Source organism: Hyphomicrobiales bacterium (assembly GCA_002869065.1).
Lineage (GTDB): Bacteria > Pseudomonadota > Alphaproteobacteria > Rhizobiales > Rhodobiaceae > Rhodobium.
Window position 1 is genome coordinate 173,015 of record PKTR01000007.1, and the last position, 57,671, is coordinate 230,685.

General features: G+C 63.1%; 46 protein-coding genes, 2 tRNA genes and 1 pseudogene (1 of these 49 cut by a window edge). 16 read left to right on the top strand and 33 right to left on the bottom strand.

Features of this window, described 5'->3' with window-relative positions:
- From C0606_17680 to C0606_17705, 6 genes are all read right to left on the bottom strand, one after another.
- Positions 1-381, bottom strand: partial view of a peptide ABC transporter permease gene (locus C0606_17680; protein PLX35918.1) — the 5' end (the start) only. It extends 471 nt beyond the left edge of the window; the window shows 381 of its 852 coding nt (coding positions 1-381); its start codon is at positions 379-381; its stop codon lies off the left edge, out of view.
- The gene (locus C0606_17685) at positions 371-1,327 is read right to left on the bottom strand and encodes a peptide ABC transporter (GenBank protein PLX35919.1); all 957 of its coding nucleotides are present in this window, start codon (positions 1,325-1,327) and stop codon (positions 371-373) included. Before C0606_17685 ends, C0606_17680 begins: the two co-directional genes overlap by 11 nt.
- A gap of 38 nt (positions 1,328-1,365) precedes the next feature.
- On the bottom strand, positions 1,366-2,847 hold the full coding sequence (locus C0606_17690) for an ABC transporter substrate-binding protein (protein ID PLX35920.1): 1,482 nt from the start codon (positions 2,845-2,847) through the stop codon (positions 1,366-1,368).
- Between the two features lie 66 nt (positions 2,848-2,913).
- Positions 2,914-4,218: a succinyl-diaminopimelate desuccinylase gene (locus C0606_17695; GenBank protein ID PLX35921.1), complete on the bottom strand. Its 1,305-nt coding sequence runs from the start codon at positions 4,216-4,218 to the stop codon at positions 2,914-2,916.
- Positions 4,219-4,347: 129 nt separating this feature from the next.
- Positions 4,348-4,911 (bottom strand): hypothetical protein, encoded by a 564-nt coding sequence (locus C0606_17700; protein PLX35922.1) that lies wholly within the window; start codon positions 4,909-4,911, stop codon positions 4,348-4,350.
- A 180-nt stretch (positions 4,912-5,091) separates the two neighbouring features.
- Positions 5,092-6,123 carry a Rieske (2Fe-2S) protein gene (locus C0606_17705; GenBank protein PLX35923.1) on the bottom strand — a complete coding sequence of 344 codons (1,032 nt, stop codon included), beginning with the start codon at positions 6,121-6,123 and terminating at the stop codon, positions 5,092-5,094.
- Positions 6,124-6,485: 362 nt separating this feature from the next.
- Between C0606_17705 and C0606_17710 the strand changes: the two are divergent.
- Both C0606_17710 and C0606_17715 read left to right on the top strand, forming a co-directional pair.
- Positions 6,486-7,202 (top strand): annotated as a pseudogene (locus tag C0606_17710) (GntR family transcriptional regulator).
- A gap of 179 nt (positions 7,203-7,381) precedes the next feature.
- Positions 7,382-8,323, top strand: coding sequence for a hypothetical protein (locus C0606_17715; protein PLX35924.1), 942 nt, complete (start codon positions 7,382-7,384; stop codon positions 8,321-8,323).
- Positions 8,324-8,412: 89 nt separating this feature from the next.
- Here C0606_17715 and C0606_17720 read toward each other — a convergent pair whose 3' ends face one another.
- Positions 8,413-10,572, bottom strand: a complete 2,160-nt coding sequence (locus C0606_17720; protein ID PLX35925.1) for a hypothetical protein — start codon at positions 10,570-10,572, stop codon at positions 8,413-8,415.
- A 296-nt stretch (positions 10,573-10,868) separates the two neighbouring features.
- Positions 10,869-11,756 carry an RpiR family transcriptional regulator gene (locus C0606_17725; GenBank protein ID PLX35926.1) on the bottom strand — a complete coding sequence of 296 codons (888 nt, stop codon included), beginning with the start codon at positions 11,754-11,756 and terminating at the stop codon, positions 10,869-10,871.
- 380 nt (positions 11,757-12,136) lie between these two features.
- On the opposite strand from C0606_17725, the gene C0606_17730 reads away from it, so the two are divergent.
- The 4 genes from C0606_17730 (at position 12,137) to C0606_17745 (ending at position 17,664) form a co-directional block, all read left to right on the top strand.
- The gene (locus tag C0606_17730; protein PLX35927.1) at positions 12,137-13,504 is read left to right on the top strand and encodes a glutamine synthetase; all 1,368 of its coding nucleotides are present in this window, start codon (positions 12,137-12,139) and stop codon (positions 13,502-13,504) included.
- Between the two features lie 116 nt (positions 13,505-13,620).
- Positions 13,621-15,012: an aldehyde dehydrogenase gene (locus C0606_17735; GenBank protein ID PLX35928.1), complete on the top strand. Its 1,392-nt coding sequence runs from the start codon at positions 13,621-13,623 to the stop codon at positions 15,010-15,012.
- 12 nt (positions 15,013-15,024) lie between these two features.
- Positions 15,025-16,194, top strand: coding sequence for an alcohol dehydrogenase (locus C0606_17740; protein PLX35929.1), 1,170 nt, complete (start codon positions 15,025-15,027; stop codon positions 16,192-16,194).
- Between the two features lie 150 nt (positions 16,195-16,344).
- Positions 16,345-17,664 carry an aspartate aminotransferase family protein gene (locus C0606_17745; GenBank protein PLX35930.1) on the top strand — a complete coding sequence of 440 codons (1,320 nt, stop codon included), beginning with the start codon at positions 16,345-16,347 and terminating at the stop codon, positions 17,662-17,664.
- A gap of 75 nt (positions 17,665-17,739) precedes the next feature.
- Here the strand turns inward: C0606_17745 and C0606_17750 are convergent, their stop codons facing one another.
- The 9 genes from C0606_17750 to C0606_17790 form a co-directional block, all read right to left on the bottom strand.
- On the bottom strand, positions 17,740-18,852 hold the full coding sequence (locus C0606_17750) for a calcium-binding protein (protein ID PLX35931.1): 1,113 nt from the start codon (positions 18,850-18,852) through the stop codon (positions 17,740-17,742).
- Positions 18,853-19,025: 173 nt separating this feature from the next.
- Positions 19,026-19,631: a hypothetical protein gene (locus tag C0606_17755; GenBank protein ID PLX35932.1), complete on the bottom strand. Its 606-nt coding sequence runs from the start codon at positions 19,629-19,631 to the stop codon at positions 19,026-19,028.
- A 117-nt stretch (positions 19,632-19,748) separates the two neighbouring features.
- Positions 19,749-20,318 (bottom strand): nitrate reductase, encoded by a 570-nt coding sequence (locus tag C0606_17760; GenBank protein PLX35933.1) that lies wholly within the window; start codon positions 20,316-20,318, stop codon positions 19,749-19,751.
- On the bottom strand, positions 20,206-21,150 hold the full coding sequence (locus C0606_17765) for a quinol dehydrogenase ferredoxin subunit NapH (protein ID PLX35934.1): 945 nt from the start codon (positions 21,148-21,150) through the stop codon (positions 20,206-20,208). The genes C0606_17760 and C0606_17765 overlap by 113 nt, the downstream gene beginning before the upstream one ends.
- Entirely contained in the window at positions 21,150-22,064 is a 915-nt protein-coding gene (locus C0606_17770; GenBank protein PLX35935.1) for a ferredoxin-type protein NapG, read from the bottom strand. The genes C0606_17765 and C0606_17770 overlap by 1 nt, the downstream gene beginning before the upstream one ends.
- A gap of 114 nt (positions 22,065-22,178) precedes the next feature.
- The gene (locus tag C0606_17775) at positions 22,179-24,707 is read right to left on the bottom strand and encodes a periplasmic nitrate reductase subunit alpha (GenBank protein PLX35936.1); all 2,529 of its coding nucleotides are present in this window, start codon (positions 24,705-24,707) and stop codon (positions 22,179-22,181) included.
- 26 nt (positions 24,708-24,733) lie between these two features.
- The gene (locus tag C0606_17780) at positions 24,734-24,961 is read right to left on the bottom strand and encodes a glutamate synthase (protein ID PLX35937.1); all 228 of its coding nucleotides are present in this window, start codon (positions 24,959-24,961) and stop codon (positions 24,734-24,736) included.
- Complete coding sequence (gene napF, locus C0606_17785) at positions 24,958-25,467, bottom strand: ferredoxin-type protein NapF (GenBank protein ID PLX35938.1); 510 nt, start codon at positions 25,465-25,467, stop codon at positions 24,958-24,960. The genes C0606_17780 and napF overlap by 4 nt, the downstream gene beginning before the upstream one ends.
- Positions 25,468-25,780: 313 nt before the next feature.
- A tRNA-Arg gene (locus C0606_17790) sits at positions 25,781-25,857 on the bottom strand.
- Between the two features lie 236 nt (positions 25,858-26,093).
- Here C0606_17790 and C0606_17795 point away from each other — a divergent pair.
- Both C0606_17795 and C0606_17800 read left to right on the top strand, forming a co-directional pair.
- The gene (locus C0606_17795; GenBank protein PLX35939.1) at positions 26,094-26,447 is read left to right on the top strand and encodes a hypothetical protein; all 354 of its coding nucleotides are present in this window, start codon (positions 26,094-26,096) and stop codon (positions 26,445-26,447) included.
- 266 nt (positions 26,448-26,713) lie between these two features.
- Positions 26,714-28,126: a chemotaxis protein gene (locus C0606_17800; protein ID PLX35940.1), complete on the top strand. Its 1,413-nt coding sequence runs from the start codon at positions 26,714-26,716 to the stop codon at positions 28,124-28,126.
- Between the two features lie 237 nt (positions 28,127-28,363).
- On the opposite strand, the gene C0606_17805 is transcribed toward C0606_17800, so the two are convergent.
- The 3 genes from C0606_17805 to C0606_17815 form a co-directional block, all read right to left on the bottom strand.
- Positions 28,364-29,935, bottom strand: a complete 1,572-nt coding sequence (locus tag C0606_17805) for a hypothetical protein (GenBank protein ID PLX35941.1) — start codon at positions 29,933-29,935, stop codon at positions 28,364-28,366.
- A 593-nt stretch (positions 29,936-30,528) separates the two neighbouring features.
- A tRNA-Val gene (locus tag C0606_17810) sits at positions 30,529-30,603 on the bottom strand.
- Positions 30,604-30,750: 147 nt separating this feature from the next.
- Positions 30,751-31,110 carry a response regulator gene (locus tag C0606_17815; protein ID PLX35942.1) on the bottom strand — a complete coding sequence of 120 codons (360 nt, stop codon included), beginning with the start codon at positions 31,108-31,110 and terminating at the stop codon, positions 30,751-30,753.
- 228 nt (positions 31,111-31,338) lie between these two features.
- Between C0606_17815 and C0606_17820 the strand changes: the two genes are divergently transcribed.
- Positions 31,339-32,220, top strand: coding sequence for an N-formylglutamate amidohydrolase (locus C0606_17820; protein ID PLX36022.1), 882 nt, complete (start codon positions 31,339-31,341; stop codon positions 32,218-32,220).
- 363 nt (positions 32,221-32,583) lie between these two features.
- Positions 32,584-33,375: a histidinol-phosphatase gene (hisN, locus tag C0606_17825; GenBank protein PLX35943.1), complete on the top strand. Its 792-nt coding sequence runs from the start codon at positions 32,584-32,586 to the stop codon at positions 33,373-33,375.
- On the opposite strand, the gene C0606_17830 is transcribed toward hisN, so the two are convergent.
- The gene (locus C0606_17830; GenBank protein PLX35944.1) at positions 33,336-34,340 is read right to left on the bottom strand and encodes an alpha/beta hydrolase; all 1,005 of its coding nucleotides are present in this window, start codon (positions 34,338-34,340) and stop codon (positions 33,336-33,338) included. The genes hisN and C0606_17830 overlap by 40 nt on opposite strands.
- Before the next feature lie 559 nt (positions 34,341-34,899).
- Here C0606_17830 and C0606_17835 point away from each other — a divergent pair.
- The gene (locus C0606_17835; GenBank protein PLX35945.1) at positions 34,900-35,355 is read left to right on the top strand and encodes a hypothetical protein; all 456 of its coding nucleotides are present in this window, start codon (positions 34,900-34,902) and stop codon (positions 35,353-35,355) included.
- 154 nt (positions 35,356-35,509) lie between these two features.
- On the opposite strand, the gene C0606_17840 is transcribed toward C0606_17835, so the two are convergent.
- Genes C0606_17840 through C0606_17860 form a run of 5 tightly spaced genes read right to left on the bottom strand, consistent with a single transcriptional unit; the run spans position 35,510 to position 39,208 of the window.
- Positions 35,510-36,562, bottom strand: a complete 1,053-nt coding sequence (locus C0606_17840) for a low specificity L-threonine aldolase (GenBank protein ID PLX35946.1) — start codon at positions 36,560-36,562, stop codon at positions 35,510-35,512.
- Between the two features lie 41 nt (positions 36,563-36,603).
- On the bottom strand, positions 36,604-37,182 hold the full coding sequence (locus C0606_17845; protein PLX35947.1) for a hypothetical protein: 579 nt from the start codon (positions 37,180-37,182) through the stop codon (positions 36,604-36,606).
- A 37-nt stretch (positions 37,183-37,219) separates the two neighbouring features.
- Positions 37,220-37,990, bottom strand: a complete 771-nt coding sequence (locus tag C0606_17850) for a DUF2063 domain-containing protein (protein ID PLX35948.1) — start codon at positions 37,988-37,990, stop codon at positions 37,220-37,222.
- Positions 37,974-38,867 (bottom strand): hypothetical protein, encoded by an 894-nt coding sequence (locus C0606_17855; protein ID PLX35949.1) that lies wholly within the window; start codon positions 38,865-38,867, stop codon positions 37,974-37,976. The genes C0606_17850 and C0606_17855 overlap by 17 nt, the downstream gene beginning before the upstream one ends.
- Before the next feature lie 53 nt (positions 38,868-38,920).
- Complete coding sequence (locus C0606_17860) at positions 38,921-39,208, bottom strand: hypothetical protein (GenBank protein PLX35950.1); 288 nt, start codon at positions 39,206-39,208, stop codon at positions 38,921-38,923.
- A 791-nt stretch (positions 39,209-39,999) separates the two neighbouring features.
- Between C0606_17860 and C0606_17865 the strand changes: the two genes are divergently transcribed.
- Together C0606_17865 and gltD are read left to right on the top strand one after the other, a co-directional pair.
- Positions 40,000-44,745: a glutamate synthase large subunit gene (locus tag C0606_17865; GenBank protein ID PLX35951.1), complete on the top strand. Its 4,746-nt coding sequence runs from the start codon at positions 40,000-40,002 to the stop codon at positions 44,743-44,745.
- A gap of 4 nt (positions 44,746-44,749) precedes the next feature.
- Positions 44,750-46,189 (top strand): glutamate synthase, encoded by a 1,440-nt coding sequence (gene gltD / locus C0606_17870; protein ID PLX35952.1) that lies wholly within the window; start codon positions 44,750-44,752, stop codon positions 46,187-46,189.
- A 75-nt stretch (positions 46,190-46,264) separates the two neighbouring features.
- Here the strand turns inward: gltD and C0606_17875 are convergent, their stop codons facing one another.
- From C0606_17875 to C0606_17885, 3 genes are all read right to left on the bottom strand, one after another.
- Positions 46,265-47,398, bottom strand: a complete 1,134-nt coding sequence (locus C0606_17875; GenBank protein PLX35953.1) for a DUF459 domain-containing protein — start codon at positions 47,396-47,398, stop codon at positions 46,265-46,267.
- A 133-nt stretch (positions 47,399-47,531) separates the two neighbouring features.
- Positions 47,532-48,752: a lytic murein transglycosylase gene (locus tag C0606_17880; protein ID PLX35954.1), complete on the bottom strand. Its 1,221-nt coding sequence runs from the start codon at positions 48,750-48,752 to the stop codon at positions 47,532-47,534.
- A gap of 134 nt (positions 48,753-48,886) precedes the next feature.
- Positions 48,887-50,392, bottom strand: a complete 1,506-nt coding sequence (locus C0606_17885) for a hypothetical protein (GenBank protein ID PLX35955.1) — start codon at positions 50,390-50,392, stop codon at positions 48,887-48,889.
- 236 nt (positions 50,393-50,628) lie between these two features.
- Between C0606_17885 and C0606_17890 the strand changes: the two genes are divergently transcribed.
- From C0606_17890 to C0606_17900, 3 genes are all read left to right on the top strand, one after another.
- On the top strand, positions 50,629-51,624 hold the full coding sequence (locus C0606_17890; protein ID PLX36023.1) for a KpsF/GutQ family sugar-phosphate isomerase: 996 nt from the start codon (positions 50,629-50,631) through the stop codon (positions 51,622-51,624).
- A gap of 197 nt (positions 51,625-51,821) precedes the next feature.
- Positions 51,822-52,589, top strand: a complete 768-nt coding sequence (locus tag C0606_17895) for a flagellar motor protein PomA (protein PLX35956.1) — start codon at positions 51,822-51,824, stop codon at positions 52,587-52,589.
- 33 nt (positions 52,590-52,622) lie between these two features.
- Complete coding sequence (locus C0606_17900; GenBank protein ID PLX35957.1) at positions 52,623-53,480, top strand: hypothetical protein; 858 nt, start codon at positions 52,623-52,625, stop codon at positions 53,478-53,480.
- Between the two features lie 57 nt (positions 53,481-53,537).
- Here C0606_17900 and C0606_17905 read toward each other — a convergent pair whose 3' ends face one another.
- The 4 genes from C0606_17905 to C0606_17920 form a co-directional block, all read right to left on the bottom strand.
- Positions 53,538-53,996, bottom strand: coding sequence for a hypothetical protein (locus tag C0606_17905; protein ID PLX35958.1), 459 nt, complete (start codon positions 53,994-53,996; stop codon positions 53,538-53,540).
- Positions 53,997-54,008: 12 nt separating this feature from the next.
- Positions 54,009-55,004 (bottom strand): hypothetical protein, encoded by a 996-nt coding sequence (locus tag C0606_17910; protein PLX35959.1) that lies wholly within the window; start codon positions 55,002-55,004, stop codon positions 54,009-54,011.
- 164 nt (positions 55,005-55,168) lie between these two features.
- Entirely contained in the window at positions 55,169-56,236 is a 1,068-nt protein-coding gene (locus C0606_17915; protein PLX35960.1) for a ferrochelatase, read from the bottom strand.
- 141 nt (positions 56,237-56,377) lie between these two features.
- Positions 56,378-57,580, bottom strand: a complete 1,203-nt coding sequence (locus tag C0606_17920; protein PLX35961.1) for a hypothetical protein — start codon at positions 57,578-57,580, stop codon at positions 56,378-56,380.
- Positions 57,581-57,671 lie beyond the last annotated feature (91 nt).

Sequence of the window (57,671 nt, forward strand, 5' to 3'; positions counted from 1 at the left end):
CGACGGGAAAGCGAAGGCGAAGTCGTTCATCCGCATGATGACTTCGTCAAGTAACCCGCCGCGCGCCGCCGCCATCGCGCCAAGCGGCACGCCGATGCCGAGCCCGATGCCGACCGCGACGATGGCAACGAGGATCGAGTTCTGCGCCCCGACCATCAGGATCGACAGGATGTCCCGCCCGTACATGTCGGTGCCGAGCAGATGCGCGGCCGAGGACGGCGCGAAGCGGTTGGCGATGTTCTGCGCGTCAAACGCGTGCGGCGTCCACACGAAGGAGACGAGCGCGATTGCGACGAGCACCACGGTGATCGCCCCGCCGATGACGAAGGCGCGGTTGCCGCGCCCCTTGCGCAGGATTTCGCGGATGCCCTCAGCGGCCATGATGCCCCCGCCGCAGCCGCGGATCGATCAGCCCATAAGCGATATCGACCAGAAAGTTGATCAGGATGACGGCGACCGCCAGGAGCACCACGACGCTTTCGACGACGATCAGATCGCGCTGGCTGATCGCCTGGAAAATCAGCCGCCCGAGCCCGGGCAGCGTGAACACGTTCTCGATGATGATCGTGCCGGCAAGCAGGAAGGAGAACTGCAGCCCCATGATGGTGACGACGGGGATGAGGGCGTTGCGCGCGGCGTGATGCCAGAGCGTGCGCGCCCGGCTCAAACCCTTCGCCCGCGCCGTGCGGACATAGTCCTCGTGCAGGGTCTCGAGCACCGAGGATCGCGTCACGCGTGCCAGGATCGCCGCCTGCGGCAGGGCGAGCGCGATTGCCGGCAGGATCAGCGATTTGACGCCGGCCCAAAGCCCCTGATCCCAACCGGCGAAACCGCCCGCCGGCATCCATTTCAGGTTGACCGAAAATAGCAGAATCAGCAGCAGACCGAGCCAGAAATTCGGCACAGCGACGCCGATCTGCGCGAAGCCCATGATCGCCGCATCCGTTCCCTTGCCGTGACGAGCCGCCGCCAGCACGCCGAGCGGCAGCGCGATCAGCGTCGACAGCACGATTGCCATCACGGCGAGCGGCACACTGACCATGATGCGGTCGAGGATCAGTTCCGATACCGGAACGCCATAGGTGTAGCTGGTGCCGAAATCGCCGACGATGAGCCCGCCGGCAAAGGCGAGATAGCGTTCCATCAGCGGCCGGTCGAAGCCCATCTCGTGGCGCAGCGCGGCGAGCGTATCGGCTTCGGCATTGACCCCGAGCATGACGGCTGCCGGATCGCCCGGCAGCACCTCCATGACGAGAAAGACGACGAGCGAGGTCACGAGCGCAGTCGCGAAGAGCCCGGCAAGGCGTCTGGCGAGGAATACGCTCATCTGTCGGCTCGCCTTTCAGGCTGCGACCGGAAACCGCCCTACTCGGTCCAACTCACGCCGGTCAAATCGTTCGCCTGCACCGGGCTGTTCTCCCACAGGCCCTGCGCCTTGGCATTCCAGATGCCGAGCTTCGGCAACTGGAACAGGAACACGTTGACCGCATCCTCAGACAGCATGCGTTGCAGATCGCCGAGCAGGCCCTTCGCCTTTTCCGGATCGACGGTCGCGGCGTAGACCGCATAGGCGGTCTTGAACGCGTCGTTGGCGTAGTTGAAATAGTACTTGTCGCGAGCGTAGATCTCGATGTCGGCGGGCTCCGTATGCGACACGATCGTCATGTCGAAATCGGTGCGCTTGAACACCTGATCGAGCCACTGCGCCCATTCGATCGCCTCGATCTCGACCTTGATGCCGACCTGACCGAGCTGCGCCGCGATCACCTCGCCGCTGCGCCGTGCATAGGACGGCGGCGGCAGCATCAGCTTCGCCGTGAAGCCATCGGCAAGCCCGGCTTCGGCAAGAAGCGCCTTGGCCTTGTCGACGTCATACGGATAGGCGTCGGACAAATCCACATAGGCCGGATTATGCGGTGCGACATGCGAACCGATCCGCGTGCCCTGCCCGAACATCGCGCCTTCGATGATCGCATCGCGGTCGAGCGCATGGGTGATCGCGCGGCGCACCCGGATATCGTCGAACGACGCCTTGGCGTTGTTCATCGCCAGGATGGTCTCGCCCTCGGTCGTGCCAACCTTGACCGTAAAACGCGGATCCGCCTCGAAGACGGTCGCGCTTTCCGGCGCCGGGAAATTGGCGAAACCGTCGACATCCCCGGCCATCAGCGCAGCCGTTGCGGCCGATGGATCGGAGATGAATTTGAATGTCGCGCTTTCGAGCGCCGGCTTGTCGCCCCAATAGGCGTCGTTGCGGGCAAGCTCGACCCGGTCGCCCTTGACCCAGCGCTTGAAGACGAACGGCCCGGTGCCAACCGGGTTGGTCTTGTTGTCGGCCGCAGTCTCCGCCGCGACGATGATCGCATCACCCCAGCCCATGTTGAACAGGAACGCACCGGTGACTTCCGAAAGCGTCACCACGGCCTGATCCGGCGCCGGGCAGGCGACTTCGCTGATCGGCGCGAACAGGCGCTTCTGCGCGTTGACGCTGTCTTCCGCCTTGGCGCGCTCGATGGTGAACTTCACGTCCTCGCAGTCGAACGCCGAACCGTCGTGGAAGGTCGCGCCAGAGCGCAGTTTGAACGTGTAGGTCTTGCCGTCCTCGCCGATGGTCCAGCTCTCGGCAAGCGCCGGCTTCACCTCGCCATTGCGGTCGATGCGGGTCAGCCCCTCGAACACATTGGCATAGACCACCTCGTCGATGGCCGCCGCCGCCCCTGCCGTCGGATCGAGATGCGGCGGTTCGAGCACCATGCCCATGGTGAAGCTCGTCTTGGCGGCAAGCGCCGGCCCGGCCAGCATCGCGGCCATGGCCGCTCCAAGGATCACCGCATTGCTGCGCTTCATTGTGTTCGCTCCCTTTGACCTCGGCCCCGCATATTGCCGGTAGCCGAATACTCCCTCATGCCGACCTCAGTCGGTCGCCTCTTGTTGCGTTCCGGTAAGCAGGTCGAGCATGGCAAGCGCCATCACCTGCGCTGACTGCACCATGGCATCGATCTCGACATATTCGTCGGGCTGATGGGCGAGATCGAGGATACCCGGCCCGTAGGCGATGCAATCCTTCAAATGACCGACCCGCACGATGTGTTTCTGGTCGTAGGTGCCGGGCGATACGACCTGCGACGCCGGACGCCCGAGCACTTCGCCGATCGCCCCTTCCACCGCCTTCACGACCGGCGCATCCGCGTCCGTCATGGTCGGCGGGAAGGACAGCACTTCCTTGATGTCATAGCTGAAGCCGTCGCGATGGGTCGCCAGATGGTCGAGCATGCCGACGATCTCGCCGCGCACCTCCGCCGGGTCTTCCTCGATGAGATAGCGCCGGTCGATCACCATGCGGCAGCTGTCCGGCACCAGCGGGCTCGGCAGTCCGTCATAGTCCTCGCCGAGTCCGCCGTGAATGGAATTTATGTTGAGCGTCGATTGCCGCGCGCCCTCCGGCACCACCGGCATTTCGGTCTGGCGGGCCGAGAGCCGCGGCAGCAGCGTCTCCTCGATACGACCGAGAACGGCGCCCATGTGCCGCACGGCGCAATTGCCGAGGAAAGGCATCGAGCCATGCGCGATCCGCCCATGCGTCTCGATCTCCGCCCACCACACGCCGCGATGACCGACACAGACGCGGTCGACATTGAGCGGTTCGGGGATGATCACGTGATCCACGCGCGGCTTGGAGAAGTATCCCCGCTCGGCGAGATAGCCGACGCCACCATAGCCGCCTGTCTCCTCATCAACCGTACCGGAGATCTCGATGGCGCCGGGGAAGTCGTCGCCGACCTCTTCGAGGAACGCTTCGACCGCGACGATGGCCGCCGCGAGACCGCCCTTCATGTCGCACGAGCCGCGCCCGTAGACCTTGCCGTCAATGACCTCGCCGCCGAACGGATCGACCGTCCAGCCCTTGCCGACCTCGACCACGTCGATATGGCCGTTGAAATGCACGCCCGGCCCGGGTCGGTTGCCCTCGATGCGGGCGACCACATTGATGCGCGGATAGGCGTCGCTATCGCCCGGCGTGCCGTGCGCGCGGACATATTCAATTGCAAACCCGCGCGCCTTCAGCCGCTCGCCGATCAGCTCGGCGCAAGGCGCATAGGCATCGCCCGGCGGGTTGATCGTCGGGATGCGGATCAGCGCCTGCGTCAGCGCCACGACCTCGTCGGTCTTGCCCGCGATCCGGTCTTTCAGTTTTTGCCGAAAATCCTGTTCCAGCATTCCATCACCCGCTTGTCTGTCCGGGGATTAAAGACAAGTCCGCCCGCTTTGACAAACGCCTATGCGTCGCGGGCGCGGCTTTTCCAGAGCGGAGAAACATACCGCCGCGAAAGCGGTTCGTTTCAACGTCTAGGTGTCGAGGATCACCGGGTCGCAAACCGGCGTCACGCCATCCTCCCTGAAGAATGGCGAGACCCTGTGCTTCTTGAACAGAAAGCCTCTCAGCAGGAACGGCGCGATGACCAGAATGTCTCTCAGTCGGATTTTTTCCGAAATCTCGAAGGGCGGTGTGCCGCGTTTGAACTTGCCCATGATGCGGCTGCGGATGGGACCCGCTTTTTCCAGAGTGTCCGGCGCCTTGACCGTGTAGGCATTATGCAGAATGCCGACCCAGGGAAATTTCGGCCGCACATTCGCAATCGGGGAATTGCAGCAGGTCGCCGACCAGCGTGAAAGCCCCCTCTTGCTGAGACGGTTGCACCTGAGCACCTCGGCGCCGGCGACGATCTTGAACTCGTCGGGATACACGGGAACGATCTCCGTTCCGCCGTAGGGATCGAGCAGATCTTCGCGCCCGAGAGCCTTCAGATAGGTCTGGCAGTCATCGCAGTAGCAAACCAGCCGACCCGGCGAATGCTTCGGAAAGTGCGTAAGCTCTGCCTGAAACCGTCCGCAATCGCATTGAACCTTCATCGCCCGCCTCCCCGGCGGCAACGCCCCGCCCAGCCGATACGGACAAGCGTTGCAGACAACTCGGGAAAGCGCAAAAGAAAACCGCCCCGCGAGGCTTGCATACGCGGGACGGCTTCAAGGGCGCCGTTAGGCTGGAGCGCGGTTCTGTCTTGGCCGCGCTCACTTTTGTGGATTGCGCATTTACTCGGCCGCGTCGGACCCTGCCTGCGCGTCGAGCACTCGCTCGATGATGCGCCGGGCGCGCACGCCGCCCGCATCGATGTTGAAGGTCAGCAGCTTGCGGTCCGGCCGCGCGATGATGTTGCGCTGCTGCTCTTCGAGCACGTCGAGGTCTTCGGCGAATATCTTGCCCTGGCCTTCCTTGATACGCAGCGTCAGGCCCTGATCCTTGACCTCGAAGTCGCGCGCGAAGCCCCAGTGGTACCAGGTTGTCGTTTCTGTTTCCGGCGTCATCAGATCGACGACGGTTGCCGACACGCCCTGCGAGCGGTCGCCTTCCGGCGCGCCGGTGCCGGCCAGCGCCACGCCGACGTCGATGAAGACGTTTGCCGGCAGTTCGAAGCGACAGATCTGCCAGCGGTCGCAATTGGCGGTCGAGCGCAGATTGTGCGCCCAGAACGGCGGCGGCGCGATGTCGTGCATCCAGCGCGAGACGGTCACCGACTCACCGTCGGACTTTGTCTCGATGGGTGTTTCCGTGATCTCTTCCTGACCGATGCTGGAGGGGTGCACGTAGGTCTCGTGCGTCAGGTCCATCAAATTGTCGATCAAGAGCTTGTAGTCACAGCCGATATGGTAAGTGCCGCCGTCGAACGCCCAGCCGTCGTCCTCGCACCACGGCATGTTCGGCAGCTTCGCCTCGTCGGCCAGCGCCGGATCGCCGATCCACACCCAGACGAAGCGGTAGCGCTCGGTCACCGGGTAGGCGCGAATGTCGGTGTTCGGATTGATCGATTCCTGGTTCGGCATGTGCACGCATTTGCCGCCCTCGGCAAAGGCAATGCCGTGATAGCCGCACACCAGCCGTTCACCCTCGACCTTGCCCTTCGATAGCGGCAACAGGCGATGGGGACAGCAATCCTCGAGCGCGACGACGCTGCGGTCGGGCTTGCGATAGAACACGATCTTCTCGCCGCAGATCATCCGCCCGAACGGCGCGTGCTTGATCTCGTGGTCCCAGGCGACCGCGTACCACCGGTTTTGAATGAACATTGCGTGTCCTCCCGACACCGTTTCCCCAAGTCCGTCGGCGGGCTCTTTTCGTGAACCCATCTGCGTGGACGTCGCCGTAGCCGCCCTTGTACGCTCGATTTCCGAGCCTGTACAGAATTCTGGATCCAAAATTTACGCAAACGGTATTCAGAAAAGTTATTAGTCGGCCTGAGAGAAAGCCCATGAATTTCGCTTAATACATTGATTTTATTAAATTTGATACGTAGATTCCAACAGCCGGATTGGTCGCGCCAGATTTCTGGCCAGAGGCCTAATATCGCGCTATTGTATCCAATAAATGCGTTTTTGCGCAACCGGCAACAGACGACTGAGAGGATCCAGTGACAGATCGCGGCATTTCGGTTCTCGCGGCCCTGCGCAAACAGATCGTCGGCGGCAAGCTCGCACCGGGCGAAAGACTGACTGAACTCGGCATGGCCGAACGGCTGAAAGTCTCCCGCACGCCGATCCGCATGGCGTTCAGCGCGCTCGAACAGGAAGGTTTCCTCGAAAGGCGCGGCGCGCGCGGCTACGTCGTGCGCGAAATCGGCGCCGCCGATATCGCCGACGCGATTGCGGTTCGCGGCGTCCTCGAAGGCCTCGCGGCCGGACTTGCCGCGCAGAACGGCCTCTCGGACGCGCAACGCCGCACTCTCGTCGCCTGCCTGGACGAGGGCGACGCGCTGTTCGACGCCCGTGAGATAACCGAGGACGGCATCGCCGCCTTTCAGACGCTCAACATGACCTTCCACCAGACCATTCTGGAGGCGAGCGGCAACGGCGCCATCGCCGCCGCAATTGCGCGCAACAACGCCCTGCCGCTGGCGTCCGTCACCTCGATCGCCTTCGACCGCAACAACATGGCCGCCGAACACAGGCGCTTTGCCTTCGCCCACACCCAGCATCACATCATCTTCCAGGCGATCGACAACGGGCAGGCGATGCGCGCCGAAGCCTTGATGCGCGAACACGCCAACGCCGCGATGCACTACGCAACGATCTTCGACCGGCTCCGCGACCCGCAGGAAAACTACCGCATGATCAACGTGGTCGACGACAAGTCTCTGCAGCCCGCGTGAGAGATGTTGGGACGCTCTTTTTACGTGTATTAAAGTGTATCACAACCAAGTAAACGAACGTGAACTGGCGCAGAAGTGATTGGCGCGGGAAATTCCGTTCACGCTCGGCGGTTGATCGGTTGCAGGGCCTGTGTTCCTATGCGCGGGGCGAATTTTTCGCATTAGCTAGGGGCTCTACTATGAGAATTTCCGGGATCCTATCGACGGCTCTGTTGAGCACGGCCATTCTTGCGCAGCCCGCCTTGGCGCAAACGACTCCGGCAGCAGGGACCGCAGCCACCCAGCAGAATGCCGGTCAGGCTTCCACCTGGGAAGTCGAATACGCGCTCTGGAAGGCCGCGTCCGAAGGCGGCACTATCGCTGACTACGAGGCCTATATCGACGCCTATCCGAGCGGCCATTTCGCCGGCATCGCCAAGAACCGCATCGTCAAGCTGACCATGGAAGCCGAGGCTGCCGCTCCGGCGACTGCGTCGGTCCCGGTCGACACCGGCAACAATGCGCCGGTCGCCGACACCGCATCCGCCGACGACGCGGAACCGGTGATCGAACAGGGCTCGACCGATTCCGACGACGGCGTCATCACCTACAAATCCGGCGAAGACCTCAGCGAGGAAGACAGCGGCAACACGGTCATGAAGGCCGGCATCAAGCCGATGGAGTCTGCTGACGACGGTGATGTCGCCGAACTCACCCTTGGCACGCCGGAAGAAGAGAACGCGCTGCTCGACCGCACCGGCCGCCGCGAAATGCAGGGCCGGCTGACCTCGCTCGGCTTCAGCACGCGCGGTGTCGACGGTTCGTTCGGCCGCCGCAGCCGCGCTGCCATCACCGACTGGCAGCTCACCAATGGCGCACCCGCATCCGGCTACTTCAGCGGCGACCAGATCGCGCTGCTCCGCAAGCAGTCGATGGAAACCTATCCGCAGTGGCTGGCCGCCAACGCCCAGGCACCTGCCCGCTCCAAGCGCCGCGTCAAGCGGGTCTACAAGCGCGGCAACAACGATGCAGCCGCAGCAGCCGTCTTCGGTCTTGCCGCCGGCGCGATCATCGGTTCGGCCGCCGCCCGCCGCGGACGCGGCTACTACCGCCCGCGCTACCGCCGCTATCGCCGCTGGTAGGCCTCCGGCAATACGACCAAACGAAAACGGGCGCTGCCTTTGCCGAGGCAGCGCCCGTTGTCTTTTCCGGGAAAGCCCCGGCGCAGTCGCTACACCGCCTTGATGCCGGCCAGGAATGCGCTGACATGCTGGCTCAGCATGGTCGACTGATCGGTCAGATGTTCCGAGGCTTTCGAAACGCCGACCGCCGCTTCGCGGGTCTCGGTCGTCGCCGTCGTCACCTCGTTGATCGTCTCGCTCACCGAGCGCGTCGTGCACGAGGTTTCCTCGACATTGCGGGCAATTTCCGCCGTCGCCGATCCCTGCTCGTTCACTGCAACGGAAATATCGGCCGACGACTGGCTCATCCGCGCCACCGTTTCGGCGATGTGCTGGATCGCCGACGCCGCATGCTGGGTCGCCTGCTGGATATCGGTCACCTGCACGGTGATGTCTTCGGTAGCTTTCGCCGTCTGGGTCGCCAGCGTCTTCACCTCGGAAGCCACCACCGCAAAGCCCTTGCCCATCTCGCCGGCACGAGCCGCCTCGATCGTGGCGTTGAGGGCAAGCAGGTTGGTCTGTTCGGCGATGCCCTGAATGAGCGTGACGACCTCACCGATCCGATCCGCCGAGTCGGCAAGGCCGGACACCATCTTGTTGGTCTTTTCGGCATCGACCGCGACGACGCGCGCCTCCTCACTCGATCGGTTGACCTGCTCGCTGATGTTCTGGATCGACGACGACAGCTGCTCGGTCGCGGTAGAGACGGTTTCGACGCTCGACGAGGCCTCGTCAGCCGCCTGCGCCACGACGAGCGCGCGCTCGTTGGTGCGGTTGGCCGTCTCGATCATCGAGGTCGAATAGCGCTGCATGTCGTCGGTCGCGAGATGAACCGCGTCGATGATATGCGCAACGCCATCCTCGAAGCGCCCCATCAGGTCGTTCATCCGGTTCTGCCGCCGCTCCTTCTCGAGATGCGACTGACGCTTCTCGGCGTCCAGCTGCTCGGATTTCTCCATGTTCTCCTTGAACACCTGCACCGCGCACGCCATCTTGCCGATCTCGTCACGGCGCTTGCGCAGCGGCACTTCGGTGGTCAGGTTGCCCCGGGCGAGTTGCAGCATGATGCGCTCGATGGCCGCCAGCGGCGCCGACAGGCCATGGCGCAGCCACAGCGTCATACCGGCAACGGCCAGCACCAGAACCAGAGCCGACACGCCGATCAGGAACCAGCGATTGGAAACAAGCGTGTCGTCGAGCTGCTGGCGCTGCATCGCCATGCTGACCTGAAGTTCGGTCGTCGCCTGCTCGACGGCCTCACGTTCGGCGCGCGCCCGTGCCCGCACCTTGTCGACTTCCTCGGCCTGAGCCGCGTTGAGCGTGACCGATGCCGCGTCCGCCTGCTTCTGGATCGCGAGCAACGCCTGCCGCGAAATCGCCACTTCAAGCACGCCACGCGGCGCCGATGTTTCACCATGACACCCCTGACAGGCGTCTTCGTTTTTCAGCACATGATAGGAGTAGACGATCGGCTGGTCTTCGCCGTCTACGTCAAGCGTGCCGTCGAGAGTGGCCCCCGCTTCCGGTTCGGCGACGGCCTTGGCAAGCGCTTCCGCCCGCGCGCCGTCGAGAACTCGCGGTGTGCCCACCGCACTGCGCCGCTCGAAAGCGTCGGTATCGAGGAACTTGTTGATGGCATCGATGGTCGCGTTGTCCTTCAGCGCTTCGACGCCGTCCGGCCGCCACAACGAGATCGAGGCGATGCGCGGGTTTTCGACCAGCACATCGATGACATCGGTGACCTCCGCGGCTTCGCCGCTCAGCATCGATGCGCTGATGAGTGTGACGATGCTCTCGGCAATGCCGGTCTGCTCACCGCGCAGGAAATTAGCTTCCTTTTCGATCGCCAGCCGGTTTTCCAGCTCTTGCGCCGAATGACGGGCGAGCAAGGCGTCGTCTTCGAGCTTCAGCATGCGGACGATCAGTTCGTCGAGCTTGCCGCCCCGGTCCTGCAAGGCCCCTTCCATCGACCCGACCAGCTGCTGCGACTCTCGCATGACCTTGTTCACGGCGGTATTGCCAATGAGGAAATTCACGGCTGACATCACCACCAACAGCGCAACGACGCTGGCGATGATGCGCGCACTCAACGACTTGAGCATACTCCCTGGACCTCGTTCACCCCGGAGACCGCGCCGGCCCTGGTTCCGGCTCTCCCGCGACTCCGACAACTTGCCCCTACCGAACGGCGGCCATTCGTGGCGGCACATCCCCAGTGCAACCGCACATCCGGCAATGAACGATCGAGCCGGAGAGGGATTCCCCGCACTGACCGCATTCCCGAGCCCTCAATCCGCTGTGTGCCAAGCAGTGACGCGATCATCGAGCGGCTCGTATCGGCACCACTGTGGAGAAACAAAGTTAATACTTCGATACGCTAAAGAGCCCCCGATTTTTCATGGGCAAATCGGCAGCTCCATCCAAGATGACGCATAGTAATGTCTGCATGTAAGATTACTTCAACTGGAAAGATACGGGTAAGTACGCATAAGCCAGCTAAATAAGTCTATTGCCCGCGAAGTTGCTCGACCGCCGCAATGCGATGGCGCGCACTGTCGCCGAGGCGCTCCGTCGTCGCCGCGACAACCGCCTCGACGAGCGCCAGCACAGCCGCCCCCGAATCCCAGTTCGACGGCACCGAAATCCGCGCCGCCAGCACATGCTGCGCGTGCCGCGCAACCGGCGACAGCCACTGATCGGTGACCAGCACGATGACGGTGCCGCGCTGGGCGGCATTCATGGCGAGATTGGCGAGATCTTCCTGATAGCGGCGAACATCGAACAGGACCAGGACATCCTTCTTGCCGAGATCGAGCAACTGGTCGCGCCAGTTCTCCTTCTGGCCGAACAGATGCACCACGTCCGGGCGGATAATCTGCAGATGCGCGGTCGCGTAACGGGCAAGCGAATCCGAAAACCGCCCGCCGAGCACATGAACCCGTCGCTTCAGATTGGCCAGCAGCCCGACCACCCCCTCGAACTCGGCCGGTGGCACATGCGAGAAGGTCTCGGTGATGTTATCGACCACCGCCGAGCGGAACCGGTCGAGAAAGTCGTCGGCATCGAATTCGGACGCCGCCGGTGCGCTCTTCGACAGCGGCGGCAACAGCCGCGCATCGAGTTCGGCGCGCAGTTCCTTCTGGAATTCCGGATAGCCGGCAAAACCGAGCCGGGCGACGAAACGCAGGATCGTCGGCGCGCTGACATTCGCCCGGCCGGCAAATTCCGCCACCGTCTCGAGCCCGACGACGGGATAGTTGGCAAGCAGGATGTGCGCCGCCTTGCGTTCGGCCGCCGTCAGCCGGTCCATGTTCTCGCGCACCCGCTCGGCGATCGAGGGCCGATACCACGAGGCTGGGATCGTCCTGTCGGCGGTAACCGGCCTGTCTGCCATCGCGTTGTCCTTCGTCCGCCCGCCGTATCCGCCGCCCGCATCTGCCCCTTCGCGCGTCGCTGCATTCGGCAATTGACTCATTCAAGGGCTATGTTAACGATATAACAAGAAGAAAAAAATCGAGCGTTGTGGAACAGACGTTACAGGATCCGGGATCAGTCGCATGGCCTTTGCTAAGCCCCTGACGCTTCGAATGAAGGCGCCCCGGCCGAGCCGGTCGTCCGCTTTTGCACCCCTTCGCATGACACCTGTCCAACACGGCGCGAACCTTTCCGGTTTCGCGCCGGTTTCGTTTCGACCCGGCCTGCAAGCGCATGCCGTGACATTCGTCGCCGGCTTCGCTCCGGCCTTCCCCCCGAAAAATCCCTGAGGAGCCCCCAATGGCCGGCAATCTCACTCTCGATGCCCTGCGCGCCGCCGTCGCCGACGGCACCATCGACACGGTTCTCGTCTGCTTCACCGACATGCAGGGTCGGCTGATGGGCAAGCGCTTCCAGGCCGAATTCTTCCTCGATTCCGGTGTCGACGAGACCCATGCCTGCGACTACCTGCTGGCCAATGACATCGACATGGAACCGGTGCCGGGCTACACCGCCGCCAACTGGGCCAAGGGCTATGGCGACTTCGTCATGAAGCCGGACCTGTCGACCATGCGCACCATTCCCTGGCTGGAAGGCACCGCGCTGGTGCTGTGCGACATCCTCGACCATCACCACGAAGATCTGCCCCACTCGCCGCGCGCCATGCTGAAGAAGCAGCTCGCCCGCCTCGAAGCGCTTGGCATGAGCGCGTTCTTCGCCTCCGAGCTGGAATTCTACCTGTTCGACGAGACCTACGAGTCGATCGCCGCGCAGAAATTCGCCGAACCGAAGACCGCCGGCACCTATATCGAGGACTACCACATCTTCCAGACCACCAAGGAAGAGGCGTTCATGCGCACCATCCGCAAGGGTCTGCAGGGCGCCGCCATTCCGGTCGAGAACTCGAAGGGCGAATGGGGTCCGGGCCAGGAAGAGATCAATGTGCGCTACGACGACGCGCTGACCATGGCCGACAACCACGTGATCCTGAAGAACGGCATCAAGGAGATGGCCCACTTTGCCGAGAAGGCCGTCACCTTCATGGCCAAGTGGCGCACCGAGCTTGCCGGCTCGAGCTGCCACATCCACGCATCGCTTTGGGACAAGGCCGGCAAGAAGCCGCTTTTCCTCGACAAGGACGCACCGCACGGCATGTCCGAGCTGATGCGCCAGTTCATGGCCGGCCAGCTCGCCCACGCCAAGGAGATCACCTGGTTCCTCGCCCCCTACATCAACTCCTACAAGCGCTTCCAGGTCGGCACCTTCGCCCCGACCCGCGCCATCTGGAGCCGTGACAACCGCACCGCCGGCTTCCGCCTGTGCGCCGAGGATTCCAAGGCCATCCGGGTCGAATGCCGCATCGGCGGCGCCGACCTCAACCCGTATATTGCCTTTGCCGCCCTCCTCGCTGCCGGCCTCGACGGCATCGAGAACAAGATGGATCTGGAGAAGGAATTCGTCGGCGACGCCTATGGCGGCAAGCGCCTGCGCGAGGTGCCCAAGACCCTGCGCGAAGCCATCGACGCCATGAAGAAATCGAAGATGCTGCGCGAGGCGATGGGCGATGGCGTGGTCGATCACTACGTCCACACCGCCGAGTGGGAGCAGGCCGAATACGACCGCCGCGTCACCGACTGGGAAGTCGCCCGCGGCTTCGAGCGCTACTGATCGTCGAAGGACGGTTCACGAAAACCCCGCCGGCCGGCTCTCCCGAGAGTGCCGGCGGGATCGAGACAGCAAACACCCATTCAGATTTCTGATATCGACCTCTGGAGTGAACGAGAATGTCGGAGACGGTCAAAATCGTCTCGCCCGTGGACGGTTCGGTCTATGCCGAACGCCCGCTGGCGACGGATGCCGCCATTGCGGCCGCGCTTGATGCGGCCAAGGCGGCCCAGAAGGAGTGGCGCCGCGTGCCGCTCGCCGAACGCGCCCGCCTGTGCACCGGCATCGTCGATGCCATGCTCGCGATGCGCGATGATATCGTGCCCGAACTCGCCTGGCAGATGGGCCGCCCGGTCAAGTTCGGTGCCGGCGAACTGGGCGGTTTCGAAGAGCGCGCCCGCTACATGATCGCAATCGCCGAGGAAGCGCTTTCCCCCGTCATGCCGCCGGAGAAGGACGGTTTCGAACGCTGGATCGCACGCGACCCGCTCGGCCTCGTCTTCGTCATCGCGCCGTGGAACTATCCGTTCCTGACCGCCGTCAACTCCATCGTGCCGGCGCTGATGGCCGGCAACGCGGTACTGTTGAAGCACGCCTCGCAGACGCTGCTGGTCGGCGACCGCTTCCAGGCGGCCATCGACAAGGCCGGCCTGCCGAAGGGCCTGTTCCAGCACCTCGTCATGAGCCACGGCCAGACCGAAACGCTGATTTCCGGCGGCAACGCCGATCAGGTCAACTTCACCGGCTCGGTCGCCGGCGGCAAGGTCATGGAAGACGCCGCAAAGGGCACATTCACCGGCCTTGGCCTCGAACTCGGCGGCAAGGACCCGGCCTATGTCCGTGCCGACGCAAACGTCGCCCACGCGGTCGAGAACCTCGTCGACGGCGCCTTCTTCAACTCCGGTCAGTCGTGCTGCGGCATCGAACGCATCTACGTCCACGAGAGCGTCTACACCGACTTCGTCGACGGCTTTGTCGACCTGACCCGCGGCTACGTGCTCGGTGACCCGCTCGACGCGGCGACCACGCTCGGCCCCATGGTCAAGGGCTCGGCCGCCGACTTCGTGCGCGGCCAGATCGCCGAAGCCAAGCGCGCCGGCGCCACGGCCCATATCGACACCGCCGCCTTCGAGCGCGATGCGCCGGGTTCCGCCTATATGGCCCCGCAGGTGCTGACCGACGTCAATCACCAGATGTCGGTTATGCGCGAGGAGAGTTTCGGCCCGGTCATCGGCATCATGAAGGTGCGCGACGACGCCGAGGCCATCGAACTGATGAACGACAGCACCTACGGCCTGACCGCTTCGGTGTGGACCGCCGATCGCGATGCTGCGTTTGCCATCGGCAACGAGGTCGAGACCGGCACCGTGTTCATGAACCGCTGCGACTATCTCGATCCCGCGCTCGCCTGGACCGGCGTCAAGGACACCGGCCGCGGCGCGACCTTGTCCAAGGTCGGCTACGAGCATCTCACCCGACCGAAAAGCTTTCACCTGCGCACCAAGATCTAGAGGACCTGCACGATGTCCGTACCTACTGCAAACTGGAGCTACCCGACCGCAGTCCGTTTCGGCCCCGGTCGCATTTCCGAACTCGCCGATGCCTGCAAGAGCGCCGGTATGGAGCGTCCGCTGATCGTCACCGATCCGGGCCTTGCCGCCCTGCCGATGGTCGCCGACGCGCTTGCCGCCTGCAAGGACGCCGGCCTCGGCGCCGCGCTGTTCTCCGAGGTCAAACCGAACCCGGTGGAAGCCAACCTCACCGACGGCGTTGCCGCCTACAAGGCCGGCAACCATGACGGCGTCGTCGCCTTCGGCGGCGGCTCGGCGCTCGACATGGGCAAGCTGATCGCCTTCATGCCCGGCCAGACCCGCCCGGTGTGGGATTTCGAGGACATCGGCGACTGGTGGACGCGCGCCAACCCCGACGTCATCGCGCCGGTGATCGCCGTACCGACCACCGCCGGCACCGGTTCCGAAGTCGGCCGCGCCGGCGTCATCACCGACGAGACGACCCACACCAAGAAGGTCATCTTCCACCCGAAGATGATGCCGGTCACCGTCATCGCCGATCCGGAACTTTCCGTCGGCCTGCCGCCGCTGTTGACCGCCGGCACCGGCATGGATGCGCTTATCCACTGCTTCGAGGCCTATTGCTCGCCGTTCTATCATCCGATGTCGGAAGGCATCGGCCTTGAAGGCGTCCGGCTGGCCAAGGAATACCTGCCGCGCGCGGTCAAGGACGGCAAGGACCTGTCGGCCCGCGCCAACATGCTGAGCGCGGCGATGATGGGCGCGGTCGCCTTCCAGAAGGGTCTCGGCGCGATGCACTCCATGTCGCATCCCGTCGGCGCCCTCTACGACACCCATCACGGCCTGACCAACGCGGTCTTCATGCCCTATGTGCTGGTCTTCAACCGCCCGGCGATCGAGCAGAAGGTCACCCGCATGGCCGCCTATCTCGGCCTCGACAACCCCGGCTTCGACAGTTTCCTCGACTGGATCCTGGCGCTGCGCGAGGAAATCCACATTCCCCACACGCTGGTCGACCTCGGCATCGATGACGCCAAGATCGAACTGATCGCGGAAATGGCGATCGTCGACCCGACCGCCGGCGGCAACCCGGTCGAACTGACCAAGGACGCCGCCATCGGCATTTTCGAGGCGGCGATGGCCGGTACCATCGAACGCTGATCAACCGTCTCGAACGGATTGACGGCCCGGCGGCACCCCCGCCGGGCCGTATTTTTTTGGCACTGCACCATCGAACACCGTGCGATTTCGGTTTCGGCGCGCGCTGAACTTGGCTAGGCTGCGGCAAATGTGATCACAAAGGATGGACCCATGACCGTCAACGTGCCCAACAATCTTGAAGCGTTCTGGATGCCGTTCACGGCGAACCGGCAGTTCAAGCAGAAGCCGCGCATGTTCGTGTCCGCCGACCGCATGCACTACACCACCTCTGACGGCCGTCAGGTGCTCGACGGCACGGCCGGTCTGTGGTGCGTCAATGCCGGTCACAAGCGCCCGAAGATCGTCGAGGCGATCCAGCGCCAGGTCGAGGAGCTCGACTACGCGCCCGCCTTCCAGATGGGTCATCCGAAAGTGTTCGAGCTCGCCTCGCAGCTCGTCACCATGATGCCGTCGGGCATCGACCACGTGTTCTTCACCAACTCCGGCTCGGAGTCGGTGGAAACCGCGCTGAAGATGGCGATTGCCTACCATCGTGCCAAGGGCGACGGCAGCCGCTTCCGCCTGATCGGTCGCGAGCGCGGCTATCACGGCGTCAATTTCGGCGGCATCTCGGTCGGCGGCATCGTCGCCAACCGCAAGATGTTCGGCACGCTTCTGACCGGCGTCGACCACATCCGCCACACCCACGACCTCGCCCGCAACGCCTTCTCGCGCGGCCAGCCCGAGCACGGCGCCGAACTCGCCGACGATCTCGAGCGTCTGGTGCTGCTACACGACCCCTCGACCGTCGCCGCCGTCATCGTCGAGCCGATGGCCGGTTCGACCGGCGTCCTGATGCCGCCGAAGGGCTATCTCGAGCGCCTGCGCGAGATCTGCGACAAGTACGGCATCCTGCTGATTTTCGACGAAGTGATCACAGGCTTCGGCAGCCTCGGCGCTTCGTTCGCGACCGAATTCTTCGGCGTCACCCCGGACATCATCACCACCGCCAAGGGCCTGACCAACGGCGTCATCCCGATGGGCGCGGTGTTCGCGAAGAACGAGATCTACGACGCCTTCATGACCGGCCCGGAAAACATGATCGAGTTCTTCCACGGCTACACCTATTCGGGCAATCCGATCGCCGCTGCCGCCGCTCTCGGCACGCTCGAGACCTACAAGGAAGAGGGCCTCTTCGAACGCGCCGCCGAACTCGCACCCTATTGGGAAGACGCGATCCACAGCCTCGCCGACGCGCGCCATGTCATCGACATCCGCAATCTCGGCCTGATCGGCGCGATTGAGCTCGAACCGATCGCCGGCGCTCCGACCAAGCGGGCGTTCGACGCCTTCCTCGCCGCCTATGACGACGGCCTGCTGATCCGCACCACGGGTGACATCATCGCCCTGTCGCCGCCGCTGATCATCGAGAAGTCGCAGATCGACGAACTGTTCGATGGCCTGCGCAAAGTGCTCGACCGGATCGACTGATCGCCCCACCATCGAACACGCAGAAGCCCCGATGCCTCCCGGCACCGGGGCTTTTTCATGTCTGAGCGCAGCGTGCTAACTCAGCAAGGTGGTGATGTCGAAAACATCGCCGCCGACCTGGACGAACTCGACGCTGATCAGCGTATCGACGCCAAAGCTGCCGACCTTGTCGGTCACCCGGATCGCACCGCCGGCAACGCGCTCGAACGTGAAGGAATTGATGGTCCGCCCGTTCAGATGAAAGACGTCGTCGCCGGGACCACCGTGATAGGTGTCGTTGCCATGGCCGGCATACAGCGTGTCGTTTCCGGCATTCCCGAAGAAGAAATCCGCGCCGTGAATATCCTTGATCGTGTCGTTGCCCGGGCCACCTTCGAGCGTATCGTCGCCGAGGTCGCCCCATAGCCGATCCGCGTGCTTGCCGCCGAACAGGTGATCGTCGTGTGTGCCGCCATAGAGGCTGTCGGCGCCATCGCCGCCCTGCAGCGTATCCCGGCCCTTGCCGCCCTGAAGGAGGTCGATCCCCGACCCTCCGATCAGCCTGTCGTGCCCGTCATCACCGATAAGCGTGTCGGCGAGGGCACCGCCATCAAGCAGGTCATTGCCCGTGCCGCCATCAAGCAGGTCGCGCCCCTCTTCACCTTTCAGGGTGTCATTCCACATGCCGCCATAGAGAAGATCGCCGCCCGGGCCGCCCAACAGTTTGTCGTCGTGTTCCTCGCCCTTGAGCGTGTCGACCCCGACACCGCCGAAAAGCGTGTCCCGATGCTCTCCGCCGAGCAGACTGTCCGGCCCGTCGCCGCCCCTCAGCGTATCTTCCGAGGGACCGCCGACCAGCGTGTCGCTGCCGGCACGGCCGACCAGTTCGTCGAACGACTTGCCGCCGGTCAGAAGATTGCCACCGCCGTCGCCACGAATGATGTCGCTGCCCGGTGAGCCGATGACGTGCTCGATACCGCTGATGGAATACTCGGTATTCTTGCCGGTGACCGTCCCGCTGCCGAGATCGGCGACATAACCGCGACCCCAATAGTAGAGAACGAGCCGGTCGAAACCCGGCCCGCCGAGGATCGTGTCGGTTCCGTCATAGCCGATGAGCGTGTCGTTGCCGGCGAACCCGCGCAGCAGATCATCCCCGTCCGACCCGAGAATCCTGTCGTCGCTATTGCTCCCCAGACGTTTGGCCATATCGCATTCCCCGCACCTGCCGACACCCACGGGCACCGTTCCACAGGTTTCGTCGAAATGGCAATCGAGCACGATAACAACCGCGTTACCGACAGCCTCAACCAAACGAAAACGGGAGGCCGCCAGGACCTCCCGTTCCCAATTGTCGCAATGTTGTCCGCGTGCAGCCGAGGTTACTTCTTGGCGCGTTCCTCAACCGCCTTGGCGATTTCGGCATAGGCCTCGTCGGCGCCGTCGGGAAGCTGGTGGGCGATACCGCGGTGGCAATCGATGCAGGTCTTGCCGTCGTCGAAGCCCTCTTCGTGACGGTCCGCACTGCGCGATTCCTGCGCCCCGAAATCCATCGACTCATCGTCATGGCAGTTTCGGCATTCGCGCGAGTTGGTCGACTTCATCGTCGTCCAGACATGCTTGGCAAGCTCAAGCCGCTTCGCCTGGAACTTCTCGCGCGTGTCGATCGAGCCGAGCGCCTTGTGCAGCAGCTCGTTGGACGCCTGAACCTTGCGGATCATCTTGTGCGTCCACTCCTTCGGCACATGGCAGTCCGAGCATACGGCCCGCACACCGGAGCGGTTATAGTAGTGCACCGTTTCCGTGTATTCCTCATACACGTTGTCCTTCATCTCGTGGCACGAGATGCAGAACGCCTCGGTGTTGGTCATCTCGACCACCCAGTTGAAGCCGCCCCAGAACATCACGCCGATAACGGCACCGACGGCCAGGATGCCGATCAACCCGGCCAGGCCGCGACGGCCAAGCGATGAATTACGGTCAGTCATTTGTCTTTGTCCTTACTGAGCCGCCCGGTCGGAATCGGCGGGCATGGCAGGTGTTTCCCCCGGCGCCGGCACGCCGTGCCGGAGAAAACAAAGGGCGCAACGCCTGGCAAGGCGCCGTTATTTGCCCGCAAAGGTGTTTTCGACCAGCGGGTTGGCATCGTACTGCGGGACATGGCACTGAGTGCAGAAATGCCGCCGCTGGTTCATGTCCTCGAGCACGTTGCCGCTGGCGTCGACGAAATGGCTCTTGCCGATCATCGGCGCCTTTTCCTTCTCGAAGTTTGCCTTGCTGTGGCAGCTCAGGCAGGTGTTTTCCTTCAAGGTAATGCGGTCGTTATCGGTGTTGTGCGGGATGGTCGGAGGCTGCAGTTCCCAAGAACGCTCGAAGCCGCCGCTCGCCGTCATGGCCTTTTTACGGTCGAATTCCGTGGCACCGGCGGCGAGATCGTTATCACCGCGCAGCGACTGCACCTCGGAGGCAATCGCCACCGGCGCGGCCATTCCGACCGCCAAGATGAGACCCGCCAAAAGCGTCTTGTGTAAGGTTTTCATCGCATCCTCCATGCGTTCGATCTCAAGCGATCTTCTTTTCCTTCGCCGACGCCTCCTCCAGGGCCGCTTTTCGCGGGTGTCCTTCGGGAATGGGCTCAGGGGTGAAAAGGGCCCGATTGCGCAAGCCAAAGGCATAGACGCCGTTCGGGCAGATATCGATGCAGCGGCCGCAATTGGTGCAGTCGCCGGACAGGATTACCGGGCTGCCGCCACTCGCCTCGCTCTTCACGGCCGGCGGAATGACATGGGCTTCCGGGCAGACCTCGTAGCATTCCATGCAATCGTCGCACTGCGCGCGGCCGTCGGCACGCACCCGCAGGATGCTCTTGGCGCCGAGCAGGCCGTAGAACGCGCCCATCGGGCAGATATGGCCGCACCAGCCGTGGCGGGCGACGAACACATCGAACAGAAAGATCCCGGCGAGCACGGCCCAACCCGCTCCCATGCCGAAAACGAGACCGCGATAGACCGCCGAAACCGGGTTGATCAGCTCATAGGCAAGCGTGCCGGTCACGACTGCGAGCAGGATCGTGAGCGCCAGCATCCAGTACCGCGTCGACGATTTGATCTTCGCCGAAGCCTTGATACCGAGGTTGCGCCGCGTCCAGTGCGCCGCATCGGTGACGATGTTCACCGGACACACCCACGAGCAGTACACCCGCCCGCCGACGACGAAATAGAACACCGCGACGATGATCGCGCCGATGATCGCCGCCGAGCTGACGGTGAAGAAACCCGTCGCCAGCATCTGCAGGAACAGGAGCGGATCGGTCAGCGGCACGGTGCTGAAGATCAGGCTGGAAGCCAGCGTGCCTTTCAGCGCCCAGAAACCGTAGAGCGGTCCGGCGACGAACAGTGCCATCGTGCCGACCTGCACGATGCGGCGCAGGATCAGGTACTTGTGGGCGCCGACCCAGCCTTTGACCTCGATGGCGTCCTTGCCGAGATCTTTGAGAGGCGTAACCATCACTTCGCCTCCCCGATGCCGCGGTTCAAGGTATCGAGCGGATTGGATGAGAACGGCGTATCGCTCATCTCCGCACCCGGCGCGGTAATCGCCGGCTGGCCCGCGGGCGTGTCGATCACGAGGCCCTTGCCGCCGTGTTCGTAGTGCATGCCTTTGGGCAGATTGTATTTATGCTCGGTGTCCGGCGTGACGAGCGCTTCGCCGGCCTCGCCCTTCTTTTCCCAGCCGAGACGGTAGTGCTTGCCGAGTTCGCCCTTGGCGATCCGCATCGGCAGCACCTTGATCGCCACTTCTTCAAGAATGCAGGCCTTCTCGCACAGACCGCAGCCGGTGCATTCCTTGGAATGAACCACGGGAATGAACAGCGCATGCTTGCCCGAGCGCGGGTTCGATATGTAGTCGAGCGTGATCGCCTTGCCGCGCACCGGACAGATATTGAAGCAGACTTCGCAGCGCAGACCCTGGAAGGCGATGCAGGATTCGTGGTCGACCACCACCGCAAGGCCCATCCTGGCCTTGCCGATATCGGTCATGGCCGGATCGAGCGCCCCCGTCGGGCAGACCGGCACGCACGGCACGTCCTCGCACATTTCGCAGGGACCCGTACGGGCGGTGAAATAGGGGGTGCCGGTGGAAACGTCGTTTCCAAGCTCGGCCAGTTTCAAGATGCCGTAGGGACAATCCTGCACGCACAGCCCGCACCGGGTGCAGGCGGCGAGGAAGTCGTCCTCCGGCAACGCTCCCGGCGGGCGGATGGCGTCGGAAGGCAAGGCATTCGATTTGCCCGCATAGAGCCCGAGGCCGAGGCCGAACAGGCCCACACCGCAAGCCGTCTTCGCCGTGTCGGCGAGAAACTTGCGCCGGCTTTGCAGCCAGTCCAACGGTGTCTTCGCGGTGTCAGAACGTGTCGACATTGATCTTGCTTTCCCGGCCTATTCCACGCGCTCAGGCGCGCGGTTCCCCCCGGGTGAATGACAAGGCGGCGGCCCGCCCCGGCGCGAACGCCGGGGCGGAGGTTCCGTCGTGCGTCAGGCCTTTTCGACCTTGCAGGCGCACTTCTTGTAGTCGGTCTCTTTCGACAGCGGGTCCGTTGCATCAAGCGTCAGCTTGTTGATCAGACGGCTGGCGTCGAACCAGGGCATGAACACCAGACCCTCGGGCGGCCGGTTACGGCCACGGGTTTCGACGCGGGTCACCACCTCGCCGCGGCGGGTCGAGATCTTGACCGCCGAACCGTCGCGCAGCTTGCGCTTGCGGGCGTCTTTCGGGTTCATGTAGAGGACCGCGTCAGGCACCGCGCGATAGAGTTCCGGCACGCGACGGGTCATCGAACCCGAATGCCAGTGCTCGAGCACACGACCGGTGCAGAGCCACAGGTTGAACTCGTCGTCCGGGCTCTCTGCCGGCGGTTCGTACGGAGCGAAGATGATCCACGCCTTGCCGTCGGGCTTGCCGTAGAACTTGACGGTGTTCTCGTCGCCCTCGACATGCGGGTCATAGCCGCCGCGGAAGCGCCACAGCGTTTCCTTGCCGTCGATCACCGGCCAGCGCAGACCACGAGCCTTGTGGTAGGCGTCGAACTCGGCCATCTCGTGGCCCTTCTTCGGAATACCTTCGGCCGAATTGAACATCCGGTATTCTTCGAACAGGCCCTTCTGGACGTAGTAGCCGAAATATTCCGACTCGTCGTTTTCGTACTCGTTGCCGCGATCGTCGACGATCTTGCCGTCATACGGGAACTTGTCGACCTGACCGTTGGCGAACAGCACGTCATAGAGCGTCTTGCCCGCGAGTTCCGGCATCTTGTCGATCTGTTCCTGCGGCCACACGTCCTCGACCGTGAAGTACTTCGCGAACTCCATAGTCTGCCACAGATCGGAGCGGGACTCGCCCGGACCCTTGACCTGCTGGCGCCAGAACTGCGTGCGCCGTTCGGCATTGCCGTAGGCACCTTCCTTTTCCGCCCACATCGAGGTCGGCAGGATCAGGTCGGCCGCCATTGCCGAAACCGTCGGATACGGATCGGTGACGGTGACGAAGTTATTGGGGTTGCGCCAACCCGGATAGCTTTCCTCGTTCATGTTGGCGGCAGCCTGCATATTGTTGTTGCACTGCTGCCAGTAGCAGTTCATCACGCCGTCCTTCATCTGACGGTGCATCAGAACCGCGTGGAAACCCGGCTTCGGATTGATCGTGCCTTCCGGCAGTTTCCAAGTCTTTTCGGCGAAGGCGCGATGCTTTTCGTTGGCAACGACCAGATCGGCCGGCAGACGATGGGCAAAGGTGCCGACTTCGCGGGCGGTACCGCAGGCCGACGGCTGACCGGTCAGCGAGAACGGACCATTGCCCGGCTCGGAGATCTTACCCATCAGCAGATGGATGTTGTAGACGTTGCCGTTCACCCACACGCCGCGGGTGTGCTGATTGAAGCCCATCGTCCAATAAGACGAGACCTTCTTGTTCGGGTCCGCATAGGCCTTCGCCAGCGCTTCGAGCTGGTCTTTCGGCACACCGGAGAGTTCCGAAACATAGTCCACCGTATACGGCTCGACCGCCTTGGCGAATTCCTCAAGGGTCATGTCGCTCATGGCGCCCTTGCCGGCATTGGCCGCCGCCTTTTCGAGCGGATGCTCGGGACGCAGGCCGTAGCCGATATCCGTCGTGGCACGCTTGAAGTGCGTGTGCGCCTCGACGAACTCCTTGTTGTACGCCTTGTTCTGGATGATGTAGTTGGCGATGTAGTTGGTGATCGCCAGGTCCGTCTGCGGCGTGAACACGATACCGTTGTCGGCCAGCTCGAAGCAGCGGTTCTCATAGGTCGACAGAACGTGCACTTCGCAGCCCGGCTTGGTCAGGCGGGTATTGGTCAGGCGCGACCACAGGATCGGGTGCATCTCGGCCATATTGGCGCCCAACAGCACGAAGACGTCGGCGTGCTCGAGGTCGTCATAGCAGCCCATCGGCTCGTCGATGCCGAAAGCGCGCATGAACGCACCCACGGCCGAGGCCATGCAGTGACGGGCGTTCGGGTCGAGGTTGTTGGAGCGGAAGCCGGCCTTGATCAGCTTGGAGGCCGCATAGCCTTCCCAGATCGTCCACTGGCCGGAGCCGAACATGCCGACCGAGGTCGGACCCTTGGCCTTCAGCGAGGCTTTCCACTTGTTGGACATGACCGTGAAGGCTTCGTCCCAGCTCACTTCCTCGAACTGGCCGTCCTTGGCGAATTCGCCGCCCTTCTTGCGCAGAAGCGGTTTGGTCAGGCGGTCCTTGCCGTACATGATCTTTGTCAGGAAGTAGCCCTTGATGCAGTTCAGGCCACGATTGACCGGCGCATCCGGGTCGCCCTGGGTGGCAACGACCTTGCCATCCTTGACGCCGACCAGAACGCTGCAGCCCGTGCCGCAGAAGCGGCAGGCCGTTTTGTCCCAGCGGATGCCAGTGTCGTCCTGAGCCAGCGCCGACGACGTCGCGCCCGGTACGGCGACGCCCGCCGTCGCCGCGGCCGCAGCAACAGCGTTCGCTTTGATGAAGTCACGGCGATTGAGTGACATTGTCAGTCCTCCTTAGACCTGAAAAGACGTTCTCATTCGTAATATTCGTAGACGAGGGCGGTGTTGATCACGCCCGCTATGTTGCTGAAACCCATGATGGTTTCGCTACAATGGACACGGTCGGGATGGTCGATGGACACCACCAGCTTGCCGCTCGGATCGGCAGCGTGGATCTCGACGCCCTCGATCTCGGCGATCGACTTCTCGACCGCTGTCGTTGCTTCGGGTTTGGCGTAAACAACGAGGCTGCAAATGGTCATGCGACGGCCTCCTCCAGTTGAGGTTCTGTGATGCTGATGGCGTTCTGCGGACAGGGCGCGACGCAGGCGCCGCAGCCCGTGCAGGACGTGGTTTCGATACGGATGTCGGTGCGCCCGCCGAGCGCCGGGCGGAAACGGATCGCCCGCTCCTCACACCAGCTTTCGCAGGCGCGGCAGGAAATCCCGCGATGTTCGAGACAGTCTTCGCCGACCGAGGCGACATAGGACCAGGGCACGCGGTCGTCCCGTTCCGCGTGGAAACAGCCCTCGCCGCACGCCTCGGCGCAGGCGCCGCAAAAGGTGCAGCCGGCCTGCGAAAAGACGATTTCCGGATAGCCGCCGTCACCGCGCCGCACGATGCCCTCACCGCACGCCTTGATGCACGCGTCGCAGCGGCTGCACTGATCCAGAAATTGGGAAGTCGGGAGCGCCCAAGGGAGGCGGATCGTCGATCCTTTGCCTCTCAGCCTGTTGAATAACCCTCGTCGTGAAATGTTTTCACGCATGGCAACGCCCTTTGGAATGCTGGCGATGCTGGGACTCGGGGGGATTCCACTCCTTGACGAAAGTCAAGCCTGCAGCGAACAGCCTAGTTGTTTGCAGGAGTTTTTATATTAGAAGTATGTAAAATACTGGAATCTGAGAATATTTACTTACGCCGTTCGATCTAATTCAGAGAATGCGACTAAATCCGAACAGCATCTATGTGCAAAACAACTGGCAAGTGCTGAAATTGGCAAGCGCACCGACAGAGCCGCCCCACCCTGTGACGGGGCAAGCGGAGCTGGAAGAAGGCAAACGCAAACCGCCCCGCAAGAATGGTGACCCCGACAGGATTCGAACCTGTGACCTACGGATTAGGAATCCGGCGCTCTATCCTGCTGAGCTACGGGGCCATGCGCCCTTAATACCCAAACTCGATCATCGCCGCATCCCGATTTTGCGCCTTTGTTGATCTCCCGCACGGGCGCGCCGCCGACGCCAAGGTCTTTGCCCTGGCAACCACATCGCGCGCCAAAAGGCAGCGACACCGGCACCGGTTCGAAACCAGAGCTTGTTGGGCTATAATTTCAGCGCGGTTCCAGCGTCATCTGGGGGCATGGCGGTTAGACCATAATCGCGGGAGGCAAACATGCTGACATTGCTCCAGGCCCTGTTGATTGCAGCAAGTGCGATCACGTTGACGACCGCCGACAATGGCCGGGCGATCGTCGTCGATACGGGATCGTCGGTCGTGCTGCGCCTGAAGGCCAATCGGACGACCGGCTATCAATGGGTGCTGGCCGAAAAATCCCGACAATGCGCAACGGTCGTGCGGGACGACTACCGATCAGGGCACAGCGGCTTGATGGGCGCGGGCGGAACGCGGGTGCTGACATTGCGCTTCGACCGGCCGGGAAAATGCGCCGTCCGACTCAGCTATCTGCGGCCGTGGCAAGCGAACGCGCCAGCGGACAGTTTCGCTGTCTCGGTCAACGTCCGATAAGCGCTGGATAGTCTGCCGGGAACACGCGTATTTTCAACGTTGAAATGAAGCTCTTTTTCCTTGAGAAAGAAAAACAAGGAACCTTTTCCTTGCGAATTGGCGGCGGCCAAAGTGTTCCCGATGAACAACAACAAAATGTCGCAGAGCAGATCACGACAAACAACGATTTTCGCATGTTGTGTTAGGCATCTCTTAACCGCGGCGACCCAGAACGAAACGCAATTCGGATAACCCGAAAAGCAACCATACGTTCCGGGAGACGTCACATGGCATTCGCTCGCCTGGTCAGCCGCACCACCCGCCCCGCCGCCTCCGAAACGGACAAGACCGCGTCCGCCGGCGCGGCATCTCATGACGAAAGCCTGGCGAACCTCGGCAACGCGATCGCCGCCGTGATGCAGGGCGTCGCGGTGGATACGAGCGAGATGGAACCTGCGGCCGCGCGGATCGTCGGCGATCTGCAGACCTTCCTTTACGAGCGCGATCGCACCGATCTCGACCATCTGACCGCGTTTTCCATGCAGGGCAGCGAAGTGATGGCCGCCGCCGCGCTGATCACCGGCGACATCCGCGCCGTGGACACCCGCGCGCAGGGCATGGCGCAGGCAGTTGAAGAACTGAACGAAGCCGTTGGCGCGGTTTCCGAGACCGCCCGCTTTTCCTCCGAAACCATGCAGGAAGCTGCCGAACTGGCGCATGCGGGCAGCGAAACCATCGGCAAGCTCGCCGAAGCGACGTCGACGACCCGCGCCGCCACAGAGGACACCGCAAATCGCATGGAGGCCCTGTCCCACGCGGTCGAACAGATCGGCGAATTTGTCGGCACCATCGAGGCGATCGCCAATCAGACCAACCTGCTTGCGCTGAACGCCACCATCGAAGCCGCCCGCGCGGGCGAAGCGGGCAAGGGGTTTGCCGTCGTCGCTGCCGAGGTGAAGACCCTGTCGAGCCAGACCCGCAAGGCGACGGAAGACATTAATGCGCGCATCGAACGCCTGCGCGCCGATGCGCTCGGTGCGCTGGAAGCCATGCGCGAGGCGCAGTCGGCAGTGTCGGCCGGCGAGCAGCTCTCCGAGCAGACCCACCAGATCGTCCGGCGGCTCGACGAAATCGTCGTCACCAACGCTGCCGGCATGTCGGAGCTGGCCGGCGTGCTCGATGACCAGATGGCGGCATCGAAGGAGATCGCCGCCGGCCTCGCCGTCACCGCCGAACGAACCGGCCGCGCCCGCCACGAGGCGGAGGACGTGCTCAACGCGGTCAGCGCATCGGAAGAGCTGATCACGGCGAACTTCCAGAAGCTCGAAGGCCGCGGTGTTCGCGAATACGTGCTGATTCGCGCCAAATCGGACCACATGCTGTGGAAAAAGCGCCTCGCCGAAATGCTTGTCGGCCGCAACAGCCTGAAGGAATCCGAACTCGCCAGCCATCATGATTGCCGGCTCGGCAAATGGTACGCAAAGGTCGCCGATCCCGCGCTTCGCAACCATCCCGCCTATGCCCGCCTCGCCGAACCGCACCGTCTGGTTCACGAGGCCGGCAAGGAAGCGGCACGGCTGTTCACCGCCGGTGATGACGAGGGAGCCCGCGCCGCGATCGATCGCATGAACGCCGCCTCTCTCGACGTCGTCAACCTGATCGATGAACTGATCGCGGTGTCGATTGCCGCTCACAAATAAACAAGAAAAGAAGACACATCCTGAAAAGCCGCGCAGCCGCGCGGCTTTTTTTCTGGCAGAAAACGTAGAAATAGAATCGAGCTTCTCGCCAAATCTCTCCAGGCAGCATCTCGAAAGTATCGGAACAACTATCGGACTAATGGGTCGCCAATACAGTCCGATGTATCCGGGCCTCTAAACATGGCGACAAATTGGGTTCAGGGTTGAACGTTCCGCCGTATTTACTGGCGGGACGAATTACACCCCAACTTTTTCCGCCTCAATAAACCCTAATCTCAGCTCTCTCTCATAGGCCCTGTACTTGCTTAATTTCTGTCGCCTATGGACCCCATTCGCTGGTTGTCCAATTTCGGCACGGTAATGCCCGGAAATACTGAAAGTACACGCTCCAGAGACATCAAGTTCGATAGCGTCGCCGTAAACTAATTTCCGGTCGCGGTACACCTGAACTCCGTCCAAGGAGACCGAACCGATGTGAGTCACCTCGTTATCGAACTCCGCGATGATAAGCTTCGAATATCCCTCACAGTTGATGACTTCTTCAATTTCATCTGGCCCAACGTTATCGAACAGAGTTCTCAGAAAGTGTATTTTCCCCGTTTCTTTATCGAGTCCAAATACATGTGGGCAAGATCCGCACAGCCACTCTCTGGAAATGAGAAACAACGTATCGGGCCTAAATTCTTCAAAGGCGATCTCGCGATCCCTGCCATGCAAATGAACGGTGGCAGTTCTTGGGATGTACAACTGACCGACGGTTGAGAAATCACTCGCGACCCCTTCGGCGTTTAACACCGTTCGCACGATTGTATCTCCATGATAGTCTTCGCCGATAGAAGGCCCTGTCTCGAACTGATATGAAGTGGGATTGTAGTCAATTGGCCCGGCCATCGCCCCAAGAAAGATGCCAATACTCTCATTTTTCAACAAAACTAGATTATTTATATTAAAAAGGTCACGCACTTCTGACATGTCAAAAGCGTCCTTTTGACACAACGCGTTGTTCTTAAATGGTTGGTTGTTGATCGACGTGACGGAAACAGGCTCATCATTGAGGCTCATTATCTGAGCAAACACGAAATAGGGCTTCCGAGTATGAAAATCGACTCCCCAACCGCTGCCGCCACAGGCTTCATAGAACAAGCTCATACTCGCAACATCCTCAAGCTTTGCGCCAAGTTGCAGTAAGATTGCCGTGAACGGGTCGCTCAATTTTTCATCGTCAGCAATACGCTGACTCACCTGTGCATTCTGTCGCCCTTCAAATTCCGGATATTTTTCGATTAATTGCGCCCTAGTCTCAAAAAACTCGTTGCCATACCCATCGGTTTCTTGATCCTGAGCCCTTCCACCATAGGCATTGGCTAGTTGATCAAACTGTGTTTTCAAACGAGGAGTTCTCAGAAGGTACTTGAGCGAAAAAGCAGCACCTGAATCTCTGCCCAATATTTTTGATACTTCCTCGCGGTCTGCGGTTAGAAAATACCGACAGATGACATTTGGGACATCTTCATCGCTCATTGAATCAAGCGAGTGGTGCTTGACATGATCAAACCAGCGTTCTTTGTGCCCCCGAAGTTCGTCCGGACTAAATTTCGTTCCTCGCGGATGATTCAGGTTGTAGTGGCCTGCAGCACAGTGACAGTCGAAGCATAAAACAATACCGTTTTCATAGGTGTCCGCACCACCATCAGCTTTAGGGTGAATGTGATGAACCTCAACGCCCACGCCCTTGTATCTATGACAAACACAGCAGTGCCTTGCACTGTCCACCATTAGGCGTTTCTTGATGCCTTCGGAAAAACCCATCGAACTTCTACTGCAATGTTGAATTTGTCATCGGCGTCCGCCGGCTTCTCTTAAGCTATTCGGCTCCCAACAGATCGTTCACGAAAATCGCCGTCATTGCAATCGGCACCCATGTCTATGGAATTCAAGATCCACGGAATGACCAATTCTGGCGCCACATCGTGATTTCATCCGCCCACCGCCCTGCCATTTTCACACGCTCATCCGAGCTCGTCGATCGATGATAGATGCGGCGTATGGCATTGTTATCGATGCGCAGCTTCCATTTTGGTCGCTTCCGAAGACGAGAAGCACTCGGTTCGAAACTGATCCACTTCGTCGCTGATCGATTGGCAACAGTCGACACCCACAAACTATCGATCAATGGATGGTTAGCGAAAACCAATTCTTCTGTTGCTGAGAATAAGGCGCCAATACGGTCGACCATCCGACTGCAAATAAGAACAACTCAATCGACTTGAGATGACCATCCGTGTTCACGGAGGTCAGTTCCGGAAAACTTATTCGCCATGCTCTTTCGTGTCCCAAATGCAAACCAACCGGCAAATCCGGTATTCGCATTCGGTCTATCGGATTTTCATGAGAAGATCGGATGGTGGGCGGTACTGGGATTGAACCAGTGACCCCTACGATGTCAACGTAGTGCTCTCCCGCTGAGCTAACCGCCCTTTATCCGTCGGCATGGAGCCGGTCGGGAAGCCGTTCCGCAGAACGACGCTGGGGGGATATACCGGGCTTCGCGCCGGCAATCAAGGGGCCTTTGCCCCGAATTTTCACCTGACTTTGCTTTGCCGACTTCGCCGGCCCGCTGCTGGTCAGGCGACCAGCAGTTTTTCGACTTCCGTCACCAGTTCGCGCAGGTGGAACGGCTTCGACAGCACCTTTGCGTCTTTCGGCGCCTGCGAATCGGGATTGAGCGCGACCGCGGCAAAGCCGGTGATGAACATCACCTTGAGGTCCGGGTCGAGCTGGGTCGCACGGCGCGCCAGTTCGATACCGTCCATCTCCGGCATCACGATGTCGGTCAACAGAAGCGTGAACGGCTCTTCGCACAGCCGGTCATAGGCGCTCTGCCCGTTGTCGAAGGAAATTACGTCGTAACCGGCCGTTTGCAGCGCCTTGGTCAGAAACCGGCGCATGTCGTTATCGTCTTCGGCGAGCAGTATGCGCGACATCACCCATTACCCGTGTTGTTCGATTCTTTGTCCCCGGCGTTTCCGCCAAATCTCGTTCCATAGGCCGCTGACGAGGTAAATATCCGGTGAAACCGGCCAAAGAAAGTCCCGCGCTGGACAGCCTTTCCACATATTGGCACCATGCGTCGGCTTGGCAACTGCCGCTCACACGCCCGAACCGGGCGCGCGGCAAGCACACGACGGGACACACGGCCAACGATGCGGATGATTGAGGACTTCGAGGAAACAAAGCCGTTCGAGGTCCATCTCCCGGGCGCCCAGCGCGTGCCGTTCGTGTTCAATTCGCCCCATAGCGGCGCCGCCTATCCAAACGCCTTCCTCGCCGCATCGCGTCTGACAGCCCCGCGCATCCGCGCGTCCGAGGATGCCTTCGTCGACGAATTGTTCGGCAGCGTCACCGCGTTCGGCGCGCCGCTCCTGCGCGCCCATTTCCCGCGCGTCTATCTCGACGTCAACCGCGAGCCCTACGAACTCGACCCGGGCATGTTCACGGGATCGCTGCCCCCCTTCGTCAATTCGCGCTCGGTCAGAGTGGCGAGCGGGCTCGGCACGGTTGCCCGCGTCGTCGGCGAGCGTGAGGAGATCTACAAAAAGGCGCTGGAGCCGCAGGAAGCGCTTGAACGCATCGAGACGCTCTACAAGCCGTACCACGCCGAACTGCGCCACCTGCTGGCCCGCACGCACGCCGCCTTCGGCTACGCGATCCTGATCGACTGCCATTCGATGCCGTCGACGGCACGCGGCCAGGACCGCTGGCGCCGCCCCGACTTCATCGTCGGCGACCGCCATGGCACCAGTTGCTCGACGCGGCTGACGGATGCCGCCTGCGCCATCCTCTCCGACCTCGGCTACAACGTCGCCCGCAACAAACCTTATGCCGGCGGCTTCATCACCGAGCACTACGGACGGCCCTCGAAAGGTCTGCACTCACTGCAGATCGAAATCAATCGCGCGCTTTATATGGACGAGTTGCGGATCACCAAGCATGTCGGCTTCCGCCGCCTCGCCGGCGACCTCGTCCACTTCGTGCAGCAGCTGATCGCCATCGAAAGCGGGAGCTTCGGCGCCGTTGCCGACGCGGCCGAATAGCATCGCCGCGCCTGACGGCGACCCACAAACCACTGATTTTGAAAGAAACTGTCCCCAGAAAGAAAAGGGGCCGCACTCTGAAGAGAGGCGGCCCAAGTCTAGGGAGGAAACGCCCAAGGAGGGCAGCGATACAGAAGATCATTCCGTATCGCACTGCACAAAGATGGCAGTGCACCGCACAAACGTCAAGCCCCCTTACGTATTTCTTTACGCTGCAACACAGCTTTGTCATAGTGGCGCCGACACAACCCAGTTACTTCTGTAACTATTTGTACGCATTGGATTTTTCCATTTGCGCGAAACTTTCGCAAGCAACCCGGACGGGTCCGATTCCCGTCGATATAACGAGAACGCATGGCTCCTATGCAGACCAGACCCGACCTGATTCCGCTGTTTCACCGCCTCGCCGACGCCTCCGCCGAAGCGATCCTCGAGCATTTCCGCAACCTCGAGAGCGTCGACAACAAGGTCGCCGGCGCCTACGACCCCGTCACCGAGGGCGACCGCGCCGGCGAGCGCGCAATTCGCGCGATCATCAACGAGGTTCATCCCGACCACGGCATCCTCGGCGAGGAATATGGCGCGGAAAACCTCGATGCCGACTATGTCTGGGTTCTCGATCCGGTCGACGGCACCCGCGCCTTCATGTGCGGCCTGCCGATCTGGGGCACCCTCATCGGCCTGACCTACAAGGGCAAGCCGATCGCCGGCATGATGGCGCAGCCCTTCGTCGGCGAGCGCTTCTTCAGCGACGGCGAGGTGAGCCGCACCATCGGCCCGCTCGGCGACCGGGTGCTGAAGACGCGCAGCTGCGAGCGCATCGAGGATGCCGTGCTGCTGAGCACCGATCCGGTGCGCCACTTCCAGCCCGAGGACAAGCCGCATTTCGATCGCGTGTCGTCAAAGGTCCGCCTGACCCGCACCGGCACCGACTGCTACGGCTACAGCATGGTCGCCGCCGGCCAGGCCGATCTGGTCATCGAGGCCGGCCTGCAGCCCTACGACGTTGTCGCTCTGATCCCGATCATCGAGGCGGCAGGCGGCGTCATCACCACATGGGAAGGCGAGCCGGCCGACAAGGGCGGGCGCATCGTCGCCGCCGGCTGCAAGACGATTCACGAGGCGGCGCTGGCGCTCTTGGCTTCGGCTTCGTAGGCGGCTTCCGCGTCGGAGCCGGGAATGAAGGCGTCGAACGCCGCCCAGAACTGATTGCGGTAGAGATCCTGCTCCATCAGCAATTCGTGGCGCGCGCCGAGCACGGTGATCGGCCCGCCGGCGCGCAGGCAGATCGCCAGTTCCTCCGCCGCCCGCGTGTCGACGATGCGGTCGCGGCCGGCCAGCACCACCAGCGCCGGCACCTTCACCGTCGGCGGGAAGTCGGGCTTGGCGAACATGTCGATCGTCCGGCACGCGGCATAAACCCAGCCATAGGTCGGCGCCGTGATGATCAATTGCGGCTCCGCCACCAGATGGTTGAGCACGCGGGTAAAGCGAACGGGATCGGATGTCAGCTTGTTGGTGCGTTCGAACTCGTCGAGCTCACTCTCGCCCAGCTCGTAGTCCTTGGCGTTCGGAATGGCCGACCCGCCAAGGCCGAAATAGCTGAACCCGCCGGAAATCGTCCGCACCATACGGCGCGGCATGCTCAGCCCGTAGAAGTCGACCAGCGGCGCCGAGAGAACCATCCGCTCGATCGTGCCGTCGAGCCAGGATGCGGCGCGCAAAAGCACCGCTCCGCCCGTCGAATGGCCGAGCGCGAAGAACGGCGGGCGACAGTGCTTGAGGGCGAACTCCTCAAGGAACGTCCGCAAATCCACTTCATAGTCGGAAAAATCGTCGACATGGCCGAGGCGCGGATTGGCCAGCAGACGCGATGACCCGCCCTGCCCGCGCCAGTCGAGTGCCGCCACCATGAAGCCGCGCGTCTGCAGATCGCGGATCGTCTCGAAATACTTCTCGATGAACTCGGAACGGCCCTGCGCGATCACCACGGTGCCGCGATTGACGGCCGCGAGGCTCGGCCAGTACGCCGCGCGCAGGTCGACGCCATCGGGCGTGCGCACCGATTCGACCACCGCGCCCGAAGGAATCGGATTTCCAGGATGGTCGTAGAGCTGCATGTTCGATAGATCCCCGCGCCGCCGCCGTATCTCAGTCTTCCGTCATCGCGCCATTGCGGTCAAGCCGGAGCCGACCGGCCGCGGCGGGTGCGATGACGAAAACCCGCCCGAGAAAGCGAAAGGGCCGGCACCGCAAGCGGTACCGGCCCCGATCGACCGCCGGCAGGGGCCTAGCGACGACCGATCTCCCCGCCTCGAAAGGCGGATTCTATGTCTGCAGCGAGATGGCTGAAGCAGTCAGCGAACCCTCTCGCCTCCAACGCTTCCTTTCCCTCGCGGGGAGCCGGGAAGTCAGCGCCGTCAGAACGTTGAGATGGATATTACGCAGCGTAGCTGAACGGTTTCGGAAACAGCCGTTCATCTGCCGTTCATGAACACACGCGGCGCGCGGGAAGCGAGTCGAGACGCCCCCTCTTGAATCGAAAAACCGGCCAACCCACATGGATTACAGCGGACGCCGATGGTCGGGTCCGCCCCTTCCGACACCAAGGATTCGGCCCAATGTGGCGAATCGAATGCGGAAGGAAATCTCTGTCGCTCAACAAAGAGGATCAGACCTATGCAAGCGATCGATTTCAGCCCCCTTTATCGGTCAACAGTCGGCTTCGACCGGCTTTTCTCCATGCTTGATTCGATGTCCGGCGGCGAAGCCGGCAATGGCGGCTACCCGCCCTACAACATCGAACGCACCGGCGAGAACGCCTACCGCATCACCATGGCGGTCGCGGGCTTTGGCGAGGGCGACCTGTCGCTCGAAACCAAGGAGCACCTGCTGACCATCCGCGGTGACAAGAAGGACGAGGACGCCGGCGGCGAAGTGCTTTATCGCGGCATCGCCTCGCGCGCTTTCGAGCGCCGCTTCCAGCTCGCCGACCACGTCGAGGTGAAGGGCGCCCGTCTCGAAAACGGCCTGTTGCACATCGACCTGATGCGCGAAATCCCCGAGGCCATGAAGCCCCGCTCGATCCCCATCGCAAGCGGGAACGTCAAGGAACTCGAGACGACCGTCGCCTAAAGCGCTTTCCCAAAAAGTTGACAGACTTTTTGGATAAGAAAACGCAAAAGACGAGACGTCACAAGCTGGCTCATCCCAGCACCTTGAGAGCATGGAGCGCCCTGGATTTCCGGGGCGCTTTTTCATTTGTGCTGGTTTTCTAGGAAAGCACCGCTCAGGCGCCGCCGAGCAGCGAAAGCAGCCTATCGACCTCATCGTCGGTGGTGCGGAAGCTCGTCACCAGCCGCACAAGCGTCTCGTTTTCGGCAAGTTCACCGTCGGCCAGAACGTCGCCCGGCCATTCGTGCATATGGCCACCGGCGGCCTCGACCGCAGCAAGCGCATCCGCCGAAACGATCACGAACAGCTCGTTCGATTGCGTCGGCCAGGCAAGCCGTGCGGACGATGTCTGCGCAATGCCGGACGCCAGACGATGTGCCTGCGCATTGGCATGGGTGGCGAGGTCGCGCCAGTGATCGTCGCCAAGATAGGCATTGAACTGGGCAGCAACGAAACGGCTCTTGGAAAAGAGATGCCCGGCGCGCTTGCGCAGGTAGGGGAACTGCGCCGCCTGGTCGGGATTAAAGAACACCACGGCTTCGGCGCACCAGCAGCCGTTCTTGGTGCCGCCAAAGGAAAGGATGTCGACGCCCGCCTTCCAGGTCAGCTCCGCCGGCGTGGCATCGAGCGCGACCGCTGCATTGGCAAAGCGCGCGCCGTCCATATGAACGGCCATGCCGCGCTCGCGCGCGACTTCCGCAAAGGCAGCGATCTCCGCTGGCGGATAGGCCGTGCCGGCTTCCGTCGCCTGACTGAGGCTGACCGCACAGGCCTGACCATGATGCACACCGCCCGGCGGATAGGCCGCAAGCGCCCGGCGCAGACCGTCAAGCTCCATCTTGCCGGCAGCCCCGCCGACCGGGTGCAGCCGCCCGGAGCCGAGAAACTCAGGTGCGCCGCATTCGTCGACGCGGATATGCGCACTGTCGTGGCAGAAGGTGACGCCGCCGACCGGCGTGACGGAGGCAAGCGCGAGTGCGTTTGCCGCCGTTCCCGTCGCAACGAAGAAGACGGCCACATCGCGCTCGAACAACCGGCAGAACTGCTGTTCGACGGCTGCCGTCAACGGATCGTCGCCATAGGCGGGGACCGCACCGGAATTGTGTTCGGCAAGCGCCGCCATGACGATGTCGGAAGCGCCTGCCCAGTTGTCGCTGGCAAAATTCATGCGCCGCACTTTGGCCGAACGCGGCGCCGTCGTCGAGCCCCTTACGAGGCCTTTGCCGCCGCGAAGCGTTTGCCGATGAGCGCATCGAGCGAGATCGCTCCCGCGCCCTTCACCACCAGCGCCACGAGCACGAAGATCCACAGCGCCCGCTGGTCCATGATCGCGGCATCCTGCACCCGGTCGAACAGCGCGCCGATGGTCGCCGCGTCGACGCCGTGGAACAGAATGTCGACGGAGCTCTGCACGACGATGAAGCCGATCATGCCGAGGCTCGCAAGCCGCGTGAACAGGCCGACGACGATCAGGAACGGCAGCAGGAATTCGGCATAGGTGCCGGCATAGACAATGATGCCGTAGGGCAGGAACGGCACGCTTGCGACGTTGTAGTTGAACTGCTCGACGACCGAAGGAAGGATCTGGAAATAGGCGCTGTCCTGCGGCACGAAGATGCCCGGAAAGCCCGACCCGATCTTCGTCAGCGCCGAATTCCAGAAGTAGAAGAGCAGCACGCCGGCGAACACGAAGCGCGCCGCAAGGCCGAGGAACCAGCCGTCGAGCGCGCGCTCTAGCGCGGTGAACACACGAGTATGCGCAGCGATTGCCGCGTGAAGCAGTGTCATTGGTTTTCTCCGTAAGTGCCGGTTCAGGGCCGGCTTGTTATTCGGGCCCGGCAAGGCCGCAGAACGCGCCCGCTTCGAGCACGCCGCCGAGATTGACGCCGAGGTCGAAAGCTTCGGTGCTGGCCGTGGCTTGCTGCGCTGCCTCGGCGAGACTGGCCCCTTGAGCAAGCGCGGCGATGAAGACCGCGCCACCGGCCGGCAGAGCGCGGATCTCGACATCGAGGTCGCCCCGCGTCACCAGCGCGTCCTCGCCTCCGTCCGGCAGCGAGACATCATCCGCGGAGTCACACTGATTGGCCCGATAGATCGAGACGATCGGAAAGGCCGAGCGGACGATCCGCATCGCGGGGTGCGGCGTGAAACGGACATTTGCCAGAGCATCGGGCGCAATACCGCCAAGCGCGGCGGGATCGAGCGGCGAGGCGTCCGCCGCGTGATAGGCCTCGTTCCAGGCCCGTTCGAGCCGCGCCACGTCACCGAGATAGGGAACCGCTCGCGCCGGCTCAAACCCATCGAGGAACGCCGGAAAATCGGCACCGTAATGCAGCAGCACCGGCGATGTCGGCGGCGATTGGCGCACATGCAGTGCGCCGGCGGCGCGAAAGAACTCCTCGCCGACGAGTTTGAGGATCGTCGGATAGGACGCCATCAGGGCCTCGACGAGCCCGACGACCACATTGTTGCGATAGACGCCGAAGCGTTTCGGTGCCGCCTGCCCGTCCGGACCGACGATATCGCCCGGCACGCCTTCGTCAGCGTCGAGCAGCGCGGCCGAGAATTGCCCCTGCAGATCAGCCAGCGCGAGCATGACGCGCCCCCATCGGCCGGTGGCAATCAAGATAGCGGTCGGCCATTTGCGCTTCGGCGAAGAGCCCGTCCCAGCCCGGCACGTCGTTGTCCCATTCGATCAGGGTTGGAACCGGTCCGGTGCGCGCGAGCGCCCGGTCATAGAGCTTCCAGACAGCTTGCGCGACCGTGCGGTCATGCGCATCGATGAGCAGCGGCCGGCCTTCGTCATCAGCGTCCGTGGCGTGGCCGGCGAGGTGGATTTCCTCAACCGAAGCGCACGGGAACGCGTCGATATAGGCTTCCGGCGAGGTGCCCCGATTGGTCGACGACACATAGACATTGTTGACGTCGAGCAAGAGACCGCAGCCGGTACGATTGACGATCTCGGCCAGGAAGTCGATCTCGTCGAGCGTCGTGGATGCGAACTCCACATAGGTCGAGGGGTTTTCCAGGAGCATGCGGCGGCCGAGCACCGTCTGCACCTCGTCGATATGCTCCACCACCCGGGCAAGCGTCGCCTCAGTGTAGGGAACCGGCAGAAGATCGTTGAAGAACGTGTCGCCATGGGTCGACCAGGCGAGATGTTCGGAAAACAGTTCCGGGCGGTAGCGCTCGTTGAGCGCCTTCAACCGGGCAAGATGATCGCGGTCGAGCGGCCGGTCGGCGCCGATTGAAAGCCCGACGCCGTGCAGCGACAGCGGATAGCGCTCGCGGATCGCGGTGAGGTAGCGGTGCGGTGCACCGCCATCCCCCATATAGTTCTCCGCATGCACCTCGAAGAAGCCGACATCCGGGTCGTCGTCGAGGATGGTGCGGTAGTGGTCGGCCTTCAATCCGACCCCGGCGCGCGCCGGGATCGAATTGAGGTGTCCATCAGCATACCGGGGATCGGTCATGCTCTTGCTCTCCCTTTCCTTGCGAATATGCCGATGGCGAAACCCGTGGCCGCTTAGCTCTCGATCGGCATCAGGCTGCCCATGCCGTTCGGCGTCTTCATCGTGGTGCACGAACCCTTCGGGACGAGCTTCCAGGCATTGCCCTGGTAATCCATGGTCGAGGTGCCTGCGCAGGTGGTGCCGGCACCGGCCTTGCAGTCGTTCTGGCCCTTGAGGGCGACGCCGTAGCACTTTTCCTTTTCCTCGGCAGAAGCGGAGGTCGGCAGCGCGACGGTGGTGAGAGCGGTGGCAACGGCGCCGGCGATGAAGGCGGCGGAAAGCATGGTGGTCTTGGCGGACATGGGTATCTCCCTTTGAAGTTGGTTTCCTGACGAGAAGCGGAGGGTCGTTTTGCCGCACCGCCGGTCTCGACGAGATGGACTGTGCGATTTTCCGCATTCACTTGGAAATCAAAGGAGCGTGGAGATTTCTGACGTCAATCTCACGTTGCCGTCACGTCGGATCGCGGCATTCTCACGCCACCGTCACGTGCGCTCGCACCCGCCTCACAGCCCCGTGAGCAGCGGCGGTGCGGGCGGGGATTCGGCCCGGCACGCAATTTTCTTTCGTTCTGCACAAAGAAAAGGCACGCGGACCGATGCCGGAACGAGATAAAACTATATAAGAATGCGCAATCGCCTTGAGAGCGCTTGCCGAGGCGGGCGAAATCTGGCAAGTTCGGCGTCCGGAATTAGGACAGGAATGCTGCCCCATTAAGACTTCTTCCGCAAGAGGTCGCGGGACGGGCACGTTCATCGCCACGTCGGGGAAGGCCTTTCGGGCTATAACATCGGCGCAGGCGTTCCGGGGCCCTTCGCCCCGGTCAGGGGCGGGCCACCGGGGGCTCTGCCCTTTTTTCGACAGAGCCGCGGCAGCGAACCGGCCTCGTCGATCGAGTTGTGGAATGACCGCAGCCCGACCGAAGAGCGTCGGTCAGCGACTGCGGCACCTAGCGCGTATCTCCGAACAGGGAGAACCGGTTTTCGGATGAGGATACGCGAAAACAAGAGAGCCGGAGCGTTTCGCGTGATTCTGCGATCACCGCAAACACTCTGAAGAGACAGAATGAGTGAGGGCTGGCATGAGCGAGCAAATGAAGAACGGGACCCACGCGATTTCCTCGGCTGCGGCGAAAGCCGCCGACGCGCGCACGGCCACCGCGACCGCTGCTCGCGCAACCACCGCGCTCACCACGACGCACCGCCCGGCCTGGCGCTACGATCCGACGATCGAGCATGACGCCTGCGGCGTCGGCTTCGTCGCCGACCTGAAGGGCCGCAAGTCGCACAAGATCGTCGAGAACGGTCTCGAGATCCTCGTCAACCTGACCCATCGCGGCGCCGTCGGCGCCGATCCGCTGGTCGGTGACGGCGCCGGCATGCTGGTGCAGATCCCGCACAAGTTCATGGCTGAAGAAGCCGAGCGGCTGGGCTTTGCCCTGCCGGAGCCGGGCGCCTATGCGATCGGCCAGTTCTTCATGCCGCAGGACGACGAGCTGCGCGCCCACTGCGAGGAGATCGTCGAGAAGGTGATCGCCGACGAAGGCCAGACCGTTCTCGGCTGGCGCGACGTGCCGGTCGACAATTCCGGCCTTTCGAAGGCGCCGGAGATCGTCGCCACCGAGCCGGTGCACCGTCAGGTCTTCATCGCCCGCGGTGACGGTTTTGCCGATGATGACGCCTTCGAGCGCAAGCTCTACGTGCTGCGCAAGGTCGTCTCGAACACGATCTATGCCGAGACCGAAGGCCGCGACAACGGCTACTACGTGGTGTCGATGTCCTCGCGCACCGTGGTCTACAAGGGCATGTTCCTCGCCAACCAGCTCGGCCCTTACTACAAGGACCTGACCGACCCGCGTTTCGAGACCGCGCTGGCGCTGGTTCATCAGCGCTTCTCGACCAACACCTTCCCGTCGTGGAAGCTCGCCCATCCCTACCGCATGGTCGCCCACAACGGCGAGATCAACACCCTGCGCGGCAACGTCAACTGGATGGCGGCCCGTCAGGCGAGCGTCGAATCGGACCTGTTCGGCGACGACATCCACAAGCTGTGGCCGATCTCCTACGAAGGCCAGTCGGACACGGCCTGCTTCGACAACGCGATCGAATTCCTCGTCCAGGGCGGCTACCCGCTTGCCCAGGCCGCGATGATGCTGATCCCCGAAGCCTGGGCCGGCAACCCGCTGATGGATGAGAAGCGCCGCGCCTTCTACGAGTATTTCGCCGCAGTCATGGAGCCGTGGGACGGCCCCGCCGCCGTCGCCTTCACCGACGGCCGCCAGATCGGCGCGACCCTCGACCGCAACGGCCTGCGTCCGGCCCGCTACCTCGTCACCGAGGACGGCCTCGTCGTCATGGCGTCGGAAATGGGCGTGCTGCCGGTGCCGGAAGAGACCATCGTCGAGAAGTGGCGCCTGCAGCCGGGCAAGATGCTGCTCATCGACCTGGAAGAAGGCCGCATCATCTCCGACGAGGAGATCAAGAAGCAGCTCGCCGACCAGAACCCGTATCAGGAGTGGCTCGCCCGCTCGCAGATCGTGCTCGAGGACATGGCTGCCGTGCGTGCCGGTGCGCCGCGCACCAACGTGCCGCTGCTCGACCGCCAGCAGGCCTTCGGCTACAGCCGCGAAGACATCGACCTGCTGATGACGCCGATGGCGACCACCGGCCAGGAACCGGTCGGCTCGATGGGCACCGACACGCCGATCTCGGCCCTGTCGGACCGCTCCAAGCTGCTCTACACCTATTTCAAGCAGAACTTCGCCCAGGTCACCAACCCGCCGATCGATCCGATCCGCGAGGAACTGGTGATGAGCCTGGTGTCGTTCATCGGCCCGCGGCCGAACCTGTTCGACCTGCAGGGCCTGTCATCGCGCAAGCGGCTTGAAGTGCGCCAGCCGATCCTGACCAACGACGATCTCGAAAAGATTCGCATGATCGGCGAGATGGCGGACAACCAGTTCCGCACCCAGACGCTCGACGTCACCTATTCGGCATCGGGCGGCGCCGAAGGCATGCAGGAAGCCCTCGACAATCTCTGCGACACCGCCGAACACGCCGTGCTGCAGGGCTACAACATCATCGTCCTGTCGGACCGCCTGATCGGCCCGGATCGCATCCCGATCCCGGCGCTGCTGGCGACCGCCGGTGTGCACCATCACCTGATCCGCAAGGGCCTGCGCACCTCGGTCGGCCTCGTGGTGGAAACCGGCGAGCCGCGCGAAGTGCATCATTTCTGCGTGCTGGCCGGCTACGGCGCGGAGGCGATCAACCCCTATCTCGCCTTCGAGACGCTGCAGTCCATGTGTCGCTCGCTGCCCGGTGAGCTGAGCGAGGACGAGATCGTCGCGCGCTACATCAAGGCGGTCGACAAGGGCATCCTCAAGGTCATGTCCAAGATGGGCATCTCGACCTACCAGTCCTATTGCGGCGCGCAGATCTTCGACGCCGTCGGCCTGTCGTCGGAATTCGTCGACAAGTACTTCTTCGGCACCGCCACCCGCATCGAGGGCGTCGGCCTTGCCGAGGTCGCCGAGGAAACCGTCCGCCGTCACCGCGATGCCTTCGGCGACGCGCCGATCTACCGCAACGCGCTCGACGTCGGCGGCGAATACGCCATGCGCAACCGCGGCGAGGCTCATGCCTGGACCGCGCCGGTCGTTACCTCGCTGCAGCATGCGGTACGTGGCAACAGCCGCGACCAGTACCGCCGCTTCGCCGAGTTGGTGAACGACCAGTCGCGCCAGCTGCTCACCATCCGTGGTCTGTTCAAGATCAAGACCGCCGAGGAGGTCGGCAGCAAGCCGGTGCCGCTCGACGAGGTCGAACCGGCCGCCGAGATCGTCAAGCGCTTCGCCACCGGCGCCATGTCCTACGGCTCGATCAGCCGCGAGGCGCACACCACGCTGGCGATTGCCATGAACCGCATCGGCGGCAAGTCGAACACCGGCGAAGGCGGCGAGGAATCGGATCGCTTCAAGCCGATGGCGAACGGCGATTCCATGCGCTCGGCGATCAAGCAGGTCGCCTCGGGCCGTTTCGGCGTCACCGCCGAATACCTCGCCAACTCCGACATGATCCAGATCAAGATCATTCAGGGTGCCAAGCCCGGCGAAGGCGGCCAGCTGCCCGGCCACAAGGTCAACGCGGTGATCGCCAAGGTGCGTCACTCAACCCCGGGCGTCGGGCTGATTTCGCCACCGCCGCACCATGACATCTATTCGATCGAAGACCTGGCACAGCTCATCTACGATCTGAAGAACGTCAACCCGGCCGCCGACATCTCGGTCAAGCTCGGCGCCGAAGTCGGCGTCGGCACGGTTGCTGCGGGCGTTGCCAAGGCGCGTGCCGACCACGTCACCATCGCCGGTTTCGAAGGCGGCACCGGCGCGAGCCCGCTGACCTCGATCAAGCATGCCGGCAGCCCGTGGGAAATCGGCCTTGCCGAAACCCATCAGACGCTGGTGCGCGAACGCCTGCGCGGCCGCATCTCGGTGCAGGTCGACGGCGGCATCCGGACCGGTCGCGACGTGATCGTCGGTGCCCTGCTCGGCGCCGATGAATTCGGCTTCGCCACCGCGCCGCTGATCGCCGCCGGCTGCGTGATGATGCGCAAGTGTCACCTCAACACCTGCCCGGTCGGCATTGCCACGCAGGACCCGGTGCTGCGCAAGCGCTTCATCGGCAAGCCCGAACACGTCATCAACTACTTCTTCTTCCTCGCCGAGGAAGTGCGCGAGCTGATGGCCGAAATGGGCTACCGCAACTTCTCCGAAATGGTCGGCCAGCGTCAGATGCTCGATCGCCGCGACGCCATCGATCACTGGAAGGCGAAGGGCCTCGACTTCTCGCAGCTGTTCGACATGCCGCCGGTTCCCGAGGGCGTCCATATCTACCGGTGCGAGGATCAGGATCACCAGATCGACCAAATCCTCGACCGCACCCTGATCGAGAAGGCGATGCCGGCGCTTGAGAACCGCACCCCGGTGCAGCTCGACGTCCGGATCGGCAACACCGACCGCACCGCCGGCGCCATGCTGTCGGGCGAAGTGGCCAAGCGTTACGGCCACCGCGGCCTTGCCGACGACACCATCCACGTCAAGCTGAAGGGCACCGCAGGCCAGAGCTTCGGCGCCTGGACGGCACACGGCGTCACGCTCGAGCTTGAAGGCGAAGGCAACGACTATGTCGGCAAGGGCCTGTCTGGCGGCCGCATCGTCATCTATCCGCCGAAGGAAGCCACCAAGATCGTGCCGGAGAAGTCGATCATCGTCGGCAACACCGTGCTCTACGGCGCTATTCAGGGCGAATGCTACTTCCGTGGCGTCGCCGGTGAGCGCTTCGCGGTGCGCAACTCCGGTGCGCTCGCCGTCGTCGAAGGCGCGGGCGATCACTGCTGCGAATACATGACCGGCGGTGTCGTCGTCGTCATCGGCCCGACGGGCCGCAACTTCGCGGCCGGCATGTCCGGCGGCATCGCCTACGTGCTCGACGAGGACGGTATGTTCGACCGCCGCTGCAACATGGCGATGGTCGAGCTCGAGCCGGTGCTCGCCGAAGAGGACGCGCACGCCGAGCAGAACCACCAGAGCGGCGATCTCGAAGCCCATGGCCGTGTCGACGTGATGTCCGACATGACCCGCTTCGACGCCGAACGCCTGCATCAGCTGATCGAGAACCACGCCCGCTACACCGGTTCGACCCGGGCGGCGGAAATTCTCGCGAACTGGTCGAGCTACCTGCCGAAGTTCCGCAAGGTGATGCCGGTCGAATACCGCCGCGCGCTGGCCGAAATTGCCACGCACAGAGTCCAGCAGCCAACCGTCGCAGCGGGGGAGTAATCCGATGGGTAAGGTAACGGGTTTTCTCGAGATCGATCGCCAGGACCGCAAGTACAAGGCCGCGGCCGATCGTATCCGCGGCTACAGCGAGTTCGTCATCCCGATGAGCGATGAAGCGGTGCGCGATCAGGCCGCGCGCTGCATGAACTGCGGTATCCCATATTGCCACTCCGGCATGCAGGGAACCATGCACGGCTGTCCGGTCAACAACCAGATCCCGGACTGGAACGACCTCGTCTATTCCGGCCAGTGGGAAGAGGCCGCGCGCAATCTGCACTCGACCAACAACTTCCCCGAATTCACCGGCCGCGTCTGCCCGGCGCCCTGCGAGGCGTCGTGCACCTTGAACATCACCGACAACCCGGTGACGATCAAGACGATCGAATGCGCCATCGTCGACAAGGCCTGGGCCGAAGGCTGGCTGAAGCCGGAAGTGTCGCTGCGCAAGACCGGCCGCAAGGTCGCCGTCGTTGGTGCCGGCCCGGCCGGCATGGCCTGCGCCCAGCAGCTCGCCCGCGCCGGCCACGATGTCCATCTGTTCGAGAAGAACGCCAAGGCCGGCGGCCTGCTGCGCTACGGCATTCCCGACTTCAAGATGGGCAAGGGCCTGATCGACCGCCGCGTCGAGCAGATGGAAGTGGAGGGCGTGACCTTCCACTACAACGCCCATATCGGCGTCGACACCCCGGCCAAGCACCTCGTCGACGATTTCGATGCGGTGGTGCTCTCCGGCGGCTCGGAAACGCCGCGCGATCTGCCGATCGAAGGCCGTTCGCTGCACGGCATCCATTTCGCCATGGAATTCCTGCCGCAGCAGAACCGCCGCGTGTCCGGCGAACCGATGCACGACCCGCAGCCGATCCTGGCGCGCGGCAAGAACGTCGTCGTCATCGGCGGCGGCGATACCGGTTCGGACTGCATCGGCACCTCGGTGCGCCAGGGCGCCCTGTCGGTCACCCAGCTTGAGATCATGCCGGAACCGCCGGTGAAGGAAGAAAAGCTGATGAGCTGGCCGAACTGGCCGATGAAGCTGCGCACCTCCTCGAGCCACGAGGAAGGCGCCGACCGCAAGTTCTCCGTCATGACCACCCGCTTCATCGGCGAAAATGGCCGCGTCGAGGCGGTCGAATGCGCCGAAGTCGATGCGAAGATGCAGCAGGTTCCGGGCACCGAGTTCCGCCTCGAAGCCGATCTCGTTCTGCTCGCCATGGGCTTCGTCCATCCGGTCAAGGAAGGCATGCTGGAAGAGCTCGGTGTCGATCTCGACAATCGCGGCAACGTTGCCGCCAAAACCGAGGCCTACCTCACCAGCCACGAGAAGGTGTTCGCCTGCGGCGACATGCGCCGCGGCCAGTCACTGGTCGTGTGGGCGATCCGCGAAGGCCGCCAGGCCGCCAACGCCGTCGACACCTTCCTGATGGGAGACAGCGACCTGCCGCGGTAATCCATCCGGCACCGCCACCCTAGAAACAAAAAGGCCCGCCGTTTGGCGGGCCTTTTCTTTTGTCCGATGGACAACTCAGTTCTTGCGCGGCCAGCCGAAATCGTCGACCCGGCCCGCAACCGCCTGCGGCGCTTCGCCGAGCACGGTGAGCCTGTAGAGGGCGTTCTCGCCATCGGCAGTCCACGGATCGTCCTCGCCCGCGAGCTTGTCGTCGGCAGAAGCAATCGGCCCGGTCAGCGGCAGAACGACACCGATCTGCGGCCCGGCCGGACGCCCGTCCGGCAACATGTCGAGCACCATCGCCGGCCCGCCATCGATCGCCAGCACCCGCTTCAGCGCCATTTCGACGAAGAAAGCAAGTTTGCGGTAGCCGGTGCCGGAGAAATGAATGCCATCGCCTGCACGCAGTCGCGCGCGGCGACCTTCGACATCGGGACCGCGGCTCGTATAGCGGCCCTCCTCGTCGAGGAAGCTTTTCCAGATATCGACGAAAGTGCCGCCATTGGCATCCACCGTCGCTTTGAAGATGTCGTTGAAATACGCCATGTCGGCGGTGAACCGGCCGCTCGATGTCGGCGGCAGACCGACCCAGACGACCGGCTTGCCGGCGCCGAGAAACACCGTCAGAAGATCCTGCGCCCGGCTGCGGTAGGCCTTCTCCCACGGCTCGGAGCGCAATGCGTGCCGTTCCTTGCCGATTCTGAGCGACTGCCGATCGTTGACGCCGACCAGGATCACAACCGCGTCGAACCGTTCGCCATTGGCAAGCATGTCGCGTGCCACCTGCGGCCAGTTATGATGGTCGTCGCGTACAAGCCCGGACGAGCCCCGGACATTGCCGCGGATATCGACCTTGGGGTTATCGGCAAACGCGACCTGCAGGCCCTTCACCAGACCGGACGCCAGCGTGTCACCGATCACCAGCACGATCTTGGCGTCGGGGTCCTTTGGCAGAAATTCGATCTTCGGTGCCGCCGGCTCGCGGATACGGACATCGCCGCCGAGACTGCGATTGCTGCGCTGGGGCGCGGACGCATTCGGCCGTCGCCGGTCGGAACGGAACATACGAAACAGCGGTGCGAACGGGTTGACGATCCGCGTCTTGGCCGCGGAAATCGCCGAGGGGCCGGCTGCAAGCGCCGCCGTGTCCGGCAATGCAGCACCGAACAGCAGCGCGAAGACGACGATATACAAAGGCGCGTGGCGCATGACGATTAGTGGCCCTCCTCCGGCAACCCGTCGCCCCGGTCCAGCTACGATTGAGGAATGATATCACGACGTACCGGCGGATGCGCCCCCTTGGGAAGACGCATCCACCGCACGTTCAGGCAAGGCCGCTGGATCAGCCGCCCAGCCGTTTCAGGAGCTTCGTGCCGGCATATCCGTCCGGCGTCCAGCCAAGGCGCTTTTGAACGGCGATGATCGCCGCCATGGTCTTCGGCCCGACCTTGCCGTCAACCCCGCCGGTATCGTAGCCATGCTTGGCCAGCAGCTTCTGCAGCTGTTTGGTCTGGCTGCGTCCGAGCGGCGCGTCGTCCCTCGGCCAATCCCGCGCGAATGTGCCACCGCCGCGCAGACGGTCGGAGAGATGACCGACGGCCAGCGCGTAGGCGTCGGCGTTGTTATAGCGTTTGATGACCTTGAAATTGCGCAGCATCAGGAAGGCCGGCCCCTTGGCGCCGCCCGGCAGATAGAGCGCCGCCTTGTCGTCGGGACGCGGGAAATCGCGACCGCCGACCCGGCTGATGCCGAGATCCTGCCAGCCTTTCAGGGTGCGCTGCGTCCGCTTGTCGGCGAGCGCGTAGTTGAAGCCGCGCGGAAGCTGGACCTCGTAGCCCCAGGTCTCGCCGGGGTTCCAGCGCGCCCGCTTCAGATAGGCCGCCGTCGAGCCGAGCGCATCGGGGATCGACGTCCAGATATTGCGGTGCCCGTCGCCATCCATGTCGACGCCATAGGCATCGAACGTGGTCGGGATGAACTGGGTATGGCCCATGGCGCCGGCCCAGGAGCCGGTGATCCCGCGCACCGAGACGTCGCCGCGCTGCACGATCTTGAGCGCCGCGACGAGCTGCTGCCGCCCGTAGCGCGACCGCCGGCCGCCGGCATAGGCGAGCGTCGACAGCGAGCGGATGACATTGCGCAACACGCCCGGATTGTCGAGCACCGCGCCATATGAGCTTTCCATGCCCCAGATAGCGACGACGACATGCCGGTCGACGCCGTATTTCGCCTCGATCCGGTCGAGCCAGCCCTTCCATTCGCGCAGCTTCTCGCGCCCCGTCGTTACCCGCGTCTCGGAGACGGCCGAATCCATATATTCCCAGATCGGCTTGACGAATTCCGGCTGGTAACGCGCCTTTTCAAGCACTTCCGGGTCCGGCGTCACGCCGGCGAACGCCGCCTTGTAGGTTGCCGAGGAAATGCCCGCCGCGCGCGCCTTCGGCCAGAAATCCCGCACCCAGCGGTCAAATTTCGCATCGGCTTCGGCGGGAAACGCCGAAAACACGACAATCAAAAGGGAAAAAAGCAGTCCACCGATCCGCTCGGTCGTCACCTTCGTCATACCAGCCAATCAAGCCTCCTCTCCGTCCGCTTCGCCCGAAAGGGCCGGAACCGTCCACCTTGACCTGGTGTCGCGATCCTCAGAAGCAAGCTCCCCCGCCGCCAAAAACTGAATTCCACACCGGTGGGCGCAGACTAGCGCTGCAGCCGCAAACCGATCTCGACGCTGTTTGCGTCGTAATTCGCGCCGACCCGGTCAGAGGTGAGCGCCTCGTAATTGTAACGCGCCGTCAACGCCGCATTGCGATTGAATTTCCAGGCGAGACCGACCGTGCCTGTCGTCGTCAGATCTTCCTGGCCGAGCCCTTCATAGGTGCGCCAGGCAAGCCCGAGACCCGCATCCACTTCCAGATTGCGGCGCAGCGAATGCGCCACCTTCACGGAGCCCGAATATTGAACGGACCCGGACGAGTTCGACAGCGTCGTCGGCTCGAACGCCGTCGACCCGCTCAGCGTCACTGTAGTCAGCCGGCTCGGCGACCACACCAGCGATCCGTCGAGGATCAGCCCTTCGAGCGGATCGAACCGTCGGTCGCGCAGCTCCTCGCTGTGCCAGCCGATAGACCCATCGGCGGTCAGCTTGGCACCGAGATCGATCTCGACACCAGTCTTCAGCTCGTAGCCGGTGCTGCCGCGCCGATAGCCGCCCGAGTCGATCTCCTGATCGTAGACCCGCTCGAGCAGCGCGCCCTCGACATAGGGTTTGACCGAAGGCGTCAGCTCGTAACCGGCCCGCAACGACGCTGTCGCGAGGTAGTTGTCGCGATCGGCGGAATCGAGCGCGACGCCGCCCGCCCCCGTGCCGCCCGTGTAGAGCGTGCGGTCGAGCGAGCCCTTGCCGGTCAGCGCGAAGCGGCCGAATTCCTGTGTCAGACCGACCGCGCCGCGAAGCTGGTGCACTTCGGCCGTCGTTTCGGTCCCGGCCGCGACCTCCGCGCTCGACATGTCCTCGCGTTCCAGCGAATAGCCGCCCTCGAGGCTGATCGAGGTTCCCTCGCGCACATCGATGCGCCCATTGGCATTGGCCTCGAAACTCGGATCGTCCCGCGTCGCGCTGTCGGGATAGCCGGTGTAGGAACCCTTCAGGGTCATTTCGAGCTGATGGCGCGACCAGTCCGAGCGCAGCACCACCTCCGGCGAGACGCGATAGTAACCGCCGGATTTTCCCTTGTTGATGCGGTCGATATTGTCGGAGCCGCCGCCTGCGATCTCGACTGCCGGCAACACAAGGAAGCTGCCCGCCCGCAGCCCGAGCTGCTCGTAGGCATCCGCGTCGTCGTCGAAATTGTCGCGCGGCGAGGTCGCCTCAAGCGACGTGCCGCCGGCCGCCACCGGGGCGCCATTCTCATCCCATGGCCCCGGCTGCACCGGTTTGACCGAGCCGGTCGTCACCGTGTCGACATCGCTTGTGGTCGTTGCATTGCGCGTCGGCGCCGCCTTGGGCACCGGCGTTTCCTCTGCCGCATCCGCCGCGTCGTCGCCCGGCATCGGCACTTCGAGCTCATCTTCGAAGGTGGTCGTTCCGCGGATCTTGAGCGTGCCGCCATCCTGCGCCAGAGCCGGTGCCGAAGCAGCCGCCAGCGCAATCACAGCCAATGCAGCAGCGTATCTTTTCATCGCCTGCAAGCAATCCACACCCATGGGGTGCCACCCGGCGGGCGGCAAGAAACCGGTTCTTTATGAAAAGTAAACCGGCATGGTTAACGTTTGGTTTTCCATGCCGGTTGTCGGGCTGTTGGCGGACGCTCGGAAATTGATGACAAAAAGCCGGTGAAATCGGCGCGCAAAAGGAGTATAGGAGGGGCCACTGGGGCGTCGCGGGCAATAAACACAATACGGAGCAATAGCGAGTCATGCCGAATCTCGCCGCGATAAGCATGAAAGCGAAGCAGCCTCTCTCCGACGACGACATGCCCTTCATCGAATCCGCTGAACGAACGATCGCCAACGAAATTCGTGGCCTCGCGGCCATGCAGCGTTCGCTCGGCAATGGGCTCGGCAAACCCTTCTGCGACGCCGTCCGCCTGATCCGCGACCTCGAGGGCCGCGTGGTCGTTACCGGCATCGGCAAGAGCGGCCATGTCGGCTCGAAGATCGCCGCGACGCTCGCCTCGACCGGGACGCCGTCCTTCTTCGTTCACCCGAGCGAAGCCAGCCACGGCGACCTCGGCATGATCACCAAGAACGACGCTCTGTTGGCGCTGTCCTGGTCCGGCGAGACCCAGGAACTGGCCAACATGATCGCCTTCACGCGCCGCTTCCGCGTGCCGCTGATCGCCATCACCTCGCGCGCCAACAGCGCGCTCGGCCGCGCCGCCGATGTCAGCCTGACACTGCCCAAGGTCGCCGAGGCCTGCCCGCACGGCCTGGCCCCCACGACGTCGACGGTACTGCAGCTCGGCATGGGCGACGCGCTTGCCGTGGCGCTGCTCGAAGCGCGCGGCTTCACCCCGCAGGATTTCAAGGTCTTTCATCCCGGCGGCCGTCTCGGCGCCAGCCTCAGCTTCGTGCGCGACCTGATGCATTCCGGCGACAGCATGCCGCTTGCCCCGCTCGGCACCCGCATGAGCGAAGCCATCGTGCTGATGACGCAAAAGGGCTTCGGCTGCCTTGGCGTTCTCGACGACGGCGGCCTGTTGACCGGCATCATCACCGACGGCGACTTGCGCCGCCACTTGTCCAGCGACCTGCTCGACAAGACGGTTGAGGAAGTGATGACCAAAACACCGAAGACGGTACGCTCCGACCTGCTCGTTGCAGCGGCGATGGAAATGCTTGAATCGACGAATATTTCGGCCCTGTTCGTGGTCGACGGCCAGCGCCCGGTCGGCATCGTCCACCTTCACGACCTGCTGCATGCCGGCGTCGCCTGAGGCACGTTGAAGCTTATGGTTAACGCGAGATTAAGCCGGCATTTGCCGGCTTAACCGTTTGTAAACCTTAAACTTCGGTTTTGTATTTGCTGCGCCTTTTGCAGGTGACATTAGGAAAAGTTTAGCCCTGTCAGCCCTACACTCCGGTTCCAAACGACAAGCCTAACCAGGGAATTGGTCGCGGAGAAAGGGCAGTCATGGATCTCGCTACGATCATTGGTCTCATTGCAGGCGCAATCGTCGTTGTCGTCGCCATCTTCATGGGCGGTAGCCTGTCGCAGTTTATCGACGTGCCTTCGATGATGATCGTTATCGGCGGCGGTCTCGCCGCCACGCTGATTCGCTTTCCGCTTTCCGGCATCGCCACCGCCTTCATCACCGGTGCGAAGGTCGCCTTCACCCACAAGAAGGTCGAGCCGCGCACGATGATCGAAGAGATCACCGAGCTGGCCGACGTCGCCCGCAAGCAGGGTCCGCTGGGTCTGGAAGGCGTCGAGGTTTCCGACAAGACGCTGGCGAAGGGCGTGCAGTACATCGCCGACGGCTACGAGCCCGGCTTCATCCGCGATTCCATGGAACGCGAGCGCGACCTCTATCTCGAACGTCTTGAGGAAGGCCAGCGCGTGTTCAAGGCGCTCGGCGACTCCGCGCCGGCCTTCGGCATGATCGGAACGCTGGTCGGCCTGGTGCAGATGCTGGCGACCATGGACGACCCCTCGACCATCGGCCCGGCCATGGCCATCGCCCTTTTGACGACGCTCTACGGCGCCCTTCTTGCCAACCTGGTCTGTATTCCAGTGCTCGAAAAGCTCGGCGCCAAGGCCAAGGTGGAGGACGTCAACCAGACGCTTATCATCGACGGGGTCATGCAGATCCGCGAGTCGAAGAGCCCGGCGCTGATCCGCGAAATGCTGATCGCCTATCTGCCGGAGAAAAACCGCGCCGAACTGCAGGACGCGGCCTGACGGCCGGTCGGTTGAAGCAAGGACACAGACCCAATGGCACGCAAGCAGAAATGCGCAGGTGGCGGAGGCGCCCCGGAATGGCTGGTGACGTTCGCCGACCTGATGTCGCTGCTCGTGTGCTTCTTCGTGCTGATCATCTCGTTCTCGATCCAGGACCAGCAGAAGCTTCAGGTCGTCGCCGGTTCCATGCGCGATGCCTTCGGCATCAAGGTCGAATCCCGCCATCGCGGCATGATCGAGGTCGAGGGCATCCCGGTCCGCAAGTTCGTCAAGAAGGTCTCGCCGATCGACCAGCGCAAGAACGCCGACTTCGACAACATCCGCCAGGATGACCGCACCAAGCAGGGGCCCGAGGCCAACACCTTCGACACCGAACTGACCGATATCGAAAAGTCGCGCCAGTTCGCGACCGCGGCAGCCTCGTTACGTCAGGCCTGGCAGGAAATGCCCGACATCGCCGAGATTTCGAAGAACATCATCATCGAGGAGAGCGACGAAGGCCTCAACATCATGCTGGTCGATCAGGACGGCCGCGCGATGTTCTCCGAAGGGTCGAAATACCCTTACGAGACCACCCGCCTCCTGCTGGCCAAGATGGCGCCGGTGCTGCGCAAGATGCCGAACCGCATCCGCGTGACCGGCCACACGACCACCGGCCACGCCTATGTCGACCCGAACTACTCCGGTTGGGAACTGTCGGCGGACCGCGCCAACACCACCCGCCGCATCCTGCAGGAATTCGGCATCGGCAACGATCGCTTCTCCGAGGTCGTCGGCAAATCGGACACCGAGCCGCTGTTTCCGAACGACCCGTTCCTCGCCGCCAACCGGCGCATCAGTATCCTGCTGATCAAGGAAGCGCCGCCGCTGCCGACGGAATACAAGCCGTAAAGCAACCGTCGGCAAGAGCAGCGCCGGCAAGCCCGCGAGCCGGAGCCCGGCCCCGCCTTACTCCGCCGCCTCGACGATCAACAAGGCGCCATCGGCAGCCGCGATACGCACCCGCGTGCCGGCCGGCATGTCGGGACCGCTTATCCGCCACATCGTATCGTCGATCTTCAGCCGTCCGCTGCCGTCGGCAAGCGGCTCTGCGAGCACGTAGGCACGCCCGACCAGCCGCATCCCGCGCTGATTGAGGTGCAGATCGCCCTCGTCCTGTCCGGCCCGCCCGCGCAGAAGCATCTTGCTGGCGATGATCGCGACCAGCGCCAGCACGACGAAGATGATCGCCTCCGTCTGCCAGCCGAAGCCGACGAACAGCGCCAGCGTGCCGACGACGATGGCAGACACGCCGAACCACATGAACACCGTACCGGGAGCGAAGATCTCGAGCGCCAGCAGCACCAGACCGAGCACCCACCAGCTCCACGGGCCGAGGAAGTCTATGAGCGAGGAAATGAGCCCCATCGTCGGGCCTCCTTAAGCGTTCGGATCGTCGCGGCGGGTCGTGGGAATACCCGACGACGACCGGCGACGCGATGACGTGCGGTCCTCACCGAACGCTTCCTTGGCGATCTCGGCAATGCCGGTCAACGAACCGAGAATGGACGTCGCCTCCATCGGCAGCATCAGCACCTTCTGGTTCGGCGAGCGGGCGACCTCCGTCAGCGCTTCGACATACTTGTTGGCAACGAAGTAGTTGATCGCCTGCACGTCGCCCTCGGCGATGGCTGTGCTCACCGCGCGCGTTGCGTTCGCTTCCGCCTCGGCTTCACGCTCGCGCGCTTCGGCGTCACGGAAAGCCGCCTCGCGCCGACCTTCGGCTTCCAGGATCTGCGCCTGCTTCTGGCCTTCGGCCTTGAGGATCTCCGCCTGCCGGCGGCCCTCGGCTTCCAGGATCGAGGCGCGCTTCTCGCGTTCCGCCTTCATCTGGCGGGCCATCGAGTCGACCAGATCGCGCGGCGGGTCGATGTCCTTGATCTCGATACGCGTGATCTTGATGCCCCACGGCTCGACCGCGGCATCGACCACATTGAGCACGCGGGCATTGATTTCGTCACGGTTCGACAGCAATTCGTCGAGGTCCATCGACCCCATCACCGAACGGATATTGGTCATCGTAAGGTTGAGGATGGCGTATTCGAGCCCCGACACTTCATAGGCGGCACGGGCCGCGTCGAGCACCTGATAGAAAGTGACGCCGTTCGCCGTCACCGTCGCGTTGTCGCGGGTGATGACTTCCTGGCTCGGTACGTCGAGCACCTGCTCCATCATGTTCATCTTCGCGCCGACCGTGTCGAAGAAGGGCACGATGAGGTTCAGGCCCGGCCGGAGCGACTTCGTATATCGGCCGAAACGCTCAACCGTATAGTTGTAGCCCTGCGGCACCGTCTTGACGCCGGAAATGATGGCGATGATGAACAGCACCACCAGGACGATGACGACGACGTCCGTCCCGACCAAATTGAAATCCATGACCGCATCTCCCTCTTTGGGATCGCCCGCCCTGTGGAACCGGGCAGTCCCTTGGCAATCGGTTTGTGCGCCCCCGCGCGAATCCCTGTGACCGCAGTGTAACCCGTTTCCGCCAGCACGGAGCCGCCAAACGGTTTTCAGCCGCGAATTACCCCGCGATGGGGTCAGATCCAGCCGGCCAGCTCGCGACGGACGATATCGCGGATCACCGCCATGCCGTGTTCGCTGTCGTTGAGGCAGGGGATGGCGGAAAAGTGCTCGCCCCCCTCCTCGTGGAAATATTCGGCATTCTCGCCGCCGATCTCTTCGAGAGTCTCCAGGCAGTCCGCCGAGAAGCCGGGCATCACCGCGGCAAGCCGTTTGGTCCCGCTACGCGCCAGTTCCTTGACCGTCTCGTCGGTATAGGGCTGCAGCCATTCGGCCGGCCCGAAGCGCGACTGGAAGGTCAGCTTCAGCGGCGGCGCGTCCGGCCCAAGCGCCTCGGCCAGGAGCCGCGTCGTCTTCTGGCAGTGGCAATGATACGGATCGCCCTTGTCGAAATAGCTTTTCGGAATGCCGTGATAGGAGGTGAGGATCAGCTCCGGCTCGAAATCGAGCCCGGCGAGATGTTCGCGGATCGAGGCGGCGAGCGCATCGATATAGACCGGCTCGTCGTGATAGGGCGCGGCGATACGCAGCGTCGGTTGCCAGCGCATCGTCTTCAACACGTCGAACACGGCGTCGTTGACCGTTGCCGTCGTCGCCGCCGCGTATTGCGGATAAAGCGGCACCACCAGCAAACGGTCGCAACCGGCGTCCTTCAGCCCGGCAATCCGCTCGGCAATCGACGGATTGCCGTAGCGCATCGCCCAGTCCACCACGACGCGATCGTCACCCTTGAAGTCGGCGGCGAGCTTCTCGCCTTGCGAGCGCGTGATGGTGCGCAGCGGCGACTCGTTGAGGTCCTTGTTCCAGATCTGCTCGTACGCTTCGCCCGATTTCTTCGGCCGGAACGTCAGGATGATGACATTGAGCACGAACCACCAGATCAGCCGCGGCGTCTCGATCACCCGCCGGTCGGACAGGAACTCTTTCAGATAGCGCCGCATCGACCAGTAGTCGGTACCGTCCGGCGTGCCGAGATTGACGAGGAGAACGCCGACCTTGCCGCTCGTCACCGCCGGATGCGGCTGCGGCAGGCGCACTGCCCGCATGTCCTCGCGCCGCGTTTCCGATGCAGGGTTCGACGTCATCGTGTTCTCCAACTCTCATCATTCGGCGACCGAACGTCGCCATTCGAACAGATGGACGCGATCGATCGCGCCCATGCTCACACATAGGCGATCGCCGCGCGGCTTCCAACCGCGCGACGGTCACATTGCTGAACAGGAAGCTTACAGGCCGAACAGCAGCATCGCGCCATAACCGACGATGAGGGCGGGGACCGCCGTGTAGACGGTCGCCAGCATCGCCGCCTGCGGGGCCAGCGCAATCGCCGGGAACAGCGCATCGCCGTCGTTCGAGATCGCGTTGGCAAGTTGCGCCGACAGCGGCACGGCGCCGGCCAGATAGAGTGTCGTGACGACGATCTGCGGGCCGCAGCCGGGGATGAACCCGATCAGCATGGCAACCGCCGGCATCATGAACGCCCAGCCCTTGAACAGCGTGCCGAGATCGAGCCCGAAGACGTGCACCGTCAACTCGAAGGCAAGGAAAGCCATCACCACCCAGCCGGTGACGAAATTGGTGTCGGCCATGATCCGCTGCCACACCGTGCCGCGCGCACTCTCACGTGGATCGGAAATGACGTGGCTGTTCTCGTGGCCGGCAAACGCCCACATGGTCAGCGCGACAAGCGCACCTGCGGCGCCCAGTTTGGTCGCGATACCCTCTCCTGCCAATGGCGCCAACAGGGCGTCCGCGTCGATCTGCAACGCGGCGAGGATGCCGAGCAGCAAGCCCGGAACGACAAGCACCATCCAGCTCGTGCGGACGGCGGAAGCGACAAACGCCAGACCCGCCGCTTCCGGACGCTCGCGGCGCACCACCTGCGGCCGGTTGTCGACCGCGCGGCGCAGGAAATCCCGCCCGTGCACCCGGTCGACCACCATTCCGGCAGCGGTGCCAACGACGATACTCACCGCGATGACGCCGAGCGCGGTCTGCGGTTCGCGTGCAATCAGCAGGAATGCCGCGTCACCCATGGTCGCGGTAAGCACCGCGACTACACTGCCGAAGGAGGCATAGCCGCGGGTATATTGCGTGACGACGATGATGGCCCCGCCACAGCCCGGCATGGCACCGAGCAGCGAGGCGATGAACGGCTGCCAGCGCGACGTCCGCTCCAGCATCCGCCCCATATCGAAGCGCAGCACGCCCTCGAGCAGATAAACCAGACCAAGCGTGGCAGCGACGAAGACCGTGACCTGCAGATAGGCATCGGCGAGTGCGGACACGGTCAGCGCGCCGATCTCGCCGGGAACGAGAAGAAGCCCGAGGACGGCGGCCAGCACCCACAGGCGCCAGGCATAGGGATTGCTCCGCCAGTCCGCGCTGTCGACCAGGACCCGTCCCGCTGTCACTGCCAATTCGGTCATGCTTCCGTCGTCCCTTGCACCGGCATTTGGGGAACAGCCCCACCGGCCTTATTGGGCATACTACATAGAAGTAACCTTCTTTGGAAGCTTT

What these genes read in the sequence shown, in the direction of transcription:
- C0606_17920 (PLX35961.1), bottom strand. Translation starts at nt 57,580, where the DNA reads ATGACCGAATTGGCAGTGACAGCGGGACGGGTCCTGGTCGACAGCGCG.
- C0606_17890 (PLX36023.1), top strand. Translation starts at nt 50,629, where the DNA reads ATGAAAGCGAAGCAGCCTCTCTCCGACGACGACATGCCCTTCATCGAA.
- C0606_17795 (PLX35939.1), top strand. Translation starts at nt 26,094, where the DNA reads ATGCTGACATTGCTCCAGGCCCTGTTGATTGCAGCAAGTGCGATCACG.
- C0606_17725 (PLX35926.1), bottom strand. Translation starts at nt 11,756, where the DNA reads ATGGCAGACAGGCCGGTTACCGCCGACAGGACGATCCCAGCCTCGTGG.
- C0606_17715 (PLX35924.1), top strand. Translation starts at nt 7,382, where the DNA reads ATGAGAATTTCCGGGATCCTATCGACGGCTCTGTTGAGCACGGCCATT.
- C0606_17730 (PLX35927.1), top strand. Translation starts at nt 12,137, where the DNA reads ATGGCCGGCAATCTCACTCTCGATGCCCTGCGCGCCGCCGTCGCCGAC.
- C0606_17880 (PLX35954.1), bottom strand. Translation starts at nt 48,752, where the DNA reads ATGACGAAGGTGACGACCGAGCGGATCGGTGGACTGCTTTTTTCCCTT.
- C0606_17815 (PLX35942.1), bottom strand. Translation starts at nt 31,110, where the DNA reads ATGTCGCGCATACTGCTCGCCGAAGACGATAACGACATGCGCCGGTTT.
- C0606_17740 (PLX35929.1), top strand. Translation starts at nt 15,025, where the DNA reads ATGTCCGTACCTACTGCAAACTGGAGCTACCCGACCGCAGTCCGTTTC.
- C0606_17695 (PLX35921.1), bottom strand. Translation starts at nt 4,218, where the DNA reads ATGCTGGAACAGGATTTTCGGCAAAAACTGAAAGACCGGATCGCGGGC.
- C0606_17690 (PLX35920.1), bottom strand. Translation starts at nt 2,847, where the DNA reads ATGAAGCGCAGCAATGCGGTGATCCTTGGAGCGGCCATGGCCGCGATG.
- C0606_17705 (PLX35923.1), bottom strand. Translation starts at nt 6,123, where the DNA reads ATGTTCATTCAAAACCGGTGGTACGCGGTCGCCTGGGACCACGAGATC.
- C0606_17805 (PLX35941.1), bottom strand. Translation starts at nt 29,935, where the DNA reads ATGGGTTTTTCCGAAGGCATCAAGAAACGCCTAATGGTGGACAGTGCA.
- C0606_17845 (PLX35947.1), bottom strand. Translation starts at nt 37,182, where the DNA reads ATGACACTGCTTCACGCGGCAATCGCTGCGCATACTCGTGTGTTCACC.
- C0606_17855 (PLX35949.1), bottom strand. Translation starts at nt 38,867, where the DNA reads ATGACCGATCCCCGGTATGCTGATGGACACCTCAATTCGATCCCGGCG.
- C0606_17840 (PLX35946.1), bottom strand. Translation starts at nt 36,562, where the DNA reads ATGAATTTTGCCAGCGACAACTGGGCAGGCGCTTCCGACATCGTCATG.
- C0606_17895 (PLX35956.1), top strand. Translation starts at nt 51,822, where the DNA reads ATGGATCTCGCTACGATCATTGGTCTCATTGCAGGCGCAATCGTCGTT.
- C0606_17875 (PLX35953.1), bottom strand. Translation starts at nt 47,398, where the DNA reads ATGCGCCACGCGCCTTTGTATATCGTCGTCTTCGCGCTGCTGTTCGGT.
- C0606_17850 (PLX35948.1), bottom strand. Translation starts at nt 37,990, where the DNA reads ATGCTCGCGCTGGCTGATCTGCAGGGGCAATTCTCGGCCGCGCTGCTC.
- C0606_17765 (PLX35934.1), bottom strand. Translation starts at nt 21,150, where the DNA reads ATGGTTACGCCTCTCAAAGATCTCGGCAAGGACGCCATCGAGGTCAAA.
- C0606_17865 (PLX35951.1), top strand. Translation starts at nt 40,000, where the DNA reads ATGAAGAACGGGACCCACGCGATTTCCTCGGCTGCGGCGAAAGCCGCC.
- C0606_17780 (PLX35937.1), bottom strand. Translation starts at nt 24,961, where the DNA reads ATGACCATTTGCAGCCTCGTTGTTTACGCCAAACCCGAAGCAACGACA.
- C0606_17720 (PLX35925.1), bottom strand. Translation starts at nt 10,572, where the DNA reads ATGTGCCGCCACGAATGGCCGCCGTTCGGTAGGGGCAAGTTGTCGGAG.
- napF (PLX35938.1), bottom strand. Translation starts at nt 25,467, where the DNA reads ATGCGTGAAAACATTTCACGACGAGGGTTATTCAACAGGCTGAGAGGC.
- C0606_17915 (PLX35960.1), bottom strand. Translation starts at nt 56,236, where the DNA reads ATGACGTCGAACCCTGCATCGGAAACGCGGCGCGAGGACATGCGGGCA.
- C0606_17770 (PLX35935.1), bottom strand. Translation starts at nt 22,064, where the DNA reads ATGTCGACACGTTCTGACACCGCGAAGACACCGTTGGACTGGCTGCAA.
- C0606_17900 (PLX35957.1), top strand. Translation starts at nt 52,623, where the DNA reads ATGGCACGCAAGCAGAAATGCGCAGGTGGCGGAGGCGCCCCGGAATGG.
- C0606_17685 (PLX35919.1), bottom strand. Translation starts at nt 1,327, where the DNA reads ATGAGCGTATTCCTCGCCAGACGCCTTGCCGGGCTCTTCGCGACTGCG.
- C0606_17735 (PLX35928.1), top strand. Translation starts at nt 13,621, where the DNA reads ATGTCGGAGACGGTCAAAATCGTCTCGCCCGTGGACGGTTCGGTCTAT.
- C0606_17885 (PLX35955.1), bottom strand. Translation starts at nt 50,392, where the DNA reads ATGGGTGTGGATTGCTTGCAGGCGATGAAAAGATACGCTGCTGCATTG.
- C0606_17750 (PLX35931.1), bottom strand. Translation starts at nt 18,852, where the DNA reads ATGGCCAAACGTCTGGGGAGCAATAGCGACGACAGGATTCTCGGGTCG.
- C0606_17830 (PLX35944.1), bottom strand. Translation starts at nt 34,340, where the DNA reads ATGCAGCTCTACGACCATCCTGGAAATCCGATTCCTTCGGGCGCGGTG.
- C0606_17910 (PLX35959.1), bottom strand. Translation starts at nt 55,004, where the DNA reads ATGGATTTCAATTTGGTCGGGACGGACGTCGTCGTCATCGTCCTGGTG.
- C0606_17700 (PLX35922.1), bottom strand. Translation starts at nt 4,911, where the DNA reads ATGAAGGTTCAATGCGATTGCGGACGGTTTCAGGCAGAGCTTACGCAC.
- C0606_17835 (PLX35945.1), top strand. Translation starts at nt 34,900, where the DNA reads ATGCAAGCGATCGATTTCAGCCCCCTTTATCGGTCAACAGTCGGCTTC.
- hisN (PLX35943.1), top strand. Translation starts at nt 32,584, where the DNA reads ATGCAGACCAGACCCGACCTGATTCCGCTGTTTCACCGCCTCGCCGAC.
- C0606_17800 (PLX35940.1), top strand. Translation starts at nt 26,714, where the DNA reads ATGGCATTCGCTCGCCTGGTCAGCCGCACCACCCGCCCCGCCGCCTCC.
- C0606_17860 (PLX35950.1), bottom strand. Translation starts at nt 39,208, where the DNA reads ATGTCCGCCAAGACCACCATGCTTTCCGCCGCCTTCATCGCCGGCGCC.
- gltD (PLX35952.1), top strand. Translation starts at nt 44,750, where the DNA reads ATGGGTAAGGTAACGGGTTTTCTCGAGATCGATCGCCAGGACCGCAAG.
- C0606_17755 (PLX35932.1), bottom strand. Translation starts at nt 19,631, where the DNA reads ATGACTGACCGTAATTCATCGCTTGGCCGTCGCGGCCTGGCCGGGTTG.
- C0606_17760 (PLX35933.1), bottom strand. Translation starts at nt 20,318, where the DNA reads ATGCCTTTGGCTTGCGCAATCGGGCCCTTTTCACCCCTGAGCCCATTC.
- C0606_17905 (PLX35958.1), bottom strand. Translation starts at nt 53,996, where the DNA reads ATGGGGCTCATTTCCTCGCTCATAGACTTCCTCGGCCCGTGGAGCTGG.
- C0606_17745 (PLX35930.1), top strand. Translation starts at nt 16,345, where the DNA reads ATGACCGTCAACGTGCCCAACAATCTTGAAGCGTTCTGGATGCCGTTC.